The organism is Gemmobacter megaterium (assembly GCF_900156815.1).
In the GTDB taxonomy this organism is placed as follows: Bacteria; Pseudomonadota; Alphaproteobacteria; order Rhodobacterales; family Rhodobacteraceae; genus Wagnerdoeblera; species Wagnerdoeblera megaterium.
This window is the reverse complement of record NZ_FTOT01000003.1, coordinates 57,483-114,699: the sequence shown is the minus strand read 5'-3', so window position 1 is coordinate 114,699 and position 57,217 is coordinate 57,483. Positions and strand designations below refer to the sequence as shown.

Here is a 57,217-nt window from a genome sequence, read left to right as displayed (position 1 = left end):
CTGGAACCGACGGTCTCTGTCTCGGGCGGGCAGATCGTCAGGTCGATGTTGCAGCACATTCCCGAGTCGGGAATCTGGCGGCTGGTGATGGATGTGTCCGCAGAGAAAGACGCCGTGGTGGAACTTTCGGCGCATCTGGCGGGTTATGGACGCAGAATGACGGAAACCTGGCTGTACCAGTGGATCAACGCGCAATGACGGACCTTTCGGCTCACTTCATCCCCGACCCCGACCTGTCGGCAATACAGCGTGGCATGTTGCCTGATGCGCCGCTGGCAATGCCAACCCAGATACTGGAGCGCGCCGGGCCCCAGCGCTGGCTGGTGGCGCTGACGGCGCCTCTGCGCCTGTTCCATCTGCCATCCCGCGAGGTCTGATCCATGACCGCCCCAGCGCCAGGATTGCGGGTCATCGCCACCCGCACCCTGCTGCTTGCCGCCAGCCTTGGCATCGGGCTTGGCGGTTTTGGGCTGTTCATGCGCTATGGCGCCGCCGACGGGCTGGACGCGATGGACTGGGTCCGGTCCAGCCTGATCCTTGTATCCACATTCTGGCTGGCCTGGGGGGCGGTGCAGGCATTGGCCGGCCTGACGACGCGCGCCCCTCGCGTGGCGCGCAGCGAAGGCCCGATCACCGCGCGCACCGTTGTGCTGATGCCCGTCTACAACGAAGACCCCGAGATCACCTTTGCCCGTGTCGCGGCCATTGATGCCTCGCTGCAAGCGACCGGGCATGGCGGCGGATTCGACCTGGCGATCCTGTCCGACACGCGCGACGACCGCACGGCCGCCGCCGAACGGCAGTGGTTCCTGCGCCTGCTGGATGAAACCGGCGGCGACGGCCGCATCTTCTACCGCAGGCGCGAGACCAACCGGGGCCGCAAGGCCGGGAACATCGAGGATTTCATCTCGCGCTCTGGCGGGGCCTACGAATATTGCGTCATTCTGGATGCCGACAGTCTGATGGAAGGCGAAACCCTGGTGGAACTGGTCCGCCGGATGGAGGCAGCCCCAGAGGTCGGGCTGATCCAGACGCTGCCCGTCATCGTGAATGCCCAGTCGCGGTTCAGCCGGATCCAGCAGTTTTCCGCCGCCTTCTATTCGCCGATCTTCTGTCGCGGGCTGGCAATGATGCAGGGTCGCACGGGGCCGTTCTGGGGACATAATGCGATTGTCCGCACGCGGGCCTTTGCCGAAAGCTGTGGCTTGCCGGAACTGCGCGGGCGGCCACCCTTTGGCGGCCATATCCTGAGCCACGATTATGTCGAGGCGGCGCTTCTGGCCCGTGCGGGCTGGACGGTGCGGGTCGATGACGACCTGTCCGGCAGCTTCGAGGAAAGCCCGGAGAACATGGTGCTGCACGCCAAGCGTGACCGGCGCTGGTGCCAAGGCAATTTGCAACATTCTCGTCTGCTGCTTGCTCCGGGTTTGCGCCCCTGGAGCCGTTTTGTCTTTCTCCAGGGCATCCTGTCGTATCTGTCGCCGGTGTTCTGGCTGGCGTTTCTGCTGGCCTCGATCTTTGCGCCGCTGTTTGCGCCGCCCATCGACTATTTTCCGATCCGGGGATGGTCGTTCCCCGTGATCCCGGTGTCCGAAGCCTCCAAGGCGCTGCTGCTGGCCGTGATGGTGTTCGGCCTGCTGTTCCTGCCCAAACTGCTGATCTTGCTGGATGCGGCGCTGCGCGGCCGCAGCCGGGGCTTTGGCGGCGTCATCGCCTCTGCGCGCTCGGTGCTGTCAGAGCTGGTGTTCTCCGCAATCGCCGCACCTGTGTTCCTGATGTTCAACACCCGCTCGGTGTTTCAGGTGCTGGCCGGGCTGGACGGAGGCTGGCCTGCCCAGTCGCGTGGCGATGGGTCGCTGACGCTCGCCGAGGCATGGGCTGCCGGGCACTGGATCGTCACGACGGGCGTTCTGGGCATCGGCCTGGCGGTCTGGCTGTCCCCCGCACTGGTCGTCTGGCTGCTGCCCGTGATGCTGCCCATGGCGCTGGCGCCGTTCGTCCTGTGGTGGTCGTCACGGCCAGGCGATCCGGGGCATTTCCTGACACCGCCCGAAACCGCCCCTCCCGCCGTGCTGACATTGCACCGCCAGTGGCTTGCACGCTGGGCCACCACACCGCTGCCCGCCGTCGCCTGACCACCACGAAAGGATCCTGCCATGGCCAAGGCCATTCATTCGATGATACGCGTCCTGGACGAGGCGCGCTCTTTGGCCTTCTACGAGACGGCGTTTGGCCTGAAGGTGGCAGAGCGACTGGATTTCCCCGAGTTCACGCTGATCTACCTGTCGAATGCCGAAGGCAGCTTCGAGCTGGAGCTGACGGTGAACAAGGACCGGACAGAGCCGTACCACCTTGGCGACGGATATGGCCATCTGGCCGTGTCGGTCGATGATCTGGCGGCCGAACATGCGCGACTGACTGCGGCGGGCCTGGCTCCCCGCAAGATGGTCGACTTCGCCCCCGCGGGCGCGGTGATCGCCCGTTTCTTCTTTGTCGCGGATCCCGATGGGTACCAGATCGAGGTCTTGCAACGCGGCGGGCGCTATCTCTGACCCGCCCGATCCCTGGCACGGGTGATGGCAGCAATCACTGCATCGGGCTGTGAATGATGCGGCATATGTCCGGTGCCAGGCAACATGGTCAGCCGCGCGCCGGGCACCTGCCGCACCAGCACCTCGCCATGAACCGACGGCCAGACCGTGCGATCCTCGGCGCCAAAGACGATTTCCAGCGGCATCCGCAACGTGCCATATGCAGGTTCCATGACGGCAAGATGCCGCTTCAACCCGTCCAGTTGCCGGGCATTCTCCACGAATTGCCTGCGTCGCGTCGCCAGTCCGACGCCGATATGTTCCAGGTAGCCGGGTGGAATCGAGTCGGGGGCAAAGGTCTTTTCCAGCGCGCTTTTCGCAAGGTCCATGGTGGCATAGGCGGCAACGGTCGGCGCGATCACGGCAGATCCCAAAGGGCCGCTGGTCAGCGCAGTCAGCGCGCCCAGCCCCCCTTGCCAGACATTCGTGGCGCCCGACACCGATACGATCGCGGCCGTATAGCCCGGATCGGTCAGCGCCCATGCCATGGCCACCGCGCCGCCATAGGACTGGCCCAGCACGATAGGGCGCCGCAGGCCGAACTGCCGCGCCGCGCCGATCAGATGCGCCGCCTGGGCAAGAGGGCTGACGCCTGCATCGCCCAGGTCATCGGACCACCCCAGACCGGGACGGTCAAAGCTGGTGACGCGAAAGCCCAACCCTGCAAGCCTGTCGGCAAGCGCAAAGGTGAAGTCGCGCGAATTGCCACTGGCGCCATGGATCAGGACCAGATCGCGCCCGCGCCCCCGGATGTCGGCAAAGACCCGCTTGCCATTGACCAGCGTATCGCGGCCGGGGGGTGGATAGCGCCGCTCGGCCTCGGCCTCGCGGGCCTCTGCACGGTCGGCAAGCACGCGGCTGCACGCCTTTGTGGACAGGGCTGCCAGTCCAAGGCCGCCCAGCAGCATCAACCGGCGCAGGCGGTGCCGCTGTGACTCGGGGGGTCGGATCATCCGGGTTGCCTTTCTGGAGCTGCACTGGCGGAGCTATCGGCCCAAATATGCCGCGGCATCAGCAATACCGCCGCACCGGCCAATATTTTCAACAGACAGGGTAGCAGCGCGTACAGCATGACCAACCGCGCCGTGGCCTCGGCCGGGTTCGGCTGGCCCGCCACGAAGCCTACCGCATCCAGCGCCGGCAGCACCACAACCGCCGCCAGGGGCAGCGATAGCTTGGTGGCAAAGGACCACAGGCCAAAGGATTGCCCCGTCGCAATCCCGGCCCGCCCCAGCAACCCGGCAAAGACGGCAGGCAGGATCACCAGATCCGCCCCTACCGCGATGCCGGAGGCCAGGCAGATCGCCGCAAAGCTCCAACCGTTGCCTGGCCCGATGCTGGCCGCCCAGACGAACGACAGCACGGCCAGCACTATGCCCGCCAACAGCACCGCGCGCGGGCCGATGCGGCGGGCCAGCGCGCTCCATACCGGCAAGGCAAGCCCGGACCCGGCAAAGAAAAGAACGAGAAATGGCCCCGCCCCACCGGAAAGCCCCAGGTGATCCTCGACAAAGAACACGAACAGGGTCGATGTGATGGCCACCGGCAGACTGTTGACCACCGCCAGCCCCAACAGCCAGCCGCCGCCCGCCCGCAGGAAACCGCGCGCGTCGAACCGGGTTTGTGGATGCGACGGACGCGCCCAGAGCTTGCGGGTCGCCACCCAGACCACGGCCACCGCCCCGGCCAGCAACCATCCCATTCCGGCGAACCCTCCCGGCAGCACAAGCGGCGCCATGGCCGCCAGCAGGACGCCAAGGATCAGCCCGCTTTCGCGCCAACTGGCCAATCGCAACTGGGCATCCCGCGCGGCAGACCCGGCCAGTATCGCACTGTCGCCATAAAGCAGGATCGTGCCAAGGCTGTATCCGGTGAACACCAGCAGCAGCGCCATCACCAGCCACAGCCGCACCTCGGTCTGGGGCGGCAACGAGAACAGCATGACAAAACCCACGGCCATGACCCCCAGCGCAATGGCCGCGATCCCGGCCCGAGGGCCGCGCCAGCCATCGACACACCGGCCAAGCAGCGGGTCGGATACAAAGTCATAGACCCGGATCCCCATCAGGATCACCCCGACGGTCGCAAGATCCAGCCCCAGATCCACAGAGGCATATCGCGGCAGATGGATGTATATGGGCAAGCCCGCCGCTGCCAGAACCATCGCAAACAGGCTGACCCGCCAAGGACGCCTCATAGCCCGCGCAACTGACGCGAGAGACGTGGAAACCTGCTGTTGTCGGAAAGCCAGATCGCCAGAAACCGCTTGCCCACCTCGGGGTAGGAGATGCGACAGGTCTCGGTCCCGTTCAGCATCAGGCGCAACTCATCCGGTCGCGGGCTTATGGCAAGATATCTGTCGCCCTGCGCCACGTCGCGGAAACAGTCGGAAACCAGGTTGAGCATCTGGCCCAACCCGGACGCCTGGGGGGCGATGCGGCGCAGTTCTGTCTCTGTCGCGCGGGTCAGTTGCCGGGCAGAGAACGCGCGATTGTAGGTCAGCAGCAGTGCCGACGGTGCCTCGGGGTCAAAGCGCGCGCCACCTTCGGTATATAGCCGCCCTTCATAGGCAAGAAAGCCAAGCACCCGCAGTTGCGCCTGCCCGATGGCGACCGGGTTGGACAGGTCGGGAATGCGCGTCTGCGCCATCCCGGCACCGGCAAGAACCGGGCCAAGCAGCAGGGCAAGCAACAGCGCGCATATCTGACGAGTGACCATAGTGAACCTGCCGAACCACGGATACTGTTCCTGACAGGACAATTACGGCTCGGCGCGGATATTGGATCATTCCGCCGCGACACGCGGCGATCACGGATTTGGCGCCATGACGGCACCCAAAACCCCGGCAGGATCAGGGGCCGCCCACATGTGCGCGGCCCCGGACCGATCAGTCGAAAATCGCCACGGCCCGGCACCAGCCTGCTGATGCGCGTTCGATCTTGACCGGGAAACAGGCGATGCGGAACCCGGTCGGCGGCAAATCCTCCAGGTTGTGCAGCTTCTCTATATGGCAATATCCGGTGTGGCGGCCAGCCTTGTGCCCTTCCCAGATCAACCCGGCATTGCCGGTGGCGGCAAACTTCTTCGCCGTGTGGACAAAGGGGGCATCCCAGGACCAGCCATCGGTGCCGGTGACGCGGACACCTCGATTCAGCAGATACATCGTCGCCTCGTATCCCATGCCGCAGCCGCTGGCGACGTAATCGGGCTGTCCGAATTTCGCCCCGGCCGAGGTGTTGACCACGACGATCTCCAGCGGGCTGAGCGTGTGACCGATGCGCGCCAGTTCGGCCTCGACCTCGGCGGCAGAGACGACATGGCCGTCGGGCAGATGACGGAAGTCGAGCTTGACCCCCGGCTGAAAGCACCAGTCGAGCGGAATATCGTCGATCCGCATCGAGGGTTTGCCGTGGTCCTGCGTCGGATGATAGTGCCAGGGCGCGTCCAGATGGGTGCCGTTGTGGGTCGATAGCTGGATCCGTTCGACGGCCCAGCCTTCGCCATCGGGCAGTTGATCGGCCGACAGCCCAGGGAAATAGGCCAGGATGCCGGGCAGGCTTTGCTGGTGGTTGATGTATTCGATCTTGGGGTCGTTTCCAGGCGGGTCGGCGGGCACGTCATTGGCCAGCGCAACCGACAGATCGACGATGCGGCTCATGTGTCTCTCCTTCAGGCAGGTTTGGCGGCGGAAACGGTGGTGCGCAGGATGCCGATCTTTTCGACGTCCAGTTCGATCGTGTCGCCATCCGACAGGAACCAGCCGTTTTCCACCCCGCACCCATTGCCCACCGTGCCAGAGCCCATGAACTCGCCGGGATGGATCCATTCGTCCTGGGTGATATGGGCCAGGATTTCCTCGAAGCTGAACAGCATGTTGCGGCTGGTGTTCTCGCAAACGGTGCGACCGTTGAGGCGGGCAGTCATGCGCAGGTTGTAGGGGTCGGGGATTTCGTCCTTGGTGACGATCCAGGGGCCAAGGATGTTGGAATTCTCGAAGCTCTTGCCCTTGGACGGTCCAAGGCGGCCCTGCATTTCCTGAAACTGCTGATCGCGCGCCGAGAGATCGTTGAAGATCGTATAGCCAAAGATATGGTCGCGTGCCTTCGAGGCCGGGATATTCTTGCCCTTGCGCCCGGTGACGATGCCGAATTCCAGCTCGTAATCCATCACCTTGCTGTAGCGCGGCCAGGTGACATGGGTGTCCGGCCCGGCCACGGCCAGCCGGTTGGTGAAATAATAGATCGGCATCTGGCGGTAAATCTCGGCCAGCGGGGGCACCTCGCGTGCCTCGATCCGCGCAACCTCGTCGGCGTCGCCCTTGGCCCGCGCCTCGGCCAGCGCCCGGCCCCGGCCAGAGCCGGACTGGCGGATATGGGTCTCAAAGCTCATGCCGTCGCGCATCTGGCGCGGTTCGGGCAGCGGCGCCAGCAAGGGCGCCCCGGCCAGGTCGGTCAGAAAGGCCGGATCGTCGCCATGACGTTCGTGCAGGGATCGCGCGGCATCCAGTCCGGCCTCGTCCGCGTCGATCAGCGCAAGCATCGAACCGAACACCTGCACGTCACCGCCTGCGGCCGCCGCCGCCTTGGTCAGGTCGAACAAGCGCCCGGCCTGCGGATCGGCCATGCCGACATGGGCGGCCCCTGCCGCCTGGAAAGTGACCAGTTTCATCGTTTCCTCCCTGTCGTCATCGCTTGACACGATGCACATTCGGAAGGATTGTCGATAAAATCAGGCAGAGTCAACGGGAGTAAGAACTCTGCACAATTCGGGAGGAAACGATGAAACACCTTGCTTTCGCCTTGACGGGCGGATTGATGCTTGCGCTGTCCACTCCGGCGCTGGCGCAGAAGATCCGAGTCGGCTGCACCTCGTCGGCCGACTGCGGCACGGCAATGATCGCCGTCGATCAGGGCATCTTCGAAAAGCATGGCCTTGATGTTGAAATGACGCGCATCGCGCTGAATTCGAACATCCCGCCGGCCCTGCTGTCCAACTCGCTGGAAATCGGCGGGCCCACCTCGTCGGTATTCCTGCAAGCGGTCGACGGCGGCTTGGATCTGGTCGCGGTGGCCGGGGCCTCTGTCATGCACGAGGCGACGAACCAGGGCACCGTGGCGGTGATCCGCGACGGCGTGACCATCGACTCCGCCAAGGATTTCGTCGGCAAGAAGGTCGGCGTGCCCGGCTTTGGCGCCTATATCCACATCCTGTTCAATCGCTATCTCATGGCCGGCGGCGTCGATCCGGCGCAGGTGAACATGGTCGAAACCTCGTTCCCCTCCATGCCCGACGTGATCCGTACCGGCGCGGTTGATGCCGTCGCCTCGGGCGGGCCAACGGTGCAGCGCATCCTGTCGTCCGGCACCGGGCATCTGGGCCCGCGCTTTGTGGCAGAACTGGGTGGCGATGCGCCGATCATCTTCTACGCCGCGACCCGGCAATGGGCCGAGGCAAACCCCGAAGCTGTGGCGAAATTCCAGCAGGCGATTGCCGAAGCCGCAGCCCTTGCCGCATCTGATCGCGAGGTGGTGATCGCCTCGGTCGCCAAGTTCACCGAACAGAACCCCGATCTGGTCCGGGCAACGCCGCCATCGAAATATGTGGCGGAATTGACGACCGATGGCCTTGGCTGGTGGCTTGAGCTGATGCAGAAGCAGGGACTTCTGCAAGGGTCTGTCGATCCCGGCAAGCTGATCGTCGCCGCCCCCTGACAACGGACACCTTCGTGAACGACCTGACTGACGACACCGACCTGACCCTGGCGGAGCGCGCTGCGCTCCGTCTTCAGCGCGAAATCCTTGCCGGTGCGTTCGCTCCCGGCGACAGGCTGGGGGTCGTCGAACTGGCGCGTCAGTATGGAATGGGAACCACCCCCGTCCGAGAGGGGCTGTCACGGCTGCTGTCGCAAGGGCTGATCGTTGCCACAGGGCGGCGCGGCTTTCGGGTGTCCGAAATCAGCCGCGCCGATCTGGCCGACCTGACCGCCCTGCGCGCGGTGATAGAGATCGAAGGCGCCCGGCTTTCATTTGCAAGCGGCAACGATACATGGGAGGCGGAAATCCTCGCCACGCTGCACCGGATGCGCAACTATGTGCGGCGTGCCGGGATTGCGGCACTGGAAGGCAACCCCGACTATGACGCCCTGCACAAGGGGTTTCACATGGCGCTTATCGGCGGATGTGCGTCGCCCCGGCTGCTCGACACGGCCTCGACGCTGTATGATCAGGCCTATCGCTACCGGCGGCTGATGATGCGCAAGCTCGTCGATCCCGACGCGCTGATCCTGCACCACGAAGAATTGGCAGAGGTCGCATTGGCCCGCGACCTGCCCCGCGCCGCCGTTCTGATCCGGGCCCATCTCGAAACTACGCTGCGCTATGTCTACCCCGAGCCAGCCGATTGACCAAAGGATGATCCATCCGTGACCGAAGCCCCGAAATTCGCCTTTGCCAGTGCCACCCTGGCGCTGGGGGGAAAGACGATTCTCCAGAACATCACGTTCGACATCGCGGCAGGTGATTTTGTCTGCATCATCGGTGCCTCGGGCTGCGGCAAGACCACTGCGCTGCGACTGGCGGCGGGGCTGTATCAGCCCACGACGGGCGAGGTGCGTCTGGACAGCCACCCCATGACCGCGCCGCGCCCGGATGTCGCCATCGTGTTCCAGGACTACGGCAAGGCCCTGCTGCCCTGGCGCACCGCAACGGGAAACATCTCGCTGGCGATGGAGGCCGGGGGCGTGCCCAAGGCGGAACGCGGCGACCGCATCGCCGAATTGCTGACGCTGGTCGGTCTGTCGGGCCAGGGAGAGAAATACCCCGGCGAGATGTCGGGAGGGATGCAGCAGCGGTTGCAGATCGCGCGCTGTCTGGCACAGAACCCCTCGGTCCTGTTGATGGACGAACCCTTTGGCGCGCTGGATGCCATGACGCGGCAAGGCTTGCAGGACGAGGTGCTGGAACTGGTCGCGCGGTCGGGCACCACGGTGATCTTTGTCACCCATGATCTGGAAGAGGCGATCTATCTGGGCGACCGGGTGATCGGCCTGTTGCCGCATCCGGGCCGTGTGGGCATTGACGTGCCCGTCCGCCTGTCACGCCCCCGAGACCAGTTGACCACGCGCGAAGACCCCGAATTCCTGCGTCTGCGGCGCGAGCTGTTCGACTTCATCAAGGGGTCCGAGGCATGACCGCAACGGGACGCCTCAACTGGCTGGGTATGATCCTGCCGCTTGCGCTCGTGCTGGGGCTGGAGCTGTGGTTGCGCACGGCCGGGATCGTGACCGACATTCTGGCACCGCCCAGTCAGGTGATCGTTGCACTGATCGGCGGGTTGCTGAACGGCACGATCCTTGCCGCCACGCTGAAAACCCTGACCGGCGCCTTTGGCGGGCTGTTGATCGGCGGGTCGCTGGGAATGCTGCTGGGCATCGTCTTTGCCGTGGTCCCGGTGATCGACCGCGCGATGGAGGTCACGGTCGAGGCGCTGCGCCCCATTCCGTCGGTTGCGCTGCTGCCCGTGGCGCTGATGGTGTTCGGCTTTGGCTATGGAATGGAATTCGCCATCGTCGGAAAATCGTGCTTTTTCCTGATGCTGATCCTGACCCGATCGGCGGTGCGGGGCGTAGAGCCGCGCCTGCGCGAGGTCGCGCGCGCGCTGCGGCTGTCGCGGGCCGCCACCACATGGAAAATCATCCTGCCAGCCAGCCTGCCGCGGCTGTTCGTCGCCTTTCGCCTGGCCGCCAGCCTGTCGCTGGTCATTTCGATCACGATTGAAATCGCGGTCAACCCGCAGGGGCTGGGCTATGCGATCATGACGGCGCAACAGGCCCTGAGACCGGATCTGATGCTGGCCTATTTCGTCTGGATCGGCCTTGTGGGCCTGTGTCTGAACGCGGGCCTTCTGTTGGCGCAGCGCACGCTCTTTGGCCGTGCGGCCCTGACGGAGGAGGCACGATGAAATCGGTCATGGTGTTCACCTGGGCCGGCCGGGCCGCCAGTTTCGCCGTCGCCGCCTGCGTGATCTGGATCTGGCAGATGGTGGCCAATTCCGGCGCGATTTCGCCCTTGTTCCTGCCAGGGCCGGACAAGGCATGGGCATCGCTGCAACGTGGCTTTGCGTCGGGTGTGCTGTTGCGCCAGACCTTTGGCACATTGCAGCACATGTTCTTTGGCTGGCTGGTCGCATCGGTGCTGGCCATCGTGCTGGGGTCGATGATCGGCATGTATCCAACCGCGCGCCGCGCAGTAACGCCGCTGCTGGAATTCCTGCGCCCGCTGCCAGCCTCGGCCGTGATCCCGCTGGCCATTGCCTTCATGGGGCTGTCGAACGGCATGGCAACCTTTGTGATTGCCTTCGGCACGCTCTGGCCGATGCTGTTGTCCACCATCCATGGCTTCTCGTCGGTCGAACCGCGGCTGTACGAGGTGGCACGGGCGCTGAACATCGGGCGGCTGGAAACGATCCGCAAGATCGTGCTGCCCTCGGCCTTGCCCGACATTCTGGCGGGGATGCGGATCAGCGTCACCTCGGCCCTGATCCTGTCGGTGGTCTGTGAGATGATCGCCGGACTGGACGGGTTGGGGCATTACATCATGGTGTCGGCCCGGCTGTACCGTTCGCCGGATCTGTTCGCTGGCGTGATGCTGCTGGGGGCCATCGGCTATCTGTCGTCGCTGGTGGTGACGATGGCCGAAAACCGGCTGCTGCGCTGGCGCCACCGCGGGCACTAGCGGCGGGGTAAAGATGCCGCCAGAGGCTGGCGGCATCTGCCGGCTACGGTCTGGCTACGCCGCCTTGACCACACGCCGCCAGGCATGAAGCAGCGGTTCGGTATAGCCCGAGGGTTGGGTCGCCCCTTGAACGATCAGATCGCGCGCGGCCTGGAATGCAGGGCCGTCATAGCCGGGCGCCATCGGGCAATAGGCCGGATCGCCCGCATTCTGCCGGTCAACCGCGACGGCCATGCGGCGCAGGCTTTCGTCCAGTTGCGTCTCGGTGATCAACCCGTGCATCAGCCAGTTGGCCAGGAACTGCGCCGAAATGCGCAGCGTCGCCCGATCCTCCATCAAGGCCACATCGTCGATATCGGGCACCTTGGAACAGCCGACGCCCTGATCGACCCAGCGCACCACATAGCCCAGGATCGACTGGCAGTTCAGGTCCAGCTCATAGGCGATCTGCTCGGCCGACAGGTTGCGCCGCCCCATCAGCGGCGGGGTCATCAGCGCATCCAGACTGGCGCGGGCGCGGGTGGCCAGATCTGCCTGCCGGGCAGCCACATCGAGCAGGTGGTAATGCGTCGCGTGCAATGTGGCCGCCGTGGGCGAGGGCACCCAGGCCGTGGTTGCCCCCGATTGCGGATGGCCGATCTTGGCGGTCAGCATTTCGGCCATAGCATCGGGCTTGGCCCACATGCCCTTACCGATCTGGCCCTTGCCGCGCATCCCCGTGGCCAATCCCGCATCGACGTTGCCATCCTCATAGGCCGACAGCCACGGCGCAGTTCGGATTTCCGCCTTGGGCAGGACGGGACCGGCCTGCATGACGGTATGGATCTCGTCGCCCGTGCGATCCAGAAAGCCGGTGTTGATGAACACGATCCGGTCCTTCAGCGCCCGGATACATTCCCGCAGATTGGCCGAGGTGCGGCGTTCCTCATCCATCAGCCCCAGCTTGACGGTGCCAAAGGGCAGGCCCAGCAGCCGTTCCACCATCGCATAGGTGCGGTCGGCAAAAGCGGCCTCATCGGGGCCGTGCATCTTGGGCTTGACCACATAGACCGACCCGCTGCGCGAATTGCGCGGGCCATCGGTCTTTTGCAAGTCATGCAGGGCGGCGGTGACGGTGACCATCGCATCCATCAGGCCCTCGGGCACCTCTTGCCCGTCCAGCAGGACGGCATCGGTGGTCATCAGATGCCCCACGTTGCGCACCAGCAGAACGGCGCGGCCCGGCAGGGTCAGGGTCGATCCGTCCGGCGTAGCAAAGCTGCGGTCGGGGTTCAGGCGGCGGGTCATCACCTTGCCGCCCTTGTCAAAGCTCTCGGTCAGGTCGCCCTTCATCAGCCCCAGCCAGTTGGCATAGGCCAGCACCTTGTCGGCAGCGTCGACGGCGGCCACCGAATCCTCGCAGTCCTGAATGGCGGTCAGCGCCGATTCCAGAACCACATCGCGCAGGCCCGAGCGGCTCGCAGCCCCGACAGGGTGCGACGGGTCGAACACCAGTTCGATATGCAGGCCGTTGTGGCGCAGCAGGATCGACCGTTGCGCACCGTCACCCGACATGCCAGCCAGCGCCGAGGGATCGGCCAGCCCGGTGCTGCCAGCGCCCAGGGTTGCCACCAGGGCACCATCCTGCACGACATATTCCGTCACCTCTGCGTGGCTGCCCGTGGCCAACGGCACCGCCTGATCCAGGAAGCCGGCCGCCCATGCCACTGCCTGCGCGCCCCGCACGGCATCATAGCCCTTGCCTGCGGGCGCACCTGGCAGCGCATCGGTGCCATAAAGGGCATCGTACAGGCTGCCCCAACGCGCATTCGCCGCGTTCAGCGCAAAGCGGGCGTTCATCACCGGCACCACAAGCTGCGCCCCGGCAACCGACGCGATCTCGGGGTCCGATGGCGTGGTGGCCACGCTGAACTCTGGTCCTTCGGGCAGCAGATAACCGATCTCGCGCAGGAAATCCTGCCAGGCGGCATTGTCCCAGCCCTGCCCGCGACGTGCCGTCAGCCAGGCGTCGATCCGGGCCTGCATCTGATCGCGCACGGCCAGCAGGCGGCGGTTCTCCGGCGCCAGATCGGCCAGCAGGCTGGCAAACCCCTGCCAAAAGGCATCGGCACCAAGGCTCAGCCCCGGCAGCAGTTGACGTTCGACGAAATCGGCCAGTTCCCCGGCCACCTGCAACCCGGCGCGCGTGACATAATGGCTCATTCCTCGGCCCTCCTTGGCGGTTTGGGCGACTAGACCCCGTGCCGCGCGGCAATGCCACAATAACGTGGAACTTTTCCACGATACGGAATATCCTTGGCGGAATGGAAACCCAGGGCTTTGTCCAATCCGTTGATCGCGCCTTGTCGCTGCTCGAACGTCTGGCTCAGGCGCCCGAAGGGCTGCGCCTGTCGGATCTGGCACGCGACTCGGGGTTGGCAGTGTCCACCGCGCACCGCCTGCTGACCACACTGGAACGGCGCGGATTTGCCCAGTTCGACGCGGCCCAGGCGCATTGGCATGTCGGGCGCAAGGCGTTCACGGTCGGCATCGCCTATACCCGCTGGCAAAGCCTGATCGCCACTGCGATGCCGTTCCTGCGCCGCCTGCGCAACATGACCCGCGAAACCGCGAACCTTGGCGTGCTGGAGGACGGCGAGGTCGTGACGCTGGCCCAGGTTGAAAGCCGCGAGATCATCCGCGCCATCTCGCCACCCGGCGGGCGCTCGCCGGTCATGACTTCGGGGCTTGGCAAGGCCATTGTCGCCACCTGGCCCGATGCCGAGATCGAGGCGCTGGTCGCGCGCCACGGGTTGCCCCGCATGACGCGCCACAGTTTGCAGGAGATCGACGCAGTGCGCCGGGAAATGCAGGCGATCCGCGCGGCTGGCTATGCGTTCGACAACGAAGAGTTCACTCCGGGCCTGCGCTGCGTGGCGGCCACCGTCTGGTCGCCGGGCGGCGAAGCGGTGGCCGCCATCTCCATTTCGGGACTCGCGGCGCGCATCAGTGCCGAAGACATGCCGCGGATCGGAACCACAATCCGCGCCCTCGCTGCCGAAATGACCACCGCCATGGGCGGAGTCCCTCCAGCCGCACCCTAGCCGCTGTTGACAGGCTGGCCTGATGGATCGGGCACCCCCCACGACCAGACCACCAAAAGCTCCGGCCGACCGCTGAGGCGATCCGCCGATCCAGGCCTAGGTGGGAAAGGGCCCGTCAGAGATGGGCCAGTAGTTTCCATCCCGATGCCTGTAGGGGCTCTCGGGCCCTTCGAACCGCACGGCCGTCGGAGAACGGGCGTAGAATATCCCGGATGCAACAGGCGCGAAGCCTGCATGGAAATGCTGGGTCGACTTGACGACAACCACCGGCGCGGTTGTCAGCTCGACCCCCAGCCCGGCGAACGCATCGGGATGAAAGGTCTGTACACGTTTGTCGGTCATGGCGATACGGATGCCGCCACCCGTTTCGACCAGCGCGGCGCGTCCACATGACATCTGCTGGCCACCCACCGTCGTCTGCCGCAAATCATCGACAACGCAAAGAACCGTGACATCAAGATCAAGCGGCGGGCCGGACCTTGCGCTGAACTTGCCGCCGATGCGCAGGGTCAGGGCGGCGCCTTCACCGGCACCGGCGCAGGTCTGGACCGCCATCGGGTCGAACAGCAGGCCCAGAACAGCCCCACGGGCTTCGGCGTCGATCAGCGCGCGCAAAAGATAGGTGCTGTCGGCGCCCGCGCCGGTGCCGGGGTTGTCCGCCACATCCGCCACGACGACAGGACCGCGCGGCGCGGCCAGAGCCGCCTGAACAGCCTCTGCCTCGGTCATCATCCTGGGCCGGGTCTGGTGCCGCAGATCCCAGATCTGCCGGGCGAGGGCGTCGGACAGCGTCTTGGCAGCCTCGGCATCGCCATCTGCATAGACCAGCATCCGCGACCCGAGTTCCGGCATGTCGCCAAGCGCGAAACCGTGACAGAAACTGATCGACAGGGCAGACCCGTCGGCCTCCAACGCCTTCATCCGGGCGACAAGATCGGTCATCGGCGGCTTGGTCGTGTGCCAGACCGATATGATGTTGCAGTCGGTCACGGCGGCGACAGGTCTGATTTCCCCTCTGTGCATCCTGAGCGCCAGCGACCACAGGTCTTCTGCGGTAGGGACGATATCCGTATGGGGATATTCCTTGTAGGACACGATCAGGTCTGCGGACGCCAACATGCGCCGCGTCAGGTGGCAATGCAGGTCCAGCTCGCACCCGATCACCGCATCCGGGCAGATCGCCCGGATCTCCGCAAGCAGCGCCCCTTCGCAATCGAACTCATCCGTCGCGATCATCGCCCCGTGCAGGTTGAGCAAGATCATGTCCACCGCCCCAGCAGCGCGAATATCCTCGATCAGCCGGTCTTTCAGGTGGTGCCAGACCTTGGTCAGCGTCGTGCCGCCCGGCTGCGCCGCAGCCGCCAGCCCCTCGATGACCTCGATACCTTCGGCTGTGGCCCGTTGGCGCCAGACATGCAAAGGCGCCGTGAAATGCATGGGCTCCGATTGTGTCGCGGTCCCGTGGAAAAGGCCGCCCTGTTCGAAATCCGCAAGGGTGGTCGGAACAGGGCTGAACGAGTTTGTTTCCGTGGCGATACTGCCAATGAACAGTCGGGTCATGTGATCTCTTTCGAAGCGGTGAAGGACTGGCGACAGGGGCAGGACAGTCGCGGCCCTGCCGATGGGTTCGAGGTCGTGGGGGGCAGGATCGCGGCCCGGAACGCCCCCGGTGGCGGCTGGCGTTGCGCCCGGCGGGCCTCCCGACACTCCGGGGGCGGCCGGGCGGTGCGGCGGCCACGAACCGCGCGAGCGGTCATCGCCTCATCGACCGGCATGGTACGTTTGGCCTCCTGTCCCGCTGCGGCCCGGAGTCTGCGCCCTACCGTCGGCCGCAGTCATTCCAAAATCCTGTTTCCAGGCATCTGTACCGGGACGCTATTGGCTTTTCCCGCTGGGTGATAATGCAAAGCAAACACCAATCCATTCCGAAATGTTATCTCCGCCCTTGTCGCTCGGCCTCCTAATAACATGACTTGGAAAGGAAAATATTTCTGCGCCGCCGCATGACAGTGCGAACACCGCAGGGCGGCGACAGGGACGCGACGATACATAATCAGTTGTTATGATTTTGATCGCCTATTGAATTTTACAGGGCCCTGCCCGCCCCAGCACAGTGGGGCGACAATTGGCCACACACTGCAGGGCCACAACCAACGGGGATCGAAATGAACAGATTCATCAGCGCCGCGACAGGCGTGCTGATCGCCACTCTGGCAACCGGAACATCGGCCGAAGTCATCCATGCCACCTGGGGCGGTGGCGGTGCCAGAACCTTGGCCGACTTTGTGCAACAACCCTTTACGGAAGAAACCGGGATCCGCACCCGTGTTGTCGAGGTGCCGAACACCGCCGGCGCGGTACGCTCTCCGACCGCCTCGCAGTACAATGCGGTAACAGTGACCTTCTTCGAAGGCGTGGGCCTTTCGGGAACGGACCTGCTGGAGGGTTTCACCGACGAAGAGATCCCCGAGGTCAAGAACCTGCCGCCCGAAGTCGTCATCCGCAATGACGACGGCCTCATCGTCGGGATCCCGACCTATTTCGCGTATTACGGCATCGTCTACAACGACGACCTCGCCGACGCCGAGGATTTCAAGAGCTGGAAAAGCCTTGCCGACCCCAAATGGAAGGGCAAGCTGGCGATCACCCGCCCGGTCTATGCGGCGGCCTATGATCTGACGATGTACGCCCATGCCAATGGCGGCGACGCGGCGAACATCGAACCTGGGGTCGAGTTGCTGAAGGGGCTGATCTCGAACTCGCTGACCACCTACACCTCGCTGGCGCATATGAACACTTTGCTCGGCACCGGCGAAGTGACGGCCGTTCCGTTCTATTCCAGCCGCGTCTGGCACCTTCAGAAGGAAGGTCAGAAAAACATCAAGATCGCCATCCCGGAAGAAGGCGGCCTGATGCTGGCCTATGCCGTGGTTTCGCCCAAGGGATCGGGCAACCGGGAAGAAACACGCGCGTATCTGAACTATCTTGCCGGCGCGAAAAGCCAGATCGCCGTGTCGGTCGAAGGCGGCGGCATTCCGACCAACAACACGGCGGAACTTCCGAAGGAATACCTTGAACAGCTCGGCACCACGCGCGAGGCGCTGATGGCACAGATGTACGTGCCCGACTGGAAGATCATCTGGGACAATCATGAAGAGCGCATCGACATGGTTGAACAGTTGATGTCGGCGGTCAGGAACTGACGCTGCACCTGCCGACACCTTTCCTGAACTGGCCGGGCCTGGCCCGGCCTTTTTTCAGACCCCAGAGCCCGAGAGCAATATGATACGCCCAACCCCGATCCGAGATGCCGCCGTCGGAACCATCGACATAGAAAACGTCTCGAAATCCTACGGGGATTCCGAGGTACTGTCCGAGGTTTCGCTTTCTATCCCCGCAGGCAGCTTCCTTACGCTGCTTGGCCCCTCTGGCTGTGGCAAAACCACGCTGTTGCGGCTGATCGCGGGCTTCATTTCCCCGACCCGCGGCGCGATCCGCATCGACGGGCGGGATATGACGCAGGTGCCGACACAGAAACGGCCGATCGGGATGGTGTTCCAGAACCTCGCGCTCTTTCCACATTTCTCGGTGGCCGAGAACATCGCCTACGGGCTGAAGCTGCGCGGGATCTCCGCCTCCGAAATAGAGACACGGGTCGGCAGCTTCATTCAGCTCGTGGGTCTCGATGGTCTGGGCGAACGGCGCATCGCGCAGCTTTCCGGCGGGCAAAAGCAGCGGGTCGCGCTGGCGCGGTCGCTGGTGCTTGAACCGGCGATCCTGCTGCTGGACGAACCGCTGTCGGCGCTTGACCTGCAACTGCGCAAGCAACTGCAATTCGCCCTCAAGGACATCCAGCGACACCTTCGCACGACCTTTGTCTTCGTCACCCACGACCAGGAAGAGGCGACGATGATCTCGGATCGCATCGTGGTGATGAGCAACGGCAACGTCCAGCAGGTAGGCACCCCGCAGGAGATCTACGCCGATCCGCAGAACCTGTTCGTGGCGAAATTCATCGGCGAGGTGAACGAGCTTCCGGGCCGTGTCCGTTCCGCCGGCCAGCACCTCGCGGTCGAGACCGGCGCCGGTACGTTCCAGTTGCCGGTCGGAGTGGCACGCGGGCTGACACCTACGGCGGGGAATAGCGTCACCATCTGCCTGCGGCCCGAGAAAATCGCCATACTCGACACCGGAGTGCCGCCGGCTTCCGGTATGGTCACCGCCGAGGCCCGCGTGCTCGATACGCTTGTCATCGGCCCGCTCACCCGCATCACCCTTGAGGCGCAGGGCACGCGGATGATCTCTGTCCAGATGACAGATGCGCTTGGCCCGCTGCGGCAGGGCGCGATGGTCCGCATCGGTTTCCCGGCAGATGCCGCGCGGGTCTTTGCACCCCTGACCGCCGATCTTGCCTCCGCCTTCGGAGAACACGCATGAACACCGGCGAAAAACCGACACTGGCCAAAGGGCTGATGCTCTTGCCCGCGCTGATCGTGCTGGGGCTGTTCTTCAGCTCGGTCATCATGCTGTTTTCAAACGCATTCGTGGATCGGGGCGGTTTCTCTCTGCGGTACTTCGAACAGATTTTCTCGCGGCCGGACTATCATGTCGTCTTCTATCGGACAGTGATCACCTCGATCATCGTGGCGCTGCTGGCGGTTCTGCTGGCCTATCCGATCGCGCTGTTGCTCTGGCGATCCGAGAAACACCGCAACATGCTGCTGATCGTCGTGCTTGTGCCATGGCTCGTCAGCCTTGTCGTGCGGACCTATGGCTGGATCATCCTGCTGGGGCCCAAGGGCTTCGTAAATGCGTTTCTAGGCTGGGTCGGCGTGATCGACACGCCCCTCAAGCTGATGTTCAACGACACCGGAATCATCATCGGGCTGACCCATGTCCTGATCCCCTTTGCCGTGATCTCGATCCTGGCCTCGCTTCTGTCGATCGAGGAAAACCTGGAGGAAGCCTCGCGTGTGCTGGGCGCCGGACGCTGGCAGACCTTTCGCACCATCGTTCTGCCACTGTCGTTGCCGGGGGTCTTCACGTCGCTCATCGTGATCTATCTTGCCTGCGTCGGCGCCATCGTGACGCCATTGCTGCTGGGCGGGATCACCGAGAAGTTCGTGGGTTCGCAAATCTATCAAGAGGTGATGGCGACGTTCAACATGTCCAAGGCGGCCGCCTGGTCGATCTGCCTGTTGTCGCTGTCGTTCCTGTCCCTTGTCATCCTGAAAATCATCGAACGCCGCGCCCTGCGCGGGCAGGAGTAAGCCATGCGCAAGATGACCCCCCCGATGAAGATGCTCGGCATTGTGCTACTGCTGGCCCTGCCCGCGCCGATCTTCATCGTCTTCGGCGCATCCTTCAACGGCACCGGATATATTCAGTTTCCGCCCGTCAGTTGGTCCCTGCGCTGGTACGCAGAGGCATTCACGGATCCGAGATGGGGCCGTGCGGTCCTGACCTCGCTCTGGATTGCCGCTGTCGTGGCGACGCTGATCACGGCGATCAGTTTCCTCGCCGCCTATTTCACCCTGCGCTATGCGCCGAAGATATCGGGCTGGCTGGAACTGGCGATCTTCTCGCCGCTCTTTTTCCCACATGCCTCAATGGGCGTTGCGGCGGTGGCACTGATGGCCGGCATGGGAATCGTCGGCACGCCCTGGGCGATCATTCTGGCGCATCTGATGGTGACGATCCCGTTCTCCTACCGGCCAATCCACGTCGCGCTGAAATCGGTTGACCCCGACCTGATCCGCGCGGCAGAGGTGATGGGCGCCTCCGAGTTGCGCGCGCTTTGGGACATCATCCTGCCGATCTGCCGGTCGGGTATCCTGACCTCGCTTCTTTTCACCGGCATCATTTCCTTTGATGAGGTGACTGTGACGATGTTTCTGATCGGGCCGGACATCACCACGCTGCCAGTGCAGATCTTCACCTTCATCCAGGACGATGCATCGCCAGTGCTGGCGGCGATCTCGACCCTGTCGGTGGTCATCACCTTCGTTGCGATCCTGCTGCTGGAGCGTGTCGCCGGGCTTAGCTTCTTCGTCCAGCGTCAATCGAGCTGAACGCGCGGCGTCAGGCCTCAATCGCCCGCCCCCTCTTCGCCACTGGCGAAGAGGGTTTTCCTGTCGGGATGCCGCGCTGACCTCTCTGATCGGCAGCACACGCGCCGCCATGGCGCCCCCCTCAAAGCGGTTTGGCCAGGACCGCCAGCAGCGGCCTGTAGTCCTTACCTTCGAAATCACGCAAGGCCGCGAGGATCTCAGCCTGCCGTCCCTGAGGCACGACATCGCGGGTGGCAACGCAGAGTTTTTCGGTCAACTGACTGCGCGACATCGGATTTGCCGGGTCGCCCAAGGGATGGTGGACAACCCGCGCATATTCAGAGGCGGCCGTCCGTACAAAGATCCGCGCGCCGGTCTGGGCGGGAAAGGCGCTGTCCATTTCCGGATCGACCAGCAGCGTGACCCGGTTCGCAAAGCTGATCGCCGCCGCGCGGTGCAGGCTGTGCTGACCAAGCGGCAGCAGAGCGCTGATCCCTTCGGTGGCGGCGACGCCAAGCACGAAGGGAACGCTATACTGGGCGCCCTCCAGCGTATCCGGGTCTGTCTCGTTGTTCAGCTTCAACGCGCGCTCGAAGGTATGCACCGCGACAGTTTCGACCGCCTGCCAGTCCAGCCGTTCGGTGGACAGGATGTCATGCAGGCCATCGACGGCCGCATGGGCCCAACGGCAACAGGAATAGGGTTTGAAATAGCACCCCTCGATGGCGAACGACCGCCCCAGCCCGCGCAACACCGCCGCCCGGTCGAAATAGCCGGAATGGTCCAGAATGTCGGTTGGTCCGGTAAACCCGGCTTGCGCCAGCGATGTGGCCATGCAGCCCGTCGTCGCGCTCCAGGTGATCCCCTCCTTGGCGTGGTTCCCCATGACCTTGGAATATCCGGCGGCCGACTGGTTCGGCGCATGAACTCCGGCGATGGCCATCGCCTGCACCAGTTGCCGATGATCCAGCCGACGCAACAACCCGGTGGCAGCGGCGACACCATAGCTGCACCAGCGCCCCGTCGACATCGTGTCCAGGCGCGAAAAATCGCGCGCGGCAGCAACGCGAACGGCGATCTCGTAGCCAACGACGATGGCGATCATCAGATCCTGCCAGGTGCTGCCCTGCTCTTCGGCAATGGCCAGCGCGGCTGGAATGATCGCCGCGCCGGGGTGGCCACTGGCAGCGCGATGCCCGTCGTCCAGATCAAGGATACTGGCCGCCGTGCAGTTGCCCAGCACAGCGGCCATCGCAGGGGCCTTGTGCGCCGTAAACCACACCGAGGCGGCATCCTGCGCACCAAAGGCTGCAATCGCGCCAGTTCGGGCCGCCTCAGCGCCTGCGCCGTTGGCCCCCGCGACGGCGGCTGTCACGCAATCCAGCACACAGTTGCCGATAGCCTCGACCACCGAGGCCGGCAGATCGTCGAACCGCAGCGCCAGCGCGAAATCGGCAAGGTGGTCCAGCGCATCAAACCTGCGACGAGACGGAGAGACAACAGCCGGATCGGGTACTGCAACAGCGCCGTTCATGCCCGGCCTCCTTTCAGTCGGGGATCGAACGCATCGCGTAACCCGTCACCGATCAGGTTGATCGACAGGATCGTCAGCATGATCGCAATGCCGGGCAATGTGGCCAGCCACCAGGCATCCAGAATGAAATCCCGGCCCTCGGCCAGCAACATGCCCCAGGTGGGAGTTGGCGGCGGCACGCCCATGCCAAGAAACGACAGGCCGCTTTCCCAGATGATGTAATTGGCCGCCCGCACGGTCGCCAGAACCAGCACCGGCGAGAGGACATTGGGCAGGATGTGCAGGCGCAGGATTTGCAGGTCGGGCGTACCGATCGACCTGGCGGCGGCGACATATTCGCGCTCGCGCGCCGACAGAACGCTGCCGCGCACCGTGCGGGCATAAGTCACCCAGTCCGACAGAGCCAACACCAGCACGATGACGATCAGCGATGGCCCAAGGATCGCAATGACCGAGATGGTCAGCAACATGAACGGATAGGCCAGGAACAGATCGCCCACCCGCATGATGATCGTATCGACCCAACCGCCGAAATACCCTGCCAGAGTGCCAAGGATCAGCCCAACCGTGACCGCAACCGTCACCGTCGCCAGCGCGACCATCAGCGACACCTGACCACCAACGAGAATGCGGATCAACAGATCGCGGCCTAGGTTGTCGGTGCCCAGCGGGTTTGCCAGGGCGCCGTCCTCCATCCAGACCGGCGGCTCGAAGCGGTGCAGAAGGCTGGTGGCGGTCGGATTGGTGCCCAGCAGCATCGGCAGTACGAAACAGCCGAACAGGATGGCGGCAAACAGCCCCCCGCCGATCACCGCGCTGCGGTGGGCCCAGAACCGGCGGCGCCAACTGTCGCCAGGGCGGGGCGCCTGTTGCATGGTGACGCTCACTGGTCTGTCCTTCCAAGGCTGATGTTGGGATCGAGCCAAGTGTAGAGCAGATCGACCACAAGATTGACGACCACGAACACGATGGCCAGCATCATGACCGCCGCCTGAACGACCGGGTAATCGCGGTCCAGGATGGACTGCACGATCAGACGCCCCACACCGGGCCAGGCAAAGACCGTTTCGATGATGACCGCACCGCCCAGCAGAAAACCGAACTCCATCGCCGCGACAGTGACCAGCGGGATCAGCGCATTGCGCAACGCGTGTTTTCCGACGACCACCGTCTCGGTCAGGCCCTTGGCGCGAGCGGTGCGCACATAGTCCTGCCCCAGCACTTCCAGCATCGCGGACCGTGTCAGCCGGGCGAACAGCGCCACCAGCGAAGCCCCCAGCGCGACCGATGGCATGATCAGTTGTTCCCACGTCCCACGTCCCGAGGTGGGCAGCCAGTTCAACTGGACCGAGAACAGCATGATCAGCATGATGCCCAGCCAGAAATGCGGCATCGACAGGCCGAACAGCGCCAGCGTCATGCTGATGGTGTCCAGCCACCCGCCCCGGCGCAGCGCCGCGATCACACCCATGGGAATCGCGATGATCAGGCTGAGCACAAGTGCGGTCAACGCCAGTTCGAGTGTCGCTGGCAGACGTTCCAGGATCAGACCCAGCACCGGCTCGCGGGTATAGATCGACCGGCCCATGTCGCCTTGCAGGGCCGAGGCGACGAAATGCAGATACTGGACATGGATCGGTTCATCCAGCAGCAGGTCGCGGCGCAGCGTCTCTATCTGTTCGCGGGTCGCGTCCTGCGGCAGGATCAGGCCGACCGGATCGCCCGTCAGATGCAGAAAGAAGAAGCTGATCACAGAGATCCCGGCGACGATCAGGACAGCGTGCAGCAGTCGCCGCAGGAGATATCGGGACATGGCGGACTCCGGTACGCGCCCGCTGCGGGGCGGCGGCGAGAATGGGCAGGGATATGCCGGGCCGATCCGCACAGTGGACCGGCCCGGTGTCGATCAGGGGGTTGCAGGCGTGGCGAACCGCGCGAACAGGAAGCCATCGCGGCGGCCGGTATAGGCGACGTCCTTGGCCACGGCATAGGTTTCCGGCACAATGTAAAGATAGAGCCAGGGCGCCTCGGCATAGAGCTTGCGGTCTATCTCGCCATAGATGCGGGCACGTTCGTCACGGACCAGCGTCGAGCGGCCAAGGTCCAGGGCGGCATCTGTATCGGCGTTCTTGTAGTAGTAGTCCCGGCTGGCGCTGTGGAACAGGCTGTACATGTAGCGGTCGGGTTCCGGATTGTCGTCCCACCAATAGATGAACATCTGGAACTTGCGGCTCTTGTAGCCATCCCACATCACCGCGCGGTCCAGCGGTTGCAGCGTGACCTTGATGCCGACCTGTTCCAGATCCGCCGCGATGGCCTGGGCCTGTTCGCCGACCTGGGTCATGTTGGTCGGATAGGACAGCGTGGTTTCGAACCCATTCGGGAAACCGGCGTCGGCCAGCAGCGCCTTGGCCTTGGCCGGGTCGTAGGGATAGGGTTGCAACGCCAAATCCGCGCCAAATGTACGCGGGCTGATCGGTCCAGCAGCCAGAATGCCACGGCCGTTGAACAGCGCGTCGTTGATCAACTGACGGTTCACGGCATAGTTGACTGCCTGCCGGACCCGTTCATCGGTGAAGTGGCCGTCCAGCGTGTTCAGCCCGACATAGGGCATGACCCCCATGCTGTCCGTCAGCGCCCCTTTGCCCGATCTCTCGATGGTGGTCTGGCTGCGCACCGAGATGCCCTCGACGATCCCCGACTCTCCTGCCAGGAACGCGGCGACGCGCGCGCTTTCCTCGGGGATGCTGCGAAAGATCACCCGGTCATACCCCGGCTTTTCACCCCAGTAGCCATCGAAGGCTGTCAGCACGACGTCGCCGCCGCGGTCCCAGCTTTCCAGCTTGTAGGGACCGGCGCCGATCGGGGCGCGGTTGAACGCGTCCTTTTCCGTCGCGGCGGTCGCCTTGGGCGGCACGATGGGCAGGTAATAGCTCATCAGGTGCAGGATCGGCGCAAAAGGCGCCTTGGTCTTGAACTCGATGGTCAGATCATCGACCACGCGGGCACTTTCGATCTGGCTCATCCGTCCGGCATGGGGCGAGGCAAGATCAGCCGAGAGAAGACGGTCGAACGAATACCGCACGGCCTCGGCATCCACCGGCTCGCCATTGTGGAAGGTCAGGCCGGGCTTCATGCGAACCACAAGGGTCTTGTCGTCGGGAAACTCCCACGACTCCGCCAGCCCCGGCGCCACGCCGCCATCTTCGAGCGGTTCGAACAGCCGGTCGATGATGTTGAACGCGACGTTCAGCGAATGTTGCAGGTTGTTCTGCATGGCATCCAGACCGACCGGCTCGGCCGACTGGACAACGATCAGTGTGCGGCTTTCGGCTGCCGCGGCCCCGGCCCAGACCGCAAGGGACATCGCCCCCAGCAGAACCTTGGCCTTTCCAGAAAGAAAGCTCATGTGTTTGACCTTTGTTACCTCGTGTCGGGTGAAAGCGGGCCTTTGTCAGGCTCTTGTTGACGGGCCGGCGGGGCCGGTCCGTGGCGATGGCGGTATGGGCGCGGCGCCCGGTTGCGTGTGCAGGTGGCAGGCCGACCGGCGCCCCCGCGCGATTTCGGCCAGCGCCGGCGCGATCTGCCGGCAGACCGGCATGGCAAACGGACAGCGCGTGTGGAAATGGCACCCCGGCGGTGGCGCCAGTGGCGACGGAATCTCGCCCTGCACCGCCAGACGCGGGCCGCGTCCGGTGACGCGCGGCACGGGCACCGCAGAAATCAGCGTGCGGGTATAGGGATGTTGCGGATCGCGGAAGATCTGTTCGACCGGGCCTTCCTCGACCACGCGCCCCAGATACATCACGGCGACCCGGTGGCAGATATAGCGGATCGCCCCCAGATCGTGGCTGACGATCACAAGCCCCACCCCGGTTTCCGACTGGATGCGGCGCAGCAGATTCAGGATCTGCGCCCGCACCGACACATCCAGCGCCGAGACAGGTTCGTCCCCGACCAGAAGCGCAGGATTCAGCACCATGGCGCGCGCGATACCAATCCGCTGGCGCTGGCCGCCGGAAAACTCATGCGGATGGCGATCCAGCACATGGGCACCAAGACCCACCACCTGCAAGGCTTCGACGATCCGCGCGTCCCGATCTGCGCGAGACCCCTGACCGTGCACTCGCAGCGGCTCGTCCACGATCTGGCGCACCGTCATGCGCGGATTGAGCGAGCCGAACGGATCCTGGAACACGATCTGCATATGCCGACGGACACCGCGCAGTTCGGCGGGCGACAGGCGTGTCAGATCCTCGCCGCGAAAGCTGATCGTGCCCGAGGTCGGCTCGATCAGCCGCATCAGCAGCCGCGACAGGGTGGACTTGCCGCAGCCCGATTCCCCGACGATGCCCAGCGTCTCGCCAGCGGCCAGCGACAGGGAAACACCATCGACTGCATGGACCTGCCGTGGCGGACGGAACAGCGATCCGCTGCCGATCTGGAAGCGCTTGGTCAGCCCCGTTGCGGTCAACAGCATCTTGGCGGGCCCGTCCGTCATTTCGCCACCTCCCAGCAGGCGACCCGATGATCGGGGCCAATCCTGGTCATGGGTGGCTGCGTGGTCCGGCAGATGTTCCGGGCAAGTGGGCAACGCGGGTGGAACCGGCACCCCGTGGGCCGGCTCTCCGGTGCGGGGACCATGCCCGGAATTTCGAACAACACGTCGGGCAGCGTTTCCGCATCCGGCTGCGGCAGGGCGTCCAGCAGCCCGCGGGTATAGGGATGCTGCGGGTTGGAAAACAGCTCTGCCGTTGGCGCCTCTTCGACGACGATGCCGGAATACAGCACCGCCACGCGATCCGACACCTCCGCGATCACACCCAGATCGTGGCTGATGAACAGGACCGAGGTGTCGTATTCCCTGCGCAGGTTGCGCATCAAATCCAGGATCTGCGCCTGAATTGTCACGTCCAGCGCGGTTGTCGGCTCGTCCGCGATCAGGATCTGCGGTCGGCAGGCCAGTGCCATGGCAATCATCACACGCTGCCGCATCCCCCCCGAAAGTTGCGCCGGATAGTTGCGGATGCGCGTCTCGGGCGAAGCAACCCCGACCGCGCGCAGCGCCTCGATGGACATCGCACGGGCCTCCCGGCGCGAGACCTGGCGATGAACGCGGAATACTTCGGACAGTTGCGAACCGATGGTCAGCACCGGGTTCAGCGCGGTCATCGGTTCCTGAAACACCATGCTGATCCGGTCACCGCGCAAGCCCCGCAGGTCTTTGGCGGACATGCGGGTCAGATCGCGCCCTTCCAGCCGGATGCTGCCAGAGGTGATACGGGCACCGCTTGGCAGCAAGCCCAATATGGATAGCGACAGGATGCTTTTGCCACACCCCGATTCCCCGACAATTCCAAGCGTCTCTCCGGCGGCCAGCGACAGGCTGACACCATCGACCACCGACGCGGAACCGAAGCCGATGCGAAGATCCGAGATCTCCAGCAATTCTGGTCGAGCATCGTGCTGCATCCCGAGCCTTTCGTGGTGACCTAGTGAAATGTGCGTATATCGCGCATACTGCCGATATGCGCACAAACTAGAAACCAGAACGCAGAGTTGTCAACCCATGATGTCGCCTCATCGGCAGACAGCCATGACCAGGGGCAGAAAGAATGGCGAGACGGATGTCGGAAGGCCGGACTGATGCGCCCCGGCAGCCCTTATAGCAGGCCGGCGGGCCGCTCGATCTCGCGTGCAGCGCGGCGCAGGACAGGCAGGATTCGGTCCACCATGTCCTCGACGCTGCATCTTCCGATCGACGCGCCGACCGCCAGTGCAGCGATGACCCGGTTGCGCCGGTCGCGCACAGGCACAGCAATGGACCGGGATCCCAGCTCGAATTCCTGATCCTGGAAGGAATAGCCCTGCTGGCGGACCTGATCTATGCGCGCCAGCAACGCATCGCGGCTGGTGATGGTGTATTCGGTCAGCGCCTGCGGCGGCCAGGCGCTCAGCAGCGCATCCAGTTCATCATCGGCCAATGCGGCCAGCATGACCTGCCCCATCGCCATCGCATGGGCGGGCAGGCGCAGGCCGATTCCCGCCGTCGGCCGGGCGCTCAGGCGCGGGGGTTCGACCCGACCGATGTAAACGATGTCGGCCTGGTTCAGCACTCCCAATGAACAGGCTTCTCCGACCTCACGTGCGACGCTTTCCATGGTGGACCGCGCGATTTCCGGCAATCCGAACGAAGACAGGTAGGCATAGCCCAATTCCAGCACTCGGGCTGTTAGCTCGAAGGTCTTGCCGTCGGTCGTCGCATGTCCCGTGTGCACCAGCGTCAGCAAAATCCGCCGCGCGGCCGCACGGGTCAGGTTTGTGCGCCGGGCCACTTCGGTAGGCGTCATGCGCGGCGACAGACGATCAAAGCAGGCAATGACCGACAGCCCGCGCATCAGGGTCTGCAATAGATCGCCGTCGCGCGCGGTCTTGTCTGCCTCATCGTCCATGATCTGCACCACCTCTTCCATGCGACACCGCACGATACCCCCCGCAACAGACAAAGGGCAAGCAGGCCAGATTTGCCCTTTGGGTGAAATGGACTGTTGACAGGTCTCGCAAGGGCGCCTAGCAATTTGTGCGCGATCCGCACTATGGGGCGATAATCGCACATTCGCGTAAGTCGAGGCGGAGAGGACTGAGATGACAGTGCAGATAGGCGTCGATACCGGCGGCACACACACGGACATCGTGCTGCTGGATCGCAAGGCAGGGATCTTTCACACGCTGAAGGTTCCGACCACGCCAACGGATCTTTCCGATGGCATTCTGTCCGGCATCACCCGCGTCCTGCGCGAGGCAGGCCGGCAGGATGCGGCGGCGGCCAACGAGGTTGTCTTTCACTACGGCACCACGCTGGTGACGAACATCATTGTCGAGGAACAGGATCTGAAGATCGGCCTGCTGACCAGCGGCGGGTTCCGCGATGTGCTGGCCATCGGACGGGCGGTACGTAAGCCCAATATCTACGATATCCACTGGCGCCCCCTGCGCCCGCTGGTGCCGCGCGCACTGCGCCGGGGCGTGCCGGAACGCATCGACCACAAGGGCCGCATCGTCGAACCGCTGGACGAGGCCGCCGCGCGCGCAGAAATGCGCGCCCTGCGCGCCGAAGGGGTTCAGGCAGTGGCCGTCTGCCTGCTGAATGCCTATGCCAACCCCGCGCACGAACAGCGCCTCGCCGCGATTGCCTCAGAGGAGATGCCGGGCGTGCCAGTGACCCTGTCGTCCGATGTGGCGCGGGAGTTCCGAGAATACGAGCGCAGCTCGACCACGGCGCTGAATGCCTTTGTTCTGGCCCCGATGATCGCGCACCTGAACGGGCTGGCCGGGCGGCTGGGCGCCGAGGGCGTTCACCGCACACCGTTCATCATGCGCGGCAACGGCGGCATCATGAACTTTGATCTGGCCAAGACGCTGCCGGCCGCCGTCACCCATTCGGGGCCGGTCGCGGGCATCGTGGGCGGCAATGCGCTGGCACGGGCCGCAGGGGTCAGCGATGCGATCACCTTCGACATGGGCGGCACCTCGTCGGATGTGGCGCTGATTTCGCAAAACGTGCCGTTCTCGACCACGCGCGGGACGCTGGCGGGCTATCCGGTGCTGCTGCCAATGCTGGATCTGGTGACGATCGGCGCAGGCGGCGGGTCGATCGCCTGGCTGGACGCAGGCGGCGGGCTGAAGGTCGGCCCGCGCAGCGCCGGATCGGTGCCGGGGCCGGTGTGCTATGGTCAGGGCGGTGAAAATCCGACCGTCACCGATGCCAACCTGCTGTGCGGGCGGCTGAACGGCGACTACTTCCTGAACGGCGACCGCGTGCTGTCGCGTGATCTGGCGGCACGGGCGATGAAGGAAAAGATCGCCGATCCGCTGGGCCTGAGCGTGGAGGAGGCTGCCCTTGGCGTGCTGGCCATTGCCGAGGCGCATATGGTCAATGCGATCAAGCTGGTTTCGGTCCAGCGCGGCATCGACCCGCGCGGGCACACGCTGATCGGCTTTGGCGGCGCCGGACCGCTGCACGCGGTCAGCCTGGCCGAGGCGATGGGGATGCGCCGCGTGCTGATCCCGGCCGCGCCCGGCAATGTCTCGGCCTCGGGGCTGCTGGCGGCCGAAGTGCGCCACGACATGGTGCGCACCCGCGTCGAGCCGCTGGAATCAGCTGATGCCGCCTCCTTGGCCCGCGCGTTCGATGCGCTGATGGACGAGGCCGCCGCCGTGCTGCAGGGTCAGGGCGTTGCCGATGCCGAAACAAGCGTCCTGCGCGCCATAGACCTGCGCTATCGCGGACAGGCCTATGAGCTGACGCTGCCGCTGCCTGCGACCGGGATTGACGGTGCCTTGCTGGACAGCATGGCCGAAAAATTCCACGCCGAGCATGAGCGGGTCTATGGCTACCGTCTGGACCATCATGCGGTCGAAACGGTGAACCTGCGTGTCACCGCGACCAGCACCCCGCCAGCGTTGCCCTGGCCCGAACATGCGCCGCAGACCGGCGCCCGCCCGCCCGTCAGCGGCCATCGCCGCGTGCTCTATGGTGCGGGACATGATGGGGCCGACTGGCCAGTCTACCGCTTTACCGAAATTGCGGCCGGGGCTCAGGTCGCCGGACCGGCCATTGTCGAATACCCCGGATCGACCTGCGTCATCCCTCCCGGCTGGACCGCGACCTGGGACACCTGGCGCCATGCCCATGTCGAACGGACCGAAGGCTGAGCATTCGAAAGAGCTTCCCATGACCAACCAGACCACGACGACCGCCCCGGCGGTAAATCCGATCACGCTGGAAATCGTCCGCAATGCGCTGACCATGATCGCCGAACAGATCGCAGGCAGGATGATCCGTTCGGGGACGTCCTACATCATCAAGGAGATGGAGGACTGCTCGGCCGCGCTGTTCGACGGACAGGGCCGTCTGCTGTCGGAAAGCGCCAGTATTCCCATCCACCTCAACTGCATCGGCATCACCCTGCGCACGGTGCTGGATCACTATTACCCGCTGGACACCTGGCGGCCGGGCGACGTGGTCATCACCAACGATCCCTATGCCGGGGGTGAATCGCTGTCGTCGCACCACACCAACGACATCATCGCCTTTCACCCGGTGTTCCACCGGGGGCGGCTGGTCGGCTTTACCGCGCTGAACGTGCATCACATGGACATCGGCGCGATGTGGATGGGCACCCGCGGCTGGGGCGTCGAGATCTGGCAAGAGGGTTTGCGCATCCCGCCGCTCAAACTGATCCGTGAGGGGAAACGGGACGAGGCGCTGATGGCACTGATCCTGAACAACAGCCGGGTGCCCAGCATTCTGGAAAACGACCTGATGGGCGAGGCCGCCGGCATTCAGGTCGGCGCGCAGGAATTCACCCGGCTGTTCGACAGCTACGGGCAGGAAACCGTTCTAGCCTGTTTCGATGCGCTGATAGATCAATCTGAACGGCGCACCCGCGCCCAGATTGCCACGATCCCCGATGGCACATACCAGCACGAGGAACAGATCCTCGACGATGGCGCCAAGGGCGGGCCCTATACGCTGAAACTGGCAATGACCGTATCTGGCGACGAGGTGACATTCGATTTCACCGGCACCGATCCGCAGATCGAAGGGCCGATCAACGCGCCGCTATCGGCCACCATGGCTGCAACCTATTATGTGATGAAATGCATCACCGACCCCGATATTGCCAACACCGAAGGTTGCAAGGCCCCGGTGCATATCATCGCGCCCAAGGGCTCGCTGGTGAACGCCCAGCTTCCGGCGGCCTGTTTCCAGCGCATGATCGTGTGCCATTCCATTGTCGATCTGGTGATGGGCGCAATTGCCCAGGCCGCGCCGGAACGGGCGATGGCCGACAGTTGCGGCTGCCTCTACAACTCGACCGTCGCGCCCAATCTGGATACCGGGGAAATCGGCGTCGCCTCCGAGGTGGTGCCGGGCGGCATTGGCGCGACCGCCTTTGCCGATGGCATCGACGTGATGTCCTGTCATGTGACGAACTGCCCGATCCCCCCCATCGAGGCAACCGAGATCGAGGCGCCGGTGCTGTATCTGCGCCGCGAATTCGCCCCCGATACCGGCGGCGCCGGGCGCTGGCGCGGGGGCATGGGGCAGGTGCTGGAATACCGCGTGCTGGGGGAAAAGCCGCTGTTCCACCATACCTCGCAGAAATCGGTGATCACGCCTCAGGGCATGATGGGCGGGCTGGCGGCCGATGGCGGCGGCTGGATCATCAATCGCGGCACGCCCGATGAACGCCGCCTGCCCCATGCCATCGGCGATGTCGAATTCCTGCGCCGCGGCGATACCGTCACCCATGTCAGCCCTGGCGGCGGCGGCTATGGCAACCCCGCCGAGCGCGACCCCGCCCGGATCCGCGCCGACTATCGCGCCGGGCTGATCTCGCGGCAGGCAGCGATCCGCGACTATGGGCTCGACCCCGAAACGCAACCCGCCGCAGCCGCCAATTGACCGGAAAGGAAAGGCCCATGACCGCCGAACTGCCCCGCGTGACCTATTCGAACATCAACGCCGACTTCACCGCCGTCCACAGCCTGTTCGATGGCGTGCTGGACGACACCCGTGCCCAGGTGCTGGGGCGCGACCATGCCCATCTGATCGCCGGTCAGCCCGTCGCCTCGGGCGCGATGGCAACGGTTGTCAGCCCGATCGACCGTGACATCGTGATCGGCCGCTTTGGCGTGGCCGATGCGGCAATGGTGGATCGCGCGGTTCAGGCCGCGCGGGCCGCCCAGCCCGCCTGGGCCGCCCGCCCCTGGCAGGACCGCGTCGCGATCCTGCGCGGCTTTGCCGATGAGCTGAGCCGGCGCAAGTTCACCCTGGCCGCCGCCTGCCTGTTCGAGGTCGGCAAGTCGCGCATGGAAGCCATCGGCGAGGCCGAGGAGGCCGTCGATCTGGTGCGCTACTATTGCAACCAGATGGAAGAGAACCACGGCTTCCTGCGCCAGATGAAACGCGCCTTCGACAACGAGGAAACCATCGACCGGCTGCGCCCGCTGGGCGTGTTCGCAGTGATCGCCCCGTTCAACTTTCCGCTCGCGCTGTCGGCGAACATGGCCTCGGCGGCGATGGTTGCGGGCAATGCCGTGGTCTACAAGCCCAGCGACCGTGCCGGCCTGACCGGCGCCCTGCTGGCCGAGGCGGCGCAGGCTGCCGGCATCCCCGATGGCGTGCTGAACATGATCACCGGCGACGGGGCGACCGGCCGGGCGCTGGCCGGCCATGCAGGCATCGACGGGATCGCCTTTACCGGCAGTCACGCGGTTGGCATGGGCCTGTTGCGCGATGTGGCCGCCGGCCCCTTCAACCGCCCGGTAATCGCCGAAATGGGCGGCAAGAACCCGACCTATGTCACCGCCAGCGCAGATCTGGATGTCGCGGCCGCCGGGATGGCGCGGTCGGCATTCGGGCTTCAGGGGCAGAAATGCTCGGCCGGATCGCGGGCGTTCGTCGCAAACGCGGTCTATGACGATTTCATCGCCCGGCTGATCGAGCGCGCCCGCGCGGTGCGCATCGGCAACCCGGCAGATGCCACCGTGTTCATGGGTCCGCTGATCGACGACAAGGCCCTGGACCGCTATCTGCGCGCCTGTGACGAGGCGCGGCGCGACGGCCGACTGCTGTTCGGCGGCGAGCGGTTGACAGGTGGCTTCCATGATCGCGGCCAGTATGTGCTGCCCGCCATTGTCGACGGACTGCCCGACGACCACCGCCTGCACCGGGACGAATTGTTCCTGCCCTTCCTAACCGTGCAGCGGTTTGATGATCTGGGCGATGCCATCGCCTTGGGGAATGCCGTGGACTATGGCCTGACCGCCGGTATCTACACGCGCGACCCTGCCGATCTGGCCTTGTTTACTGACCGGGCCCAGGCGGGCGTTCTGTATGCCAACCGCGCCAGCGGCGCGACAACGGGTGCCTGGCCGGGGATCCAGACCTTTTGTGGCTGGAAAGGGTCGGGGGTCAGTTCGAAAGGCGGGCTGGGGCCATACTACCTGCAACAGTTCATGCGGGAACAAAGCCTGACCCTGTGGCATGACTAAGCTGGACGGCAACAGCCATGACCTACAGACCCATTCGCCTGAACCTGCAAGGGCGCGATGATCTGCCCCGGTTGCCGATGCAGATCGGCAACCGGGCCGTGACAGCAGCGTCCGGCGACACGCTGCTGACCGTGTTGCTGCGCGAATGCGGTGCCGTGCGCCGGGCCGAATTTGGCCCCGAACCTCGCGCGCGGGCCGGGTTCTGCCTGATGGGGGCCTGTCAGGAGTGCTGGGTCACACTGGCCGACGGGCGCAGGCTGCGGGCCTGTACCACCCTGGCAGAGGCCGGAATGCATGTCCTGATGGAGTTTCCCGATGACCGGGCCTGACCCCTTGCCTGTCGCGGTCATCGGTGCCGGTCCCGCCGGGTTGCGGGCGGCCCAGCGGCTGGTTGCGGCCGGGCTGCGGCCGATCCTGCTGGACGAGGCCGCCGCGCCGGGAGGACAGATCTATCGCCGCCCGCCGCCCCCCCTTGCGGCGCTGCGCGATCCGGCGGCCCTGTATGGTGCCGATGCCGGACGCGCCATGGCCCTGGCCCGCATGTTCGAAACGATCCGCGACCGGGTGGACTATCGTCCGCAAACGCTGGTCTGGAACGCGGCGCGCGCAGATGGCGGGGCGCTGTCATTGCAACTGCGTGGTGCGGATGGCGTTGACGCGGACTTGCGGGTACGGACGGTCGTGCTGGCCACCGGCGCCATGGACCGGGTGGTTCCCGTGCCGGGCTGGACACGACCGGGAGTATTCTCCTTGGGCGGGGCGCAAATCATGCTCAAGGCGCAGGCGCATCTGATCGGGCGGCGCCCGGTCTTTGCGGGGTCGGGGCCGCTGCTGTATCTGGTCGCCTGGCAATATGCCAAGGCAGGCGCCCTGCCTGCCGCAGTGATCGACGTGGCCAGCTTTGGCACCAAGATGCTGGCCGCGCCCCGGATGCTGGCCCGCCCGCGGCTTCTGCTGCGCGGGGCGCGGATGGCGCTGGACCTGCGCCGGATGGGCGTTCCGATGATCGAAGGCGCGCTGGCCGTGCGGATCGAACAGGGCACCGAAGGGCTGAGCGTACACTGGCGCGCAGGATCGCGCGGCGGCATCGTCGGCTGCGATGCGGTGGGTATGGGCCACGGGCTGAAGCCCGAGCGTCAGCTTGCCGATCTTCTGGGCTGTCCGGTTGCCTTTGACCCAAGATCCGGCCAATGGCACAGCACGACCGATGCCGAGGGCCGCAGTCCGATTCCGGGCGTCTATCTGGCGGGCGACATGGTGCGGATCAACGGGGCCCATTCCGCCGAAGCGGCGGGCGAGATGGCAGCAAGTGCCCTGTTGCGCGATATGGGTCTTGCCCGTACCAGCGCGCCACGCCGTGTGCTTCTGCGGCTGGCGCTTGCACGAACCGCAGCGTTCCGGCGCGGGCTGGAGCGAGCCTTTGCCCTGCCCCCCGCCGCGATCTGCGACATGCCAGATGAAACCGTCGTCTGCCGCTGCGAGGGCGTCAGCGCGGGCGATTTGCGCCGCGCGCTGGACATCTGGGGTCCGGCGGATCTCAACCGGCTCAAGGCGGTCACGCGCTGCGGCATGGGTCGGTGCCAGGGCAGGTTGTGCGGCGCCACCGCCGGGGCGCTGATGGCCGCCGAAGCCGGCCTGCCCCCTGACGCGCCTGGCCCATTGCGGGGACAGGCGCCGGTCAAGCCCCTGCCCCTGCCAACATTCCTGACAGGTGGCGCATGATCCCCGCCCCTGCGATCCTGCGCCATCGCCCGCGCGTCTGCATCATTGGCGGGGGCATCGTCGGCGCCTCTGCCGCGTTGTTCCTGGCTATGGGCGGCGCCGAGGTGACGCTGTTCGAACGCGACCGTATCGGCAGTCATGCCAGCGGCGTCAACTTTGGCGGCGTGCGCCGTCATGCGCGGCTTGCGGGCGATCTGCCCCTGTCCGCACGGGCGCATCACATCTGGCATCGACTGCCCGAACTGCTTGGCCATGACTGCGATCTTGAAACGCCGGGCCATCTGAAACTGGCCGAAACCGAGGATCAGATGGCCGTGCTGGAAGCCTGGCTGCCGATCGGCCGAAACGCGGGGATGGACGTGCGCCTGCTGGGGCGTGCCGAACTCGCACGCCGCTTCCCCTGGCTGGGGGGCAATGTCGCGGGCGGATCGTTCTGTACGGGCGACGGGTTCGCGAACCCGCGACTGGTCGCCCCGGCCTTTGCCCGCGCGGCGCGGCGCCACGGTGCCACGATCCATGAAATCTGCCCTGTCCGCGCCTTGACCCCCCGCGCTGGCGGCGGCTGGCGGCTTGACCCCGAGGGACACCCCCAATGCGAGGCGGATCACGTCATTCTGGCGACCGGGGCCTGGCCATTGGGGCCCGATCCGGTTCCCGCCATCCGGGTGCAGGCGCCGCAGATGTTCGTGACAGAGCCGGTACCAATGCTGCACATGCCCGTTCTGGGACTGGTCAGCGGTGCCATCTACCTGCGCCAGAGCGTACGTGGAAACCTGATCTTTGGCGGCGGCCATGGCATCATCGCACCGGACGGGCGGCGCAGTCGCCCCGACAGTGCCGTCTTTTCCCGCACCCCAGCACTGCTGCAACGCTTGCTGCCGGGCTGTGCAGGTGCCGCTATCATCCGGTCCTGGACCGGAATAGAGGCGCATATGCCCGACGGCCTGCCGATGCTTGGCCCCTCGCCCTCGGCGGCGGGATTGTTCCACGCCTGGGGGTTCTGCGGCCACGGCTTCCAGACTGGTCCAGGTGTGGGCGAGGTGCTGGCCGAACTGATCCTGACAGGACAGACCTCCACCGACCTCTCGGCCTATGATCCTGCGCGTTTCGGCGCCGCGCCCGTTCGCGCGGCCCATCCCCCCGTTCCCGCCATGGAGAGCCGGACATGATGAACGACAGTCACATATTTCACCGCACAGCCGGTGTCGTGCCGCCCCGTGCCAGCCATGGCGAGGGGGTGTGGATCACCGCCACCGATGGCAGGCGCTATCTCGACGCCTGCGGCGGCGCGGCGGTCTCGTGCCTGGGGCACGGCGATCCGGCGGTGGTGCGGGCGCTGTCCGACCAGGCGGCGCAACTGGCCTATGCACACACAAGCTTTTTCACCACCGAGGCCGCAGAGGATCTGGCCAACCTGCTGGTGCGCAACGCGCCTGAAGGATTGGGCCGGGTCTATTTCCTGTGTGACGGGTCCGAAGCGATCGAAACCGCAATAAAGATGGCGCACCAATACCACCGCGAAACCGGCGGCGCGGCACGACGCCATGTCATTGCGCGGCAACAGAGCTACCACGGCAACACGTTGGGCGCCCTGTCGGCAGGGGGCAATGCCTGGCGCAGAACCACCTATGATGGTCTGTTGCTGCCCGCCACATCGCATATCGCTCCGTGCTGGGCCTATCGCCACCAGACCCCCGGCGAAAGCGACAGCGACTATGCCGCCCGTGCCGCTGGATCGCTTGAAACCGAGATCCTCAGGCTCGGGCCGGAAAACGTGTCGTGCTTCATCGCGGAAACGGTCGTTGGGGCCACGCTGGGCTGTGTGCCGCCCTCCCCCGGCTATTTCCGCCAGATCCGCGACATCTGCGACCGATACGGCGTCTTGCTGATCCTTGACGAGGTGATGTGCGGCATGGGACGCACCGGCACATTGCACGCCTGCGAACAAGAGGGGATTTCGCCCGATATCCTGGTGGTCGCCAAGGGCCTGGGGGCAGGCTATGTGCCGCTGGGGGCGGTGATATGCAGCGACCGGATCCACGACGCCTTTGTTGACGGATCAGGCAGCTTCACGCACGGGCATACGTTCGTCGGCCATCCGGTGGCCTGCGCCGCAGCCCTCGCCGTGCAGCGCGAAATCGCCTCCAGGGATCTGCTGAACAACGTCCGACTGCGCGGGGCGGAACTGCATGGGGCGCTGGGGGCGCGACTGGCAGTTCATCCGCATGTCGGTGACATCCGCGGGCGGGGGCTGTTCCTTGCGCTGGAATTCGTTGCCGACCGGCAGGACAAGACCCCCTTCGCCCCCGAGCGCCACGTCCATCGCGCGCTGCGCGATGCGGCGTTTCGCAAGGGCCTGCTGATCTATGCGATGGCAGGCACCATCGACGGGCGGCGGGGCGATCATATCCTGCTGGCGCCGCCCTACACCGTGACCACGCAAGAGGTGCAGCAGGTCGCCGACCGTCTCGCAGATGCGGTCACGGAGGTGTTTGCAACCCCATGATATTCTAAGGTTTCATACCCATTCTCATCGGCATAGGCGGGCCTTGTCCATGTCATCCGGGTACGTGGAGCGGGGATCAATGATATGCCTTCGCCGTTCGAAAGCTGACTGCCTGGGTTAATCGGCGCCTACTGCCGGTGACCCGAAGTGCCCGAACACCTGCCGCGCGTTGCAAGTGCCAGGGGGACGACGCCCCAGCCGCCCGGCCCTCCGGCATTTTCACCGACGCGATAGCAGCCAGTTGCGGACGATGGCGACATCCGGCCGGTCCAGACTGGCGGTCGATGTCATCAGGACATAAGGAACACGGATCGGAAAATGAACCTGGAAGGGGTCGACCAACAGCCCCTGCACCAGTTCCTTCTCGATCAGGAAATTGGGGATCAGCGCAAATCCTGCGCCCGCCAGGCTGGCCTCGATCGCGAGCACCGTCAGATTGACCGTCGTGCTGAACCGCAACGGGATACTTCCCATGCCAGCGGCATAGAACCAGCTTTCCCAACTGTCGCCGCTCCATCCCGGTTCCGAGAATTCAACCTTGATGAGCGGATGCTTCAGCAAATCCGCCGGAGTTGGCTGCGGCGGCAACCGGCGCAGGAATTCCGGGGCGCAGACCACCGACAGATGGCCAGCCAGCAACAGTTCCTGCTGCATGTCCTTGCTGGGCGTGTGGTTGTGGTAGATCGCAAGATCGGGGACGGGATCCTGCACATTCCAGCGATGCGGCATCGCCGAGATGCGGATGCCGATTTCAGGATGCGCGTCGTGGAACTGGGCCATCCGGGGCGCCAGCCAACGCATGGCCAGAGAATACTGGCAGCGGATCAGCACCTCGCTTTCCGGCATGGTGGATCGGGCCGAGAACCCGGCGACCGCAAGCTGATCAAAGATCGCACCCAGTTGCCGGGAAAAGCTGCGCCCCCGATCGGTCAACGCGACTCCGTGGGCCTTGCGCTCGAACAACGGCGCGCCGACCCAATCCTCCAGTTGCTTGACCTGATGGCTGATGGCGCCAGGCGTGACGCCCAACTCGGCCCCGGCCCGCACGAAATTCAACTGGCGCGCCGCCGATTCAAAGGCGCGCAGGGCGGTGAGAGGCGGCAGGCGGCGCGTCATTCAGGCTCAATTTTCCTATGCCTAAGATGCAGATATATTGGTTTGCGCCATAGATTTCCAAGTGATCTAACTTTGTCAACGAAAGACATGAGGAAAACTATGCCTAGGACCCGCGCCATTCGCATTGCCCAATCCTATTGCACCGATGGGCGGTTCCTGCACGATCTGGCCCGGCGCGTCGCCATTCCAACCGAAAGCCAGAACCGCGACCGGCTGCCCGACTGCTATCGCTATCTGCGGGAATTTGAACAGGATCTGGCCGCGCTTGGCTTTGCGGGCACCATCATCGACAACCCGACCGCCGAAGGTGGTCCCTGCCTGATCGCGCACCGGATCGAGGATCCGGCGTTGCCGACGCTGCTGATCTATGGGCATGGCGACGTGGTAGCGGGCATGGAGGAGCGCTGGACCGGCGGGCGGACGCCCTGGGCGCTGTCGGTCGAGGGCGACAGGATCTATGGCCGCGGCACCGCCGACAACAAGGGCCAACACACGATTGCCGCGCTTGCGCTGGAAGCGGTGCTGGAGGTCCGGCCCACGCTGGGCTACAATGTGACGTTCTTTATCGAGACATCCGAGGAAACCGGCTCTGCGGGGCTGCATGAGCTGTGTGCACGACACCGCGACCGGCTGACGGCCGATTGGCTGATCGCCTCGGACGGCCCGCGCCTGGACCCCCGGACCCCGACGCTGAAGGGCGGCACGCGGGGCGTTTATACCTTTGACCTGATGTGCGACCTGCGCGAGGGCGCGCACCATTCCGGCAACTGGGGCGGGTTGATCGCCAATCCGGCCACGATATTGTGCAACGCGGTTGCCAGCCTGATTTCCGAACGCGGGCACATCCGGGTGCGTGACGTCGTACCAGCCCAGGTGCCGGCTGCGGTGACACGGGCCTTGCAGGACATCACCGTGCAGAAAACCGCAGATGGCCCCGACCTGGACCCTTGGTGGGGCGAACCCGGCCTGACCCCGGCCCAGCGGGTGTTCGGCTGGACCGCGCTCGAGATCCTGGCCATGACAGCCGGGACACCTGACCTGCCTGTCAACGCAATCCCACCACAGGCCTGGGCGCGGTTGCAGCTGCGCTATACGGTCGATGTGGACCCGGATGTCTTTGAACCCGCGATCCGCGCCTTTCTCGATGCCCGTGGCTTTGGCAATGTGCAGTTCATCAACCAGACCGAACATGACAAATCCGGCGCCACCCGGCTGGAGCCGGATCATCCAATGATGGTCTGGGCTGCCGCCTCGGTCGAGCGGACGACCGGCAAGCGGCCGACGATCCTGCCCAATGCAGGCGGGTCGCTGCCCAACGACTGTTTTGCCAGCCTGCTGGGTATGCCGACCATCTGGGTGCCGCATTCCTATTGGGGCTGCAACCAGCACGCCCCCGACGAACACCTTCTGATGCCGCTGGCCGCAGAGGGGCTGGGCATCATGGCGGGACTGTTCTGGGATTTGGGCAGCACCCCACCCCCCGCCACCCCCCGCCAGGCCAGGGCAACGGCCCCCGCCTGAAGCATCCGTCCATCGGGCAACCCATCGCCGCGCCGGGCCTCCGGCGGCACAAGCACGCAAGACCTGCGGGCGCAGGCCAAGTCCGCCTACCATCAACAAGCCAGCCGGGCGAACCGGCACAACAGGGAGACCAAGAATGCGAACGATCCTGATCTCGACACTCATGCTGGGGATGCTGGGCGCCCCGGCCACCGCACAGACCATCGTCGCGTCGATCGCGCAGGATGTGCGCAGCACAAACCCCGGCGTGAACCGCGATGATACGACCGACGGCGTGGTTCTTCATATGGTCGAGGGGCTGGTTGGCTACCGCGAGGATGGCTCGGTCGGCCCGCTGCTGGCCAAGTCGGTCGAGATGTCGGCCGACGGGCTGACCTATACGTTTCCCCTGCGCGACGGCGTGACCTTCCACAATGGCGCCAGCCTGACGGCCGAAGACGTGCTGTGGAACTGGGCGCGCTATATGGACCCGGCGACGGAATGGCGCTGTCTGGCAGAGTTCGACGGCCGCAACGGCGTCAAGGTCGAAGATATTTCCGCCCCCGACCCCATGACCATCGTCATGCGCATCAACAAACCGAACGCTGTGTTCCTGGACGCGCTGGCGCGCACCGACTGCGGCATGGCAGGGATCCTCCACCCCGACTCGCTGGCCGCCGATGGCAGCTGGGACCGACCGATCGGCACCGGCCCTTACAAGTTCGCGGCCTGGAAGCGTGGCGAATCTTTCGAAATGGTGGCCTTTGACGGCTATGTCTCGCCCCCCGGCGACAAGCCCGATGGCTATGTCGGGGCCAAAACCCCCCGCGCCGAAGCGATCCGCCTGCATGTGATCAGCGACCCCGAAACGATCAAGGCCGGGCTGCTGTCGGGCACGCTGGATTTGGCCGCCGTGGCCAGCACCGATGTGCCGATGTTCCGCAGCAACACGGATTTCAACGTGGCCGACTCGATGGATGCCTCCAAACACACGCTGTCGTTGCAGACCGCCGACCCGCTGATGTCGAACGTCGCGCTGCGTCAGGCCATCGCGGCGGCCATCGACCTGCCGATGCTGGTGGCACAAGTGACAAACGGTATGGGCCAGCCCAATGCCTCGGCCGTGTTCCCGCAGTCGATGTATTACAGCGACATCCAGAAACAGCAGTTCGGCCATGATCCGGCCCGCGTGCGCGACCTGTTGGCCGAGGCGGGCTACAAGGGCGAGCCGATCACCATCATCGCCAACAAACGCCCGACCACGCCCAGTTTTGAAACTGCGGTCGTCGCTCAGGCGATGATGCAGGCCGCCGGGATCAATGCCAAGATCGAGGTGATGGAATGGGCGACCCAGCTGAGCCGCTACTTTTCGGGCAACTATCAGATGATGTCGTTTTCCTATTCGTCGCGGTTCGATCCGGCGCTGAGCTTTGAACAGTTCTCGGGGCCGTTTGACGGCAAGTCCGGCAAGGTCTGGCACAACCCCGAGGCGCTGGCCCTGATCGACGAGGTCAAGGCCGTATCCGACCCCGCCCGCCGTCAGGCCATCTTTGATGCGCTGCATCAGATGTATCTGAACGATGTGCCGATGATCATCTACAGCAACGGCCTGAACGACATTGTCACCAGCGCGCGCCTGACCGGCGATGTGTCGTGGCAATCCAAGCTGCGGCTGTGGGAAGTGACGAAACAATAATCGCCTGTCAGGCAGAGAATAATGCTCAAATTCGCACTGTCCCGTCTTGCGGCAGCGATACCGACGCTTCTGATCGTGTCGGTATCGGTCTTCTGCCTGATCCGGCTGATCCCCGGCGACCCCGCATCGCTGATGCTGGGCGATCTGGCCGATGCGGCCAGCCTGGCCGATCTGCGCGCTCGGCTGGGGCTGGATGAACCCATCCACGTCCAGTTCGGCATCTGGATCGGCAATGCCCTGACCGGCGATCTGGGCCGGTCGATCACCAGCCAGCAGGAGGTTCTGCCCCTGTTGCTGGCCCGGCTGGCGGTCAGCGCCGAGATCGTGCTGATCGCCGTGGTTCTGGCGGCCATCGTCGCGGTTCCGCTGGGAATGGTCGCAGCGTGGCGACAGGGCGGGATGATCGACCTTGCGCTGGTCGGCACGGCCACGCTGCTGCTGTCTATCCCCGCCTTCTGGATGGGCTTGCTGCTGCTGTTGCTGTTCGTGCTGCATCTGGGTTGGCTGCCTCTGATCGGCTATGTGCCGATCCGGCAGGATTTCACGCAAGGGTTGCTTTATGTGATCCTGCCGGTCGCCACGCTGTTCCTGCACGAGGTGGGCGTGATCCTGCGCATGTCGCGCGCCTCTACGCTGGAGATCCTGCGGCTGGACTACATCCTTCATGCCCGTGCCAAGGGGCTGTCGGAACCGGCCATCCTGTGGCGCCATGCCTTTCGCAACGCGTTCGGCCCGACCTGGACCCTGCTGGGGATCATCCTGGGCAACCTGCTGGGCGGGGTTGCGGTGATCGAGACGGTGTTTGCCATTCCCGGTCTGGGGCGGCTGCTGATCGAGGCAATCTTTGCGCGGGATTACCCGGTGATCCAGGGATGCCTGCTGTTGATCGCGACGATGTATGTGTTGGTCAATCTGGTGGTTGACCTGCTGTATCCCCTGTTCGACCCACGGGTGACCGCACAATGAAAGATATTTCACCTGGCGCCCTTTGCGGCGCGGTGCTGACTGGTGGCCTGCTGGCCGTCGCGCTGCTGGGCGCGGTCTGGACACCGTTTGACCCGATGGCGCTGAACTTTGCCGCCCGGCTGGCTGCCCCGGATGCGGTGCATTGGCTGGGCACCGACGAATTCGGGCGCGACGTGCTCAGCCGCCTCTTCGCCGGTGCCACGACCAGCGTGTGGATCAGCTTTGTCACCGTCGCGCTGGCCGTTTCGGCGGGCACGCTGATCGGGGTTATCTCGGGCTATTTTCGCGGCTGGACCGACCGAGTGCTGATGATGCTGAACGATGCGCTGCTGGCCTTTCCGGGCATCCTGCTGGCGCTTGGCCTGCTGGCGATCTTTGGCGCCAACCAATACGGCATCGTGCTGGCGCTGGGGCTGGGCTATACCCCCACCGTGGTACGGATCGTGCGGGGCACGGTGCTGTCACTGCGCGAACGCGAGTTCATCGAGGCGTCGCGCGTGATGGGCAACTCCGATACCTACACCATGCTGCGCCATATCCTGCCCAACTGCATTGCCCCGCTGACGGTGCTGGCCACGTCGATGTTCGGCTGGGTTTTGCTGGCCGAAAGCGCGCTCAGCTTTCTGGGGCTGGGCGTGCCGCCGCCGGAACCCACCTGGGGCAACATGCTGGCCAGCGGTCGCCCCTTCATCTCGCAGGCCGTGTGGCTGGCGATATTCCCCGGTCTGTGCATCTCGTTCACGCTGCTGGGCGTGAACCTGCTGGGCGATGCGCTGCGCGACCGGCTCGACCCAAGAATGAGGCGCTGATCATGCAGAAAATTCCGCATGTCCTGGACGTTCGCGGACTGTCGCTCGAGGCGGGCCGGACCGGAATCCGGATCCTCCGCAACATCAGCTTTGACGTGCGCCCCGGCGAGATTGTCGGCATCGTCGGGGAATCCGGGTCGGGCAAGTCCATGGCGGCCCGTGCGGTCATGGGGCTGAACCCGCCGGAAATCCGCCAGACCGCCGGTGCCATCAATTTCGAGGGGCGCGACGTCGGCATCCTGGCCAAACGCGATCTGCGCGCCCTGCGCGGGGCCCGGATCGGCATGGTGTTCCAGGAACCGATGACATCGCTGAACCCGTCGATGACCATCGGCCAACAGCTTGAGGAAGGGCTGCGCCTGCATGTCAAGACCACGCGTCAGGACCGGCAGGACCGGATCCTGCAGATCCTTGATCAGATCGGCCTGACCGATCCCAAGGCCGCGCTGGCCGCGATGCCTCACCATTTTTCCGGCGGGATGCGGCAGCGGATCATGCTGGCCTCGGTCATGCTGCTGAAACCCGCGCTGCTGATCGCCGATGAACCGACAACCGCGCTGGATGCCGTGATCCAGCGCGACGTGCTGGAACTGATGGTCAGTCTGACGCGTGAAAGCAACACGGCCGTGCTGATGATCAGCCACGACCTTGCGATGGTGGCCAGCTATTCCGACCGCGTGGTCGTGATGGCGCAAGGCGAGGTGGTGGAACAGGGCGCAACCAGCCAATTGCTTGCCGCACCCCGGCATCCTTATACGCAAAAGCTGTTGTCCGCGCTGCCCCGTCGTGCAGCTGCGCGGGTCATTCCAGCCGCATCCGTTCCGCGCGTCGAGGTCCGGGGGCTAGTCGTCGACTATCCCGGCCGTGGCGGACTGTTGCGCCGTGGGGCCCCCAAGCGGGCGTTGAATGGCATCGACCTGTCGGTGCAACCCGGCGAGATTCTGGCCGTCGTCGGCGGGTCGGGGTCGGGCAAGACGACGCTGGGCCGGACCATCGCCGGTCTGATCGCCCCCACCGCCGGCGAAATCCGGTTCAACGGGGCGCCAGTCGGCACCGCGCGCACCAGCGACCGCGCCTATCGGCTGAACTGCCAGATGGTGTTTCAAGACCCCTATTCATCGCTGGATCCGCGCATGACCATTGGCGCGCTGGTGGCCGAGGCGCTGCGCCATACGCCTGGCCTGTCCGCGCAGGCCCGCCATGCGCGGGTCGGTGAGGCCCTGGACGAGGTCGGCCTGTCCGCGGATTTCGCGCCCCGTTATCCGCACCAGTTGTCGGGCGGTCAACGGCAGCGCGTCGCCATTGCCCGCGCCATCGCCGCGCGTCCGCAGTTCGTGATCGCGGATGAACCCGTCTCGGCGCTGGATGTGACGGTTCGCGCGCAGGTGCTGCACCTGTTTGCCGATCTGCAACGTCGCCACGGGTTTTCCTGTCTGTTCATCAGCCACGATCTTGCCGTGGTCGAACAGATTGCCGACCGGGTGGTCGTCATGGCGCAGGGGCGGGTGATAGAACAAGGCAGCCGCGATGCCATCTTCGACACCCCGCGCGAGGGGTATACCCGCGACCTGCTGCGCGCGATCCCGACGCTGTTCCCGACCGAACAGGGTGGGGTCCGGCCCGGATGGCGGCTGGCCTCCGGCGCCTGAACCGCCTGCATCCCCATGATCCGGCCCGGCGGCGGCCCGTATTCTGTCTCAGGAGACCACCGTGACCCAACCCGAAGACATCGTGGACTTTCACGACCCCGACACCGGCCTTGTCGGCTGTATCGTGCTGCACTCCACTGCACTGGGGCCAGCGGCGGGTGGTTGCCGCTTGTGGCAGTATGCCGATCCGCAGGCGATGCGCGCCGATGCCATGCGGCTGGCGGAAGGCATGAGCTACAAGAATGCGCTGGCCGGTCTGCCGATGGGTGGCGGCAAAGCGGTCATCCGGCGCCCTCCCGGCCACTTCAACCGTGAGGCTCTGTTTCGCGCATTCGGCCGCGTGGTCGATGGGCTGGGCGGGCGCTACATCACCGCCGAAGATGTTGGAACCTCGGTCGAGGACATGCTGGCCGTTGCCAGTTCCACCCGGCATGTGGCGGGCCTGCCTGCGGATGGCCCCGGCCCTGGGGGCGACCCGTCGCCCTGGACGGCGCAGGGGGTATTTGTGTCGATGCGCGCCAGTGTGCAGCGGCGGTTGGGCACAGATCTTGCAGGCTGTGTGGTGGCCATCCAGGGGCTTGGCCATGTCGGCAGCGCGCTGGCGGATCTGCTCCATGCCGCCGGGGCCCGGCTGGTGGTGGCCGATCTTTCCGACGCCCACGTCCGCCAGGTCGCAGCGCGCACCGGCGCGCGGATCGTTCCCCCGGACCGCATCCACGCGACCGAGGCGCATGTCTTCGCCCCCTGTGCGTTGGGGGCCGTGATCCACGCGGGCACCATCCCGGAACTCCGGGCCAAGGTGATCTGCGGGGCCGCCAACAATCAATTGGCCACACCGCAGGACGGCGCCCGGCTGGCCGCGCGCGATATCCTCTACGCCCCGGACTATGTGGTCAACGCTGGTGGGATCATCAACGTCGCAGGTGAACATCTCGGCTGGTCCGCAGACCAGACCCGCAGCCGCGTTCTGGAAACGGCCGGGAGGTTGGATCAGGTGTTCAGGTTTGCGGATACTGCCGGGGTGGCCCCGGACGTGGCCGCCGATGAACTGGCACGGGCGGCGATTGGTGCCGCAGCGCAGATCGTGCAGGCTCCGGCCTAGACGTTCAGTCACATGCACGGCGGATAAGGCCAGCGCGCCGCTTGCCTTCAGCCATATCGACGATCTCGCCCTGCGACAGGATACCCAGCTCACCACCGGCCTTGACGCCGTATCCGGGCAAGGGATACCGCGATCCTTTGATCGCCGCCCATCCTCGGGGGGTTCCAACCGAGTGTTGGCAGCCCCCAAGCGATACGGGCGCGACCGTCCCGGCTACATCCGCATCAGCAGGCCACCATCAACGGGAACTTCAATCCCGGTGATATAGCTGGCCGCATCCGACAGCAGGAACAGCGCAGCGTTTGCCATGTCCTGCGGCGTGCCTATGCGCCCCAAAGGCGCATAGGCCGCGACTGCCTTCAGCGTCTCGTCACTGTCCCAGCGCGCCTGAAGCGGGGTCGCCGTCATCCCTGGACAGATCGCGTTGGACCGGATCCCCTCGGCGGCCAGTTGCATGGCAAGGGATTTCGACAGCGCACAAAGACCCGCCTTCGAGGCCTGATAGGCATCCTGAGGGTTCGGGTCGCCACGATACCACTGAATGGTCGAGAAATGCACCATCGCCGCGCCACGCCCGGTCTTGCGCATGAAGGGCACGGCGGCCCGCGCGGTCAGCGCCGGGGCGGTCAGGTTGATTGCCAGAACCTTGTCCCAGGTCTCCATATCCATTTCAAGCACCGAGCGGTCACGGCCGAACCACAGCACGCCCGCGACATTGGCCAGATAATCGATGCTGCCCCGCACAGCACCCGCCTGCGCAATTGTGCGCGCGACAAAGCCAGCATCGGCCAGATCGCCGACGCAATAGGTCAGCCGATCACCATACCCGACCAGGCTTTCGGGTTGCGGCTTGAGGTCAATGGCAGTTACCGCTGCGCCAGCCTCCAGCAAGGCACGGGCAATGGCTTCGCCCATACCGCCACCAGCCCCGGTCACGACGGCATGTCGCCCGGAAAAGTCATATGTGATCATCTTGTAACTCCCGGAGGCCCGTTACTGCGGCGCCTTTATTCCTTGATTGCTGCGAGCCTAGCGCGTTTCGAAACGGAATCAAGCCAAAATAGAAAAAAGTTGCCAAAATAGAAAATCTCTGGTTGGAGTGACGAAGTATGCAAGTTCAGCAGGGCCCTCACACATGTCTCAGAACAGGTTTTCCGTAATCTCGCCGGTCGATGGATCGCTTTACCTGGAACGTCCTTTTGCATCGGAAGCGGAAATTTCGACGCGGTTGGCGGCAGCCCGCGCGGCGATGTCGGTATGGCGGCGCGTGCCGCTGGCCGAACGCAGCGCAATCTTGCTGCGCTTTGGCGCCGAAATGCGGGCACGCGCGGCGGCATTGGCCGAGGCCGTCACCTGGGGGATCGGGCGCCCGGCCTGGCAGGCAGACGAAACTCCGCGGCTTGCGCTGATCGGCGAACTGCTGACTGCGGCGGCAAGTGGCACGCTGGCCGATGCCGAATTTGAAACAGACACCGGAATCCGCCGCTTTACCCGCCCGGTCGCAAGCGGTCTGCATCTGTCGATCTGCGCCTGGAACTATCCGACAGCAATGCTGGGATATCTGGTCAGCCAGCCGCTGCTGGCGGGCAACGTGGTGATCCTGAAACACTCGCCCCAGGTTCCCGTCATCGCCGAACTGGCCGAAGAGGCATGGCTGGCCGCCGGGGGCCTTGCAGGGGCGTTCCAATGCCTGCACCTGTCGCATCCGGATGCCGAACGGCTGATCGCGGCCGGCAGCTTCCAGGCGGTCAACTTCATTGGCTCGGTCGCAGGGGGCAAACGGGTTCATGCTGCGGCCGGTGGCACCATGACCAGCGTACATCTGGAGCTGGGAGGCAAGGACCCCACCTACATCCGCGCCGATGCCGATATCGACCGTATCGTCGGCGATATTGCCGAAGGCTGTTTTTCGAATGCGGGGCAAAGCTGTTGCTCGGTCGAGCGCATCTATGTCGATCAGCAGATCGAAGGTCGGTTCACCGAAGCGTTGCTGGCCGAGGCCGCAAAATGGACCATTGGCCATCCGGTGCGGGACAAGGCAATGCTCGGGCCGGTGGTCAGTGCCGCCGCCGCAGGGCGGATCCGGGGCCAGATTGATGCCGCGCTGGCGGCGGGCGCACGGGGACTGTTGACGCCGACCAGCGATCTGGGCGCCGCCTATGTGCCCGCGACGGTGCTGGCGGGTCTGAATCACCGGATGTCGATCATGCGCGACGAGCTTTTCGGTCCCGTGGCCTGCATCCAGGCGGTTTCGGGTGATCAGGAGGCGATCGCGCTGATGAACGATTCCAGCTACGGGCTGGCCGCAGGGATCTGGACATCGGACATCGCGCGCGGGATCGAACTGCTGGACGAGGTCGAGGCCGGCACGGTGTATCTCAATCGCTGCGATCATGCCGACCTGTATCTGCCGTGGGGCGGGGTAAAGGAGTCGGGGCTTGGCCGGACCAATGGCCGGGTTGGCTTGCTGGAAACAACGGCGGCCAAGGCTTTTCACATCCGCACTTTGGAATGACCATGAATCTGCACAGGGATCAGGTCGCGCGACTGGCCGCCGATGCCGTCGAGACCCTGCACAGCGACAGCAGCAGCCCGCTGCTGTTACTCTGCGAACATGCCGGGGCGGTGATACCGGCGCCCTGGGGCACCCTGGGTCTGGATCCCGCATTCCTGACAACGCATTACGCGTGGGATCCCGGTGTCGATGGGCTTACGCGCGATCTGGCCGCACGGCTGACGGCGACGGCCGTGCTGACGCGCTACTCCAGGATCTTCACCGACTACAACCGCCATGCAGACGATTGGGATCACATGCGCCCGGATCTGGGCGGCATTCCGGTGCCCGGCAACCTGGCCATCAGCGGGGCAGAGCGTGCACTGCGCCGCGCCATTGCCGTAGCCCCGGTCGATCAGGCCATTCATCAGGCCCTGGACGGACGACACGCCATCGTTTCGGTGCATTCCTTTACGCCCGTCATGGCCGGGCAGCATCGCCCGGTCGATATCGGCGTGCTGTGGCGCGAGGAGACAGCCTTTGTCCGGGCAACGCTGGAGGGTTTGCACCGGCGCGCGCCGGCACTTGGGCTCCGGATCGGCAACAACGCACCCTATGACTGGCGCAAGGTCGAAGCCTACAGTCTGGACGCCCATGGCTTGAAGCGCGGTCTGCCTTGCCTCTATCTGGAGATCAACAATGCCCTGTTTGCGACCCGGACCGCCGAGACGCTGGCGCCGCTGCTGGCCGATGTGATGACCGAGGCTCTGGGCAAGGTTCTGGAAGCTGGCGCAGGATAGCAAACTGCGGCAACGACCGGCTGACACGGCGATGCCCAGACCCTATAGTGTCGCCGATAGGGCAGAAGGAAATGGAATGGTCTTGGACGAAGGTGTTGCTGGAGATCTTGGCGGGGCCATACGGCAGACCCGCAAACGGCTGAACCTCTCTCTGAAGGAACTGAGCGAACGCTCGGGCCTGACGGTTTCCCAGCTTTCCAAGCTTGAAAACGGCAAACAGCGGATTTCGGTCGATCTGGCGTTGAAGATCGCCGGGGTGCTGCATGTGCCGGTAACCTCGTTCCTGTCGGCGCCCAGCGTGCGGCCGCTGGCGCGGCGCTCGATCGTTCGGGCGGGCACCGGAACCCGGCATGAAACGCGCGGCATGGTGTTCGAAGTGCTCAGCAGCGACTTCCGCGACAAGAGCAACCTGTTCTGGAACGTCACGGTGACCGGCCGTTCGCTGGAGGAAACCGGCGGCTGGCGATCCCATGCAGGCGAGGAGTTTCTCCAGATCCTCTCGGGGAGCCTGATCCTCTATACCCAGCATTACGAACCGCTTTTGCTCGAAACCGGCGACAGCATCCTGTTCGACGGCGAAATGGAGCATGGCTATGTTTGCCACGGCGACGCGCCCACGCTGCTGTTCATGTCGAATTCCGTGCGCCAGTCGATACCCGCCAGCTTTCCGACCGCCGGATCTTAAGCGCGGCACCTGCTGATCGCCTAGGCCCGGATGCTGGCGGCGCGGCCCGCCGGAACGGTCGGGCCGCAGATTGCTCAGACAAAGTACCGCTGCCACTCGAAGTCGGTGATCCGCTGCGCGGCCCAGGTTTCATAGGCGGCAATCTCGTTGCGCCGGCTGTCCGCATAGTGATCGACAAAGGTGTCGCCAAACGCCGCACGACAAAAATCGGATGCTGCGAAATCCGCGATGGCGGCCGCCAGCGTCGATTGCAGCGGCTCGGCCGCCAGCGCCATCCCCGGCGAAACCGGCAGCGGTGCAATGCGGTTCTCGATCCCGTCCGCTCCTGCGGCCAGCATGGCGGCAAGGGTCAGATAGGGGTTGATGTCGGCCCCTGGCACCCTATGTTCGAAGCGGCAGGCGCTTGGGGTCGGCGTGGTGATGGCACGGATCGCAGCTGTGCGATTCTCGTATCCCCAGGACACATCCGTGGGCGACCATGCGCCCCGGTCGAACCGGCGATAGGAATTCAGCGTCGGGCGGAACATCACATGGGTGTCACGCATGTGGCGCAGCATACCGCCAAGGAAGTGCTGACCAACCTCGGACAGCGCATTCAACCCTGCCGCCAGTACCGGCGTATCGCCTTGCCACAGGCTGACATGGTGATGCGCCCCGCACGCACTTTCCTTGCCAGGTGGCTGAAATCGGGTCATGAACGTGGCGACCAGCCCGCGCTCGGCGCAAAGCTCGCGCAGATGCAATTTGGCGCGCATGGCATCATCCGCCGCCTCGACCGCCGGTTTCGGGGTCAGCGCGAACTCATACATCCCATAGCCATACTCGGTGACAAACGACGCGACACCGATGCCGAGCATGTCCATCCGGCGCATGAATTCTGCCACAAGATCCTGATAGTCTCCGCTGCGCACTAGGTCATAGTTGACCAGCGAATGGCCCCAGGGCTGCAACTCGCGGTAACGCCCCTGCTGCATCAGGGCATGATCGGCATGGAAGATGCCGAACTCATATTCCAGTGCGACCCGCGCCTCATACCCCAGCGCACGCAGCCGGTGATCCGCCGCCTGCAACGCGTGGCGCGGATCGACCGCACAGGGGGTGCCGTCCAGCATGTAACCGTTCATGATGATCGAGGCAGTGTCCCGCCGCCAGCCATGGTGCCGGATGCTGCCCGGATCGGCCAGAGCCTGGATATTGGGGTAGCCGTTGTCATCCGATGCCAGCACAGAGGCAAAGGCGGTATCGCCGATTGGCTGCCCATCCCCATGTGAGACGCAATAGAGGATCCCGTTCAGCGCATCCCCCGTGGCCGAAAGTTTCAGCGGCGAAATCTTGGAGCGGAACCCGCCCGCAATATCAACCATGTGGGAGTGAAGAAAGGTGACACCGGCGGCCTTCAGTTTTCTGTACTGCGCCTCGTATTCCGGCGCCCAGGCCGCTGCCTGTTCGGCAAGTTGCATTCTCGTTCCTCCTGTTATCGCTTGCGTGTCGGGGCGGTCCGTAACCACCTGGACAAAAAGTCATCGGCTTCCTGATGGCCCAGAAGGCCCTGAGGGCGCAGCGCCATGCACAGGACGATCACCGCCCCCAACGCGACCCCCGACAACCCAAGCAGCGTGGGCGTGGTATAGCCGCCGATGGTGATCCCGGATTCGACAGTGCGGATCAGTTCCAGCACCACCGACAGGATCACCGCGCCTGCCACCGCCCCCGAGACGCTGCCCATACCGCCCAGGATCAACATGGCCAGAGTCAGCATGACCTGTTGGAAATAGAACAACCGCGGGCTGATCGTGCCGCTGACCACCGCAAAGAGCACACCGGCAAGCCCACAAATCAACGCTGACAGAATCCAGGCACGCCGCCGCAGCGCCCGGCTGTCGATGGCGATGGAGTCTGCCGCCATCTGGTCTTGCGCGCTGGCACGCAACTGCAAGCCTCCGGGGCTGTCGCGAAACAGCCGGGCAATGAGGATCACCACGACAGCCGCCAGCAGAACACCGGGCAGGCCCACCAACTTGGGAATCCCGAAAAAGGCCTGGTTGCCCTTGAACAGTGCAGGCCAGTGCAGGAATACGGAATGCACCACGATCAGAAAGGCCAGGCTGACGATGGTCGCCGCAATTCCCGACAACCGCGCGATCACCCGCGCCGTGGTCCAGGCGATCACCCACACCACCCCCAACGCCAGCAGCCCGCCGGGAAACCAGTGCAATTCCACCGCAGACAGACCAAAGGGCGCATTGGGGATCGACAGTTTCTTCATCGCCAGCGGCGTGGTCAAAATGGCCATACCATAGGCCCCCAGGCCGACAAAGGCACTGTGACCCAGATGCACGATGCCGGAATTGCCGGAATAGACCTGCAAGCCCACCACGATCATCAGATTGATCAGCGCCATGGTCGTCAGGTGCTGCACCCAGCCCGGCGCCGCCAGCAGCACGGCCAGGCCGATAAGCACCACGGGCAGAGCGGTCAGCGCGCCACCGGCCAGGCCCCGCGCCCACCAACGCAGCGGTCGGGCGATGGGGGCGACGGATTGAACGGTCATCATCAGAATTCCTTGTCGCCCAGATCACGCCGCGACCCGAACAGGCCCTCTGGCCGGTAGACCAGGATCAGCGTGACGATCACATAGGTCAGTGCCTCTTTCAGGCCGCCCATCTCCTGCGGCAACAGGACCAGCAGCCCGACCTCGATAAACCCCAGCAACATCCCGCCAGCCGCAGCACCGAACAGCGACCCGAACCCGCCGATCACGCAGGCGACAAAGGCCTTGAGCACCAAGGAAAACCCCATGTCGGGCGTGACACCGCCCCGCCGCGCCAGGATGAATACGCAGGCGATGCCCGCCAATGCGCCCGAAATCACAAAGGCCGCCGCCACAACGCGATTGGCCTGGATCCCCATCAGCCGCACAGTGGCGAAATCGCGCGACGCGGCACGCATCGCAATCCCCAGCGACGAGCGCCCCAGAAAGCCCCCCAGTGCCAGCATCGCCAACAGCGCGACGACCAGTTCCATCACCTGCAAGGACGAGACCGCCCAAGGCCCGATATGCCAGGTTGCATTCAGCCCGTTGAGTGCCGGAAAGGCCTGGGGCCGGGGCGAGATCAGCAGTTGGAACAGGTTCTGCAACACGATGCTGACGCCAAAGGCCGTCAGCAATCCGGTCGTGACCGGCGCATTGCGCACCGGGCGAAAGGCCACCCGCTCTAGCGTGACCGAAACCGCGATAGCCGCAGCAATCGCCAGTCCGATCACCAACAGCGGCGCACCAAGGCCAAGCCCCGCGAACAGCAGCGCCGCATAGGCAGAGGCGGCGATCACCTCGCCATGGGCAAAGTTCACCAGACCCATGATCGAGAATACCACGGCCAGGCCCAGGGCGATCAATGCGTATTCCGCACCGAAGGCCAGGGCGTTCAGCAGTTGCTGGATCAGATATTCCGTCATCACGCCCCGCCCAGATAGAGTTTCATCACATCGGTGCCCGCCAGATCCCGTGGTGTGCCGCGATAGCTGATCCGGCCCGACGCCAGCACGCAGACCTGATCGGCAAATCGCATCGCCTGCGCGGCATTCTGTTCCACCAGGATCACCGTAAGCCCCTCGGACTTCAGTTGGCCGATGAGGTCGAAGATCCGCGTGACGATCAGCGGCGCCAACCCGAGCGACGGCTCATCCAGCAACAGCACACGCGGGCGCGACATCATGGCCCGCGCGATTGCCAGCATCTGTTGTTCGCCGCCCGACAGGGTACCGGCAGGCTGGCCGATGCGTTCGGCCAGCACCGGGAACAGCGTCAGGTACCGTTCGGTATCCGCGCGCACCCCGGCCTTGTCGCGCCGCAGTGCCGCCCCGAGCCGCAGGTTCTCGGCCACAGTCAGATTGACAAAGATCCGCCGGCCCTCTGGCGCCACGGCAATGCCGCGGGCGATACGCTCTTCGACCGACAGGCGCGAGATATCCTCGCCCCCCAGAGTGATGGTTCCAGTCGCGGGAACAAGCCCGTTGATCGCCCCGATGGTCGAGCTTTTGCCAGCACCGTTCGGACCCAGCAGGGCGATCAGCTCGCCCTGCCCGACGGCCAGTTCCAGGTCAAGAACCGCCCGGACTGGCCCATACCGGACCGAAACCTTGTCCAGGTGCAGCATTTCGGTCACAGGTCAGCGCCAGTCCGGCACAAAGGCCGGGACACGATCCTGCAGGACCACACGTTTGCCATTGCGAAACCCGATGACCGGAACCGTCTTGACCGGGGCGCCACCGTTTTCGGCGTAAGAGATCACCTCTGCGGTGATGCCGGGGTTTCCACCCTCGGCCCGTAGTGCCTGCCGGATCGCAACCGGATCGACAGACCCGGCACGCATCGCCGCAGCATGGGTCTGCAACACCATATCGGCGCCAAGCGCGTCAAAAATCCCCTGCACCGCAAAGCCCTTGCTGCGGCAATCCGCCAGAAAGTCATCAATCCGCCCGCCGGTGCCGGTTGGGCCATGGGTGCCGAAGATCACCTGCTCCAGCGTTGCCGGGTCAGTCACCGTGCCCTCCAGCGACGGGTCGTCGAACCCGTCAGACCCGATCACAAGGCCGTTGAACCCATTGGCCCGCAACTGGCGAATGAGGATACCGATATCGGGCAACACGGACGAGATCATCACCGCGTCAGGCGCTGGCGACATCGCACGGATCTGCGCGATCTGTGGCGACCAGTCGCTGGTTCCGATGCTGTGGCTCAACCGGCCGCTGACCGTGCCGCCCAGATGTTCGAAGCTCTGGCCGAACCATTCAGGCAGCATCTCGGACCAGGATCCGGCATCCGCCGATTTCAGCAAGACGACATTGCGGGCACCGGCGGCATAGGCGGCCTCGGCCGTTGCGGCGCCGTTCACCGGGTCGGGCACCGCACCGGCGATGAAATTCTCGAAACCCGCGATCTGCATCTCGACCTGGGTATTCGGGGCCGAAAACACCGTGGCCCCCGTGGCCTCGGCAATCTGGGCAATGGGGATCAGCGAATCCGGGAACGGGATACCCGTGACGACCTGTGCGCCGCGATCAAGAAACTTCTGGGCGATGGTCACCGAAAGCTGAGGCTCCGACCGGGTATCCTCGATCATCAACTCGATCTTCGGTCCCTGACCGGCAGCATTCAGCCTGTCGGCCATGCAGCGTGCGCCCTCGACCTCGGCATAGGGCGCATAGGCCCCGGTCAGCGATGCCGCAATGCCGATGCGGAGATCGTCGGCGATGGCGGCGGCCGGCAGCGCCAGTGTCATCGCCACGCCAAGGCCCGTGCGTTTCATGGTCTTCATCCTCTATCCTCCGAGTTCGACAGCGGGTGTTGCGCCGGTCCCGGTTCCGGGGCCAACATAGACTTCGATCACTTTGGGATTGCGCCAGACAGCGGCGGGTGCCCCGCTTGCAATCAGTCGGCCCTGGTCCATCACGAACAGGCGGTCGCAGACGTTGTTGATGAAGGTCAGGTCGTGATCGATCACCACCACCCCGATACGGGTAAGGTCGCGCAGGCGCGTGATGATCTGATGCAGCCGATCGGATTCTTCATCGTTGAGGCCGGCGGCTGGTTCATCCAGCAACAGGATGCGCGGACCCGTGGCCATGGCGCGGGCGATCTCCATCCAACGCCGCGTGCCATAAGGCAGCGCACCGGCCGCATCTGACATGCGATCCGCCAGCCCGAAGGTTTCCAGCAGCGCGTCGACGCCAAGCATGGGCGGCCCATCTCTGCGCAACTGGCGGGCGCGCAGGCTGGCGACCTCGATGTTCTGGCGCACCGTCAGGTCGCGGAACACCCGCAGGTTCTGAAAGGTCCGGGCAATGCCGCTCGCCGAGATGTGCTGCGGCGTGCGGCCCTGAAGCAGCGCGCCGTCCAGCACCACCTGGCCCGCATCAGGCGCAAGAAATCCGCTGATCACATTGACCAGTGTCGATTTTCCGGCACCGTTCGGACCGATAAGGCCGATGACCTCGCCACTGGCACAATCCAGTGCCGCATCGGCAAGCGCCTGCACGCCCCCGAAGGACTTGTGAATTCCTGAAACGGACAGCACGGCCCGACACCTTTCCCTGTTGCACCCGGTCTTGGGCCAGGC

At 64.9% G+C, this 57,217-nt stretch carries 52 protein-coding genes (1 of these 52 running past the window's edge); 30 read left to right on the top strand and 22 right to left on the bottom strand.

Features of this window, described 5'->3' with window-relative positions; all coding sequences use genetic code 11:
• The 4 genes in view from BW970_RS09200 to BW970_RS09185 are tightly spaced (at most 21 nt apart) and all read left to right on the top strand, a layout consistent with a single transcriptional unit that may run on beyond the window.
• Positions 1-198, top strand: the final stretch of a protein-coding gene (locus BW970_RS09200) for an OpgD/OpgG family glucan biosynthesis protein (RefSeq protein WP_083701194.1). 1,389 nt of this gene lie to the left of the window's left edge; the window shows 198 of its 1,587 coding nt (coding positions 1,390-1,587); the start codon falls outside the window, past its left edge; the stop codon is at positions 196-198.
• Positions 195-377: a hypothetical protein gene (locus tag BW970_RS09195; RefSeq protein ID WP_076530451.1), complete on the top strand. Its 183-nt coding sequence runs from the start codon at positions 195-197 to the stop codon at positions 375-377. Before BW970_RS09200 ends, BW970_RS09195 begins: the two co-directional genes overlap by 4 nt.
• 3 nt (positions 378-380) lie before the next feature.
• A complete protein-coding gene (mdoH, locus tag BW970_RS09190; protein ID WP_076530449.1) occupies positions 381-2,135 on the top strand; it encodes a glucans biosynthesis glucosyltransferase MdoH in 1,755 nt (584 codons plus the stop codon).
• A gap of 21 nt (positions 2,136-2,156) precedes the next feature.
• A complete protein-coding gene (locus BW970_RS09185; RefSeq protein WP_076530447.1) occupies positions 2,157-2,552 on the top strand; it encodes a VOC family protein in 396 nt (131 codons plus the stop codon).
• Here the strand turns inward: BW970_RS09185 and BW970_RS09180 are convergent.
• The 5 genes from BW970_RS09180 to BW970_RS09160 form a co-directional block, all read right to left on the bottom strand.
• Positions 2,543-3,544 (bottom strand): alpha/beta fold hydrolase, encoded by a 1,002-nt coding sequence (locus tag BW970_RS09180; protein ID WP_229740477.1) that lies wholly within the window; start codon positions 3,542-3,544, stop codon positions 2,543-2,545. The two genes, BW970_RS09185 and BW970_RS09180, sit on opposite strands and share 10 nt — an antisense overlap.
• Positions 3,541-4,788, bottom strand: coding sequence for an MFS transporter (locus BW970_RS09175; protein ID WP_076530446.1), 1,248 nt, complete (start codon positions 4,786-4,788; stop codon positions 3,541-3,543). Before BW970_RS09175 ends, BW970_RS09180 begins: the two co-directional genes overlap by 4 nt.
• Positions 4,785-5,309: a hypothetical protein gene (locus BW970_RS09170; protein WP_076530444.1), complete on the bottom strand. Its 525-nt coding sequence runs from the start codon at positions 5,307-5,309 to the stop codon at positions 4,785-4,787. Before BW970_RS09170 ends, BW970_RS09175 begins: the two co-directional genes overlap by 4 nt.
• 169 nt (positions 5,310-5,478) lie before the next feature.
• Positions 5,479-6,249, bottom strand: a complete 771-nt coding sequence (locus tag BW970_RS09165; RefSeq protein WP_076530441.1) for a cyclase family protein — start codon at positions 6,247-6,249, stop codon at positions 5,479-5,481.
• Positions 6,250-6,260: 11 nt separating this feature from the next.
• Complete coding sequence (locus tag BW970_RS09160) at positions 6,261-7,259, bottom strand: fumarylacetoacetate hydrolase family protein (protein WP_076530439.1); 999 nt, start codon at positions 7,257-7,259, stop codon at positions 6,261-6,263.
• Between the two features lie 110 nt (positions 7,260-7,369).
• Here BW970_RS09160 and BW970_RS09155 point away from each other — a divergent pair, with 110 nt between their 5' ends.
• The 5 genes from BW970_RS09155 to BW970_RS09135 are packed head-to-tail and all read left to right on the top strand — an operon-like array spanning position 7,370 to position 11,323.
• On the top strand, positions 7,370-8,302 hold the full coding sequence (locus BW970_RS09155; protein ID WP_076530437.1) for an ABC transporter substrate-binding protein: 933 nt from the start codon (positions 7,370-7,372) through the stop codon (positions 8,300-8,302).
• A 14-nt stretch (positions 8,303-8,316) separates the two neighbouring features.
• Complete coding sequence (locus tag BW970_RS09150) at positions 8,317-8,994, top strand: GntR family transcriptional regulator (RefSeq protein ID WP_200799280.1); 678 nt, start codon at positions 8,317-8,319, stop codon at positions 8,992-8,994.
• 18 nt (positions 8,995-9,012) lie between these two features.
• Entirely contained in the window at positions 9,013-9,780 is a 768-nt protein-coding gene (locus tag BW970_RS09145) for an ABC transporter ATP-binding protein (protein ID WP_076530433.1), read from the top strand.
• Positions 9,777-10,550, top strand: a complete 774-nt coding sequence (locus BW970_RS09140) for an ABC transporter permease (protein WP_076530431.1) — start codon at positions 9,777-9,779, stop codon at positions 10,548-10,550. The genes BW970_RS09145 and BW970_RS09140 overlap by 4 nt, the downstream gene beginning before the upstream one ends.
• Positions 10,547-11,323, top strand: coding sequence for an ABC transporter permease (locus BW970_RS09135; protein ID WP_200799279.1), 777 nt, complete (start codon positions 10,547-10,549; stop codon positions 11,321-11,323). Before BW970_RS09140 ends, BW970_RS09135 begins: the two co-directional genes overlap by 4 nt.
• A 54-nt stretch (positions 11,324-11,377) precedes the next feature.
• Here BW970_RS09135 and BW970_RS09130 read toward each other — a convergent pair whose 3' ends face one another.
• On the bottom strand, positions 11,378-13,525 hold the full coding sequence (locus tag BW970_RS09130) for a malate synthase G (protein WP_076530429.1): 2,148 nt from the start codon (positions 13,523-13,525) through the stop codon (positions 11,378-11,380).
• 101 nt (positions 13,526-13,626) lie between these two features.
• Here BW970_RS09130 and BW970_RS09125 point away from each other — a divergent pair, with 101 nt between their 5' ends.
• The gene (locus tag BW970_RS09125; protein ID WP_076530427.1) at positions 13,627-14,406 is read left to right on the top strand and encodes an IclR family transcriptional regulator; all 780 of its coding nucleotides are present in this window, start codon (positions 13,627-13,629) and stop codon (positions 14,404-14,406) included.
• A gap of 96 nt (positions 14,407-14,502) precedes the next feature.
• Here BW970_RS09125 and BW970_RS09120 read toward each other — a convergent pair whose 3' ends face one another.
• Complete coding sequence (locus BW970_RS09120; protein WP_076530425.1) at positions 14,503-15,966, bottom strand: M81 family metallopeptidase; 1,464 nt, start codon at positions 15,964-15,966, stop codon at positions 14,503-14,505.
• Positions 15,967-16,571: 605 nt separating this feature from the next.
• On the opposite strand from BW970_RS09120, the gene BW970_RS09115 reads away from it, so the two are divergent.
• From BW970_RS09115 to BW970_RS09100, 4 genes are all read left to right on the top strand, one after another.
• Positions 16,572-17,609, top strand: coding sequence for an ABC transporter substrate-binding protein (locus BW970_RS09115; protein WP_076530423.1), 1,038 nt, complete (start codon positions 16,572-16,574; stop codon positions 17,607-17,609).
• A gap of 79 nt (positions 17,610-17,688) precedes the next feature.
• On the top strand, positions 17,689-18,843 hold the full coding sequence (locus tag BW970_RS09110; protein ID WP_076530421.1) for an ABC transporter ATP-binding protein: 1,155 nt from the start codon (positions 17,689-17,691) through the stop codon (positions 18,841-18,843).
• A complete protein-coding gene (locus tag BW970_RS09105; protein WP_076530419.1) occupies positions 18,840-19,676 on the top strand; it encodes an ABC transporter permease in 837 nt (278 codons plus the stop codon). The genes BW970_RS09110 and BW970_RS09105 overlap by 4 nt, the downstream gene beginning before the upstream one ends.
• Before the next feature lie 3 nt (positions 19,677-19,679).
• Positions 19,680-20,477 carry an ABC transporter permease gene (locus tag BW970_RS09100; protein WP_083701193.1) on the top strand — a complete coding sequence of 266 codons (798 nt, stop codon included), beginning with the start codon at positions 19,680-19,682 and terminating at the stop codon, positions 20,475-20,477.
• Between the two features lie 121 nt (positions 20,478-20,598).
• On the opposite strand, the gene BW970_RS09095 is transcribed toward BW970_RS09100, so the two are convergent.
• From BW970_RS09095 to BW970_RS09065, 7 genes are all read right to left on the bottom strand, one after another.
• Positions 20,599-21,990, bottom strand: a complete 1,392-nt coding sequence (locus BW970_RS09095; protein WP_076530417.1) for an MmgE/PrpD family protein — start codon at positions 21,988-21,990, stop codon at positions 20,599-20,601.
• Positions 21,987-22,877, bottom strand: a complete 891-nt coding sequence (locus BW970_RS09090; RefSeq protein WP_083701192.1) for an ABC transporter permease — start codon at positions 22,875-22,877, stop codon at positions 21,987-21,989. Before BW970_RS09090 ends, BW970_RS09095 begins: the two co-directional genes overlap by 4 nt.
• Entirely contained in the window at positions 22,874-23,803 is a 930-nt protein-coding gene (nikB, locus tag BW970_RS09085) for a nickel ABC transporter permease (protein ID WP_076530415.1), read from the bottom strand. The genes BW970_RS09090 and nikB overlap by 4 nt, the downstream gene beginning before the upstream one ends.
• A 93-nt stretch (positions 23,804-23,896) precedes the next feature.
• Entirely contained in the window at positions 23,897-25,399 is a 1,503-nt protein-coding gene (locus BW970_RS09080) for an ABC transporter substrate-binding protein (RefSeq protein WP_076530413.1), read from the bottom strand.
• 45 nt (positions 25,400-25,444) lie between these two features.
• Entirely contained in the window at positions 25,445-26,491 is a 1,047-nt protein-coding gene (locus BW970_RS09075) for an ABC transporter ATP-binding protein (protein ID WP_076530411.1), read from the bottom strand.
• Positions 26,488-27,462 (bottom strand): ABC transporter ATP-binding protein, encoded by a 975-nt coding sequence (locus tag BW970_RS09070; protein WP_076530409.1) that lies wholly within the window; start codon positions 27,460-27,462, stop codon positions 26,488-26,490. Before BW970_RS09070 ends, BW970_RS09075 begins: the two co-directional genes overlap by 4 nt.
• 191 nt (positions 27,463-27,653) lie before the next feature.
• Positions 27,654-28,475 carry an IclR family transcriptional regulator domain-containing protein gene (locus BW970_RS09065; protein ID WP_200799278.1) on the bottom strand — a complete coding sequence of 274 codons (822 nt, stop codon included), beginning with the start codon at positions 28,473-28,475 and terminating at the stop codon, positions 27,654-27,656.
• 160 nt (positions 28,476-28,635) lie between these two features.
• On the opposite strand from BW970_RS09065, the gene BW970_RS09060 reads away from it, so the two are divergent.
• Genes BW970_RS09060 through BW970_RS09030 form a run of 7 tightly spaced genes read left to right on the top strand, consistent with a single transcriptional unit; the run spans position 28,636 to position 38,281 of the window.
• Positions 28,636-30,705, top strand: coding sequence for a hydantoinase/oxoprolinase family protein (locus BW970_RS09060; RefSeq protein WP_076530407.1), 2,070 nt, complete (start codon positions 28,636-28,638; stop codon positions 30,703-30,705).
• Between the two features lie 19 nt (positions 30,706-30,724).
• Positions 30,725-32,461, top strand: coding sequence for a hydantoinase B/oxoprolinase family protein (locus tag BW970_RS09055; RefSeq protein WP_076530405.1), 1,737 nt, complete (start codon positions 30,725-30,727; stop codon positions 32,459-32,461).
• A 17-nt stretch (positions 32,462-32,478) separates the two neighbouring features.
• Positions 32,479-34,053 (top strand): aldehyde dehydrogenase family protein, encoded by a 1,575-nt coding sequence (locus tag BW970_RS09050; protein ID WP_076530403.1) that lies wholly within the window; start codon positions 32,479-32,481, stop codon positions 34,051-34,053.
• Positions 34,054-34,070: 17 nt separating this feature from the next.
• Positions 34,071-34,382 carry a 2Fe-2S iron-sulfur cluster-binding protein gene (locus BW970_RS09045; RefSeq protein WP_076530401.1) on the top strand — a complete coding sequence of 104 codons (312 nt, stop codon included), beginning with the start codon at positions 34,071-34,073 and terminating at the stop codon, positions 34,380-34,382.
• On the top strand, positions 34,369-35,775 hold the full coding sequence (locus tag BW970_RS09040; protein WP_076530398.1) for an FAD/NAD(P)-dependent oxidoreductase: 1,407 nt from the start codon (positions 34,369-34,371) through the stop codon (positions 35,773-35,775). Before BW970_RS09045 ends, BW970_RS09040 begins: the two co-directional genes overlap by 14 nt.
• Positions 35,772-36,944, top strand: a complete 1,173-nt coding sequence (locus BW970_RS09035) for an NAD(P)/FAD-dependent oxidoreductase (protein ID WP_076530396.1) — start codon at positions 35,772-35,774, stop codon at positions 36,942-36,944. The genes BW970_RS09040 and BW970_RS09035 overlap by 4 nt, the downstream gene beginning before the upstream one ends.
• Positions 36,944-38,281 carry an aspartate aminotransferase family protein gene (locus BW970_RS09030; RefSeq protein WP_076531041.1) on the top strand — a complete coding sequence of 446 codons (1,338 nt, stop codon included), beginning with the start codon at positions 36,944-36,946 and terminating at the stop codon, positions 38,279-38,281. The genes BW970_RS09035 and BW970_RS09030 overlap by 1 nt, the downstream gene beginning before the upstream one ends.
• Positions 38,282-38,500: 219 nt before the next feature.
• On the opposite strand, the gene BW970_RS09025 is transcribed toward BW970_RS09030, so the two are convergent.
• Complete coding sequence (locus BW970_RS09025; protein WP_076530394.1) at positions 38,501-39,397, bottom strand: LysR substrate-binding domain-containing protein; 897 nt, start codon at positions 39,395-39,397, stop codon at positions 38,501-38,503.
• 99 nt (positions 39,398-39,496) lie between these two features.
• Between BW970_RS09025 and BW970_RS09020 the strand changes: the two genes are divergently transcribed.
• From BW970_RS09020 to BW970_RS08995, 6 genes are all read left to right on the top strand, one after another.
• Positions 39,497-40,918: a M20 family metallopeptidase gene (locus BW970_RS09020; protein ID WP_076530392.1), complete on the top strand. Its 1,422-nt coding sequence runs from the start codon at positions 39,497-39,499 to the stop codon at positions 40,916-40,918.
• A 136-nt stretch (positions 40,919-41,054) separates the two neighbouring features.
• Positions 41,055-42,593 carry an ABC transporter substrate-binding protein gene (locus BW970_RS09015; RefSeq protein WP_076530390.1) on the top strand — a complete coding sequence of 513 codons (1,539 nt, stop codon included), beginning with the start codon at positions 41,055-41,057 and terminating at the stop codon, positions 42,591-42,593.
• 21 nt (positions 42,594-42,614) lie between these two features.
• Entirely contained in the window at positions 42,615-43,559 is a 945-nt protein-coding gene (locus tag BW970_RS09010; RefSeq protein WP_076530388.1) for an ABC transporter permease, read from the top strand.
• Positions 43,556-44,368 carry an ABC transporter permease gene (locus BW970_RS09005; RefSeq protein ID WP_076530386.1) on the top strand — a complete coding sequence of 271 codons (813 nt, stop codon included), beginning with the start codon at positions 43,556-43,558 and terminating at the stop codon, positions 44,366-44,368. The genes BW970_RS09010 and BW970_RS09005 overlap by 4 nt, the downstream gene beginning before the upstream one ends.
• Positions 44,369-44,370: 2 nt before the next feature.
• Positions 44,371-46,017, top strand: coding sequence for a dipeptide ABC transporter ATP-binding protein (locus BW970_RS09000; RefSeq protein WP_076530384.1), 1,647 nt, complete (start codon positions 44,371-44,373; stop codon positions 46,015-46,017).
• Between the two features lie 61 nt (positions 46,018-46,078).
• Entirely contained in the window at positions 46,079-47,119 is a 1,041-nt protein-coding gene (locus BW970_RS08995) for a Glu/Leu/Phe/Val family dehydrogenase (protein ID WP_229740476.1), read from the top strand.
• A 213-nt stretch (positions 47,120-47,332) separates the two neighbouring features.
• Here BW970_RS08995 and BW970_RS08990 read toward each other — a convergent pair whose 3' ends face one another.
• Complete coding sequence (locus BW970_RS08990) at positions 47,333-48,091, bottom strand: SDR family NAD(P)-dependent oxidoreductase (RefSeq protein WP_076530381.1); 759 nt, start codon at positions 48,089-48,091, stop codon at positions 47,333-47,335.
• Between the two features lie 163 nt (positions 48,092-48,254).
• Between BW970_RS08990 and BW970_RS08985 the strand changes: the two genes are divergently transcribed.
• The 3 genes from BW970_RS08985 to BW970_RS08975 all read left to right on the top strand — a co-directional run bounded on the left by BW970_RS08985 (position 48,255) and on the right by BW970_RS08975 (position 51,098).
• Positions 48,255-49,634, top strand: coding sequence for an aldehyde dehydrogenase family protein (locus tag BW970_RS08985; RefSeq protein ID WP_076530379.1), 1,380 nt, complete (start codon positions 48,255-48,257; stop codon positions 49,632-49,634).
• A 2-nt stretch (positions 49,635-49,636) separates the two neighbouring features.
• Positions 49,637-50,413 (top strand): N-formylglutamate amidohydrolase, encoded by a 777-nt coding sequence (locus tag BW970_RS08980; RefSeq protein ID WP_076530377.1) that lies wholly within the window; start codon positions 49,637-49,639, stop codon positions 50,411-50,413.
• Between the two features lie 76 nt (positions 50,414-50,489).
• The gene (locus BW970_RS08975) at positions 50,490-51,098 is read left to right on the top strand and encodes a helix-turn-helix domain-containing protein (RefSeq protein ID WP_076530375.1); all 609 of its coding nucleotides are present in this window, start codon (positions 50,490-50,492) and stop codon (positions 51,096-51,098) included.
• Positions 51,099-51,172: 74 nt separating this feature from the next.
• Here BW970_RS08975 and BW970_RS08970 read toward each other — a convergent pair whose 3' ends face one another.
• Genes BW970_RS08970 through BW970_RS08945 form a run of 6 tightly spaced genes read right to left on the bottom strand, consistent with a single transcriptional unit; the run spans position 51,173 to position 57,175 of the window.
• Positions 51,173-52,558, bottom strand: a complete 1,386-nt coding sequence (locus tag BW970_RS08970; RefSeq protein ID WP_076530373.1) for a glutamine synthetase family protein — start codon at positions 52,556-52,558, stop codon at positions 51,173-51,175.
• A 14-nt stretch (positions 52,559-52,572) separates the two neighbouring features.
• Entirely contained in the window at positions 52,573-53,649 is a 1,077-nt protein-coding gene (locus BW970_RS08965) for a branched-chain amino acid ABC transporter permease (protein WP_076531039.1), read from the bottom strand.
• A 2-nt stretch (positions 53,650-53,651) separates the two neighbouring features.
• Positions 53,652-54,554, bottom strand: coding sequence for a branched-chain amino acid ABC transporter permease (locus BW970_RS08960; RefSeq protein WP_076530372.1), 903 nt, complete (start codon positions 54,552-54,554; stop codon positions 53,652-53,654).
• A complete protein-coding gene (locus tag BW970_RS08955) occupies positions 54,554-55,255 on the bottom strand; it encodes an ABC transporter ATP-binding protein (protein WP_076530370.1) in 702 nt (233 codons plus the stop codon). Before BW970_RS08955 ends, BW970_RS08960 begins: the two co-directional genes overlap by 1 nt.
• Before the next feature lie 12 nt (positions 55,256-55,267).
• Positions 55,268-56,407 (bottom strand): ABC transporter substrate-binding protein, encoded by a 1,140-nt coding sequence (locus BW970_RS08950; protein WP_076531037.1) that lies wholly within the window; start codon positions 56,405-56,407, stop codon positions 55,268-55,270.
• 12 nt (positions 56,408-56,419) lie between these two features.
• Positions 56,420-57,175, bottom strand: a complete 756-nt coding sequence (locus BW970_RS08945) for an ABC transporter ATP-binding protein (RefSeq protein WP_076530368.1) — start codon at positions 57,173-57,175, stop codon at positions 56,420-56,422.
• Between the last annotated feature and the right edge of the window lie 42 nt (positions 57,176-57,217).

Excerpts from the sequence above, each read along its gene's own strand:
- BW970_RS09195 (WP_076530451.1), top strand. The coding sequence starts at position 195 with ATGACGGACCTTTCGGCTCACTTCATCCCCGACCCCGACCTGTCGGCA.
- mdoH (WP_076530449.1), top strand. The coding sequence starts at position 381 with ATGACCGCCCCAGCGCCAGGATTGCGGGTCATCGCCACCCGCACCCTG.
- BW970_RS09185 (WP_076530447.1), top strand. The coding sequence starts at position 2,157 with ATGGCCAAGGCCATTCATTCGATGATACGCGTCCTGGACGAGGCGCGC.
- BW970_RS09180 (WP_229740477.1), bottom strand. The coding sequence starts at position 3,544 with ATGATCCGACCCCCCGAGTCACAGCGGCACCGCCTGCGCCGGTTGATG.
- BW970_RS09175 (WP_076530446.1), bottom strand. The coding sequence starts at position 4,788 with ATGAGGCGTCCTTGGCGGGTCAGCCTGTTTGCGATGGTTCTGGCAGCG.
- BW970_RS09170 (WP_076530444.1), bottom strand. The coding sequence starts at position 5,309 with ATGGTCACTCGTCAGATATGCGCGCTGTTGCTTGCCCTGCTGCTTGGC.
- BW970_RS09165 (WP_076530441.1), bottom strand. The coding sequence starts at position 6,249 with ATGAGCCGCATCGTCGATCTGTCGGTTGCGCTGGCCAATGACGTGCCC.
- BW970_RS09160 (WP_076530439.1), bottom strand. The coding sequence starts at position 7,259 with ATGAAACTGGTCACTTTCCAGGCGGCAGGGGCCGCCCATGTCGGCATG.
- BW970_RS09155 (WP_076530437.1), top strand. The coding sequence starts at position 7,370 with ATGAAACACCTTGCTTTCGCCTTGACGGGCGGATTGATGCTTGCGCTG.
- BW970_RS09140 (WP_076530431.1), top strand. The coding sequence starts at position 9,777 with ATGACCGCAACGGGACGCCTCAACTGGCTGGGTATGATCCTGCCGCTT.
- BW970_RS09135 (WP_200799279.1), top strand. The coding sequence starts at position 10,547 with ATGAAATCGGTCATGGTGTTCACCTGGGCCGGCCGGGCCGCCAGTTTC.
- BW970_RS09130 (WP_076530429.1), bottom strand. The coding sequence starts at position 13,525 with ATGAGCCATTATGTCACGCGCGCCGGGTTGCAGGTGGCCGGGGAACTG.
- BW970_RS09125 (WP_076530427.1), top strand. The coding sequence starts at position 13,627 with ATGGAAACCCAGGGCTTTGTCCAATCCGTTGATCGCGCCTTGTCGCTG.
- BW970_RS09120 (WP_076530425.1), bottom strand. The coding sequence starts at position 15,966 with ATGACCCGACTGTTCATTGGCAGTATCGCCACGGAAACAAACTCGTTC.
- BW970_RS09115 (WP_076530423.1), top strand. The coding sequence starts at position 16,572 with ATGAACAGATTCATCAGCGCCGCGACAGGCGTGCTGATCGCCACTCTG.
- BW970_RS09110 (WP_076530421.1), top strand. The coding sequence starts at position 17,689 with ATGATACGCCCAACCCCGATCCGAGATGCCGCCGTCGGAACCATCGAC.
- BW970_RS09105 (WP_076530419.1), top strand. The coding sequence starts at position 18,840 with ATGAACACCGGCGAAAAACCGACACTGGCCAAAGGGCTGATGCTCTTG.
- BW970_RS09100 (WP_083701193.1), top strand. The coding sequence starts at position 19,680 with ATGCGCAAGATGACCCCCCCGATGAAGATGCTCGGCATTGTGCTACTG.
- BW970_RS09095 (WP_076530417.1), bottom strand. The coding sequence starts at position 21,990 with ATGAACGGCGCTGTTGCAGTACCCGATCCGGCTGTTGTCTCTCCGTCT.
- nikB (WP_076530415.1), bottom strand. The coding sequence starts at position 23,803 with ATGTCCCGATATCTCCTGCGGCGACTGCTGCACGCTGTCCTGATCGTC.
- BW970_RS09080 (WP_076530413.1), bottom strand. The coding sequence starts at position 25,399 with ATGAGCTTTCTTTCTGGAAAGGCCAAGGTTCTGCTGGGGGCGATGTCC.
- BW970_RS09075 (WP_076530411.1), bottom strand. The coding sequence starts at position 26,491 with ATGACGGACGGGCCCGCCAAGATGCTGTTGACCGCAACGGGGCTGACC.
- BW970_RS09070 (WP_076530409.1), bottom strand. The coding sequence starts at position 27,462 with ATGCAGCACGATGCTCGACCAGAATTGCTGGAGATCTCGGATCTTCGC.
- BW970_RS09060 (WP_076530407.1), top strand. The coding sequence starts at position 28,636 with ATGACAGTGCAGATAGGCGTCGATACCGGCGGCACACACACGGACATC.
- BW970_RS09055 (WP_076530405.1), top strand. The coding sequence starts at position 30,725 with ATGACCAACCAGACCACGACGACCGCCCCGGCGGTAAATCCGATCACG.
- BW970_RS09050 (WP_076530403.1), top strand. The coding sequence starts at position 32,479 with ATGACCGCCGAACTGCCCCGCGTGACCTATTCGAACATCAACGCCGAC.
- BW970_RS09045 (WP_076530401.1), top strand. The coding sequence starts at position 34,071 with ATGACCTACAGACCCATTCGCCTGAACCTGCAAGGGCGCGATGATCTG.
- BW970_RS09040 (WP_076530398.1), top strand. The coding sequence starts at position 34,369 with ATGACCGGGCCTGACCCCTTGCCTGTCGCGGTCATCGGTGCCGGTCCC.
- BW970_RS09035 (WP_076530396.1), top strand. The coding sequence starts at position 35,772 with ATGATCCCCGCCCCTGCGATCCTGCGCCATCGCCCGCGCGTCTGCATC.
- BW970_RS09030 (WP_076531041.1), top strand. The coding sequence starts at position 36,944 with ATGAACGACAGTCACATATTTCACCGCACAGCCGGTGTCGTGCCGCCC.
- BW970_RS09025 (WP_076530394.1), bottom strand. The coding sequence starts at position 39,397 with ATGACGCGCCGCCTGCCGCCTCTCACCGCCCTGCGCGCCTTTGAATCG.
- BW970_RS09020 (WP_076530392.1), top strand. The coding sequence starts at position 39,497 with ATGCCTAGGACCCGCGCCATTCGCATTGCCCAATCCTATTGCACCGAT.
- BW970_RS09015 (WP_076530390.1), top strand. The coding sequence starts at position 41,055 with ATGCGAACGATCCTGATCTCGACACTCATGCTGGGGATGCTGGGCGCC.
- BW970_RS09010 (WP_076530388.1), top strand. The coding sequence starts at position 42,615 with ATGCTCAAATTCGCACTGTCCCGTCTTGCGGCAGCGATACCGACGCTT.
- BW970_RS09005 (WP_076530386.1), top strand. The coding sequence starts at position 43,556 with ATGAAAGATATTTCACCTGGCGCCCTTTGCGGCGCGGTGCTGACTGGT.
- BW970_RS09000 (WP_076530384.1), top strand. The coding sequence starts at position 44,371 with ATGCAGAAAATTCCGCATGTCCTGGACGTTCGCGGACTGTCGCTCGAG.
- BW970_RS08990 (WP_076530381.1), bottom strand. The coding sequence starts at position 48,091 with ATGATCACATATGACTTTTCCGGGCGACATGCCGTCGTGACCGGGGCT.
- BW970_RS08985 (WP_076530379.1), top strand. The coding sequence starts at position 48,255 with ATGTCTCAGAACAGGTTTTCCGTAATCTCGCCGGTCGATGGATCGCTT.
- BW970_RS08980 (WP_076530377.1), top strand. The coding sequence starts at position 49,637 with ATGAATCTGCACAGGGATCAGGTCGCGCGACTGGCCGCCGATGCCGTC.
- BW970_RS08975 (WP_076530375.1), top strand. The coding sequence starts at position 50,490 with ATGGTCTTGGACGAAGGTGTTGCTGGAGATCTTGGCGGGGCCATACGG.
- BW970_RS08970 (WP_076530373.1), bottom strand. The coding sequence starts at position 52,558 with ATGCAACTTGCCGAACAGGCAGCGGCCTGGGCGCCGGAATACGAGGCG.
- BW970_RS08965 (WP_076531039.1), bottom strand. The coding sequence starts at position 53,649 with ATGACCGTTCAATCCGTCGCCCCCATCGCCCGACCGCTGCGTTGGTGG.
- BW970_RS08960 (WP_076530372.1), bottom strand. The coding sequence starts at position 54,554 with ATGACGGAATATCTGATCCAGCAACTGCTGAACGCCCTGGCCTTCGGT.
- BW970_RS08955 (WP_076530370.1), bottom strand. The coding sequence starts at position 55,255 with ATGCTGCACCTGGACAAGGTTTCGGTCCGGTATGGGCCAGTCCGGGCG.
- BW970_RS08950 (WP_076531037.1), bottom strand. The coding sequence starts at position 56,407 with ATGAAACGCACGGGCCTTGGCGTGGCGATGACACTGGCGCTGCCGGCC.